50 protein-coding genes, 2 tRNA genes and 1 pseudogene (1 of these 53 only partly in view) are annotated in these 57,348 nt (G+C 69.4%); 13 read left to right on the top strand and 40 right to left on the bottom strand.

Features of this window, described 5'->3' with window-relative positions:
* From radA to ruvC, 8 genes are all read left to right on the top strand, one after another.
* On the top strand, positions 1-1,212 hold the 3' portion of the coding sequence (radA, locus tag EDC36_RS08135; RefSeq protein ID WP_132962760.1) for a DNA repair protein RadA. The gene continues 198 nt to the left of window position 1, outside the view; the window shows 1,212 of its 1,410 coding nt (coding positions 199-1,410); its start codon lies beyond the left edge, outside the window; its stop codon occupies positions 1,210-1,212.
* Positions 1,213-1,350: 138 nt separating this feature from the next.
* On the top strand, positions 1,351-1,929 hold the full coding sequence (locus tag EDC36_RS08130) for a histidine phosphatase family protein (protein WP_165902838.1): 579 nt from the start codon (positions 1,351-1,353) through the stop codon (positions 1,927-1,929).
* Between the two features lie 147 nt (positions 1,930-2,076).
* The gene (locus tag EDC36_RS08125) at positions 2,077-3,378 is read left to right on the top strand and encodes an FAD-dependent oxidoreductase (RefSeq protein WP_132962758.1); all 1,302 of its coding nucleotides are present in this window, start codon (positions 2,077-2,079) and stop codon (positions 3,376-3,378) included.
* A gap of 117 nt (positions 3,379-3,495) precedes the next feature.
* Positions 3,496-4,194: a 7-cyano-7-deazaguanine/7-aminomethyl-7-deazaguanine transporter gene (locus EDC36_RS08120; RefSeq protein WP_132962757.1), complete on the top strand. Its 699-nt coding sequence runs from the start codon at positions 3,496-3,498 to the stop codon at positions 4,192-4,194.
* 132 nt (positions 4,195-4,326) lie between these two features.
* Complete coding sequence (locus EDC36_RS08115) at positions 4,327-6,411, top strand: ribonuclease catalytic domain-containing protein (protein ID WP_132962825.1); 2,085 nt, start codon at positions 4,327-4,329, stop codon at positions 6,409-6,411.
* Between the two features lie 86 nt (positions 6,412-6,497).
* Entirely contained in the window at positions 6,498-7,307 is an 810-nt protein-coding gene (locus EDC36_RS08110) for an energy transducer TonB (RefSeq protein WP_132962824.1), read from the top strand.
* 20 nt (positions 7,308-7,327) lie between these two features.
* Positions 7,328-8,107, top strand: coding sequence for a monofunctional biosynthetic peptidoglycan transglycosylase (mtgA, locus tag EDC36_RS08105; RefSeq protein WP_132962756.1), 780 nt, complete (start codon positions 7,328-7,330; stop codon positions 8,105-8,107).
* 39 nt (positions 8,108-8,146) lie between these two features.
* Positions 8,147-8,695 (top strand): crossover junction endodeoxyribonuclease RuvC, encoded by a 549-nt coding sequence (gene ruvC, locus EDC36_RS08100; protein ID WP_132962755.1) that lies wholly within the window; start codon positions 8,147-8,149, stop codon positions 8,693-8,695.
* A gap of 19 nt (positions 8,696-8,714) precedes the next feature.
* On the opposite strand, the gene EDC36_RS13190 is transcribed toward ruvC, so the two are convergent.
* From EDC36_RS13190 to EDC36_RS07990, 23 genes are all read right to left on the bottom strand, one after another.
* The gene (locus EDC36_RS13190; RefSeq protein ID WP_165902837.1) at positions 8,715-8,891 is read right to left on the bottom strand and encodes a hypothetical protein; all 177 of its coding nucleotides are present in this window, start codon (positions 8,889-8,891) and stop codon (positions 8,715-8,717) included.
* An 11-nt stretch (positions 8,892-8,902) separates the two neighbouring features.
* Positions 8,903-9,826: a UDP-3-O-acyl-N-acetylglucosamine deacetylase gene (gene lpxC, locus EDC36_RS08095; protein ID WP_132962754.1), complete on the bottom strand. Its 924-nt coding sequence runs from the start codon at positions 9,824-9,826 to the stop codon at positions 8,903-8,905.
* Positions 9,827-10,012: 186 nt separating this feature from the next.
* Positions 10,013-11,251, bottom strand: a complete 1,239-nt coding sequence (ftsZ, locus tag EDC36_RS08090) for a cell division protein FtsZ (protein WP_132962753.1) — start codon at positions 11,249-11,251, stop codon at positions 10,013-10,015.
* Between the two features lie 26 nt (positions 11,252-11,277).
* A complete protein-coding gene (gene ftsA, locus EDC36_RS08085) occupies positions 11,278-12,507 on the bottom strand; it encodes a cell division protein FtsA (protein ID WP_132962752.1) in 1,230 nt (409 codons plus the stop codon).
* 6 nt (positions 12,508-12,513) lie between these two features.
* Entirely contained in the window at positions 12,514-13,347 is an 834-nt protein-coding gene (locus tag EDC36_RS08080; RefSeq protein ID WP_132962751.1) for a cell division protein FtsQ/DivIB, read from the bottom strand.
* Positions 13,344-14,321 (bottom strand): D-alanine--D-alanine ligase, encoded by a 978-nt coding sequence (locus EDC36_RS08075; RefSeq protein ID WP_132962750.1) that lies wholly within the window; start codon positions 14,319-14,321, stop codon positions 13,344-13,346. Before EDC36_RS08075 ends, EDC36_RS08080 begins: the two co-directional genes overlap by 4 nt.
* Positions 14,318-15,739 carry a UDP-N-acetylmuramate--L-alanine ligase gene (gene murC, locus EDC36_RS08070; RefSeq protein ID WP_132962749.1) on the bottom strand — a complete coding sequence of 474 codons (1,422 nt, stop codon included), beginning with the start codon at positions 15,737-15,739 and terminating at the stop codon, positions 14,318-14,320. Before murC ends, EDC36_RS08075 begins: the two co-directional genes overlap by 4 nt.
* Positions 15,736-16,815, bottom strand: coding sequence for an undecaprenyldiphospho-muramoylpentapeptide beta-N-acetylglucosaminyltransferase (murG, locus tag EDC36_RS08065; protein WP_132962748.1), 1,080 nt, complete (start codon positions 16,813-16,815; stop codon positions 15,736-15,738). The genes murC and murG overlap by 4 nt, the downstream gene beginning before the upstream one ends.
* Complete coding sequence (ftsW, locus tag EDC36_RS08060; protein ID WP_132962747.1) at positions 16,812-18,080, bottom strand: putative lipid II flippase FtsW; 1,269 nt, start codon at positions 18,078-18,080, stop codon at positions 16,812-16,814. Before ftsW ends, murG begins: the two co-directional genes overlap by 4 nt.
* Positions 18,077-19,615, bottom strand: coding sequence for a Mur ligase family protein (locus tag EDC36_RS08055; protein ID WP_132962746.1), 1,539 nt, complete (start codon positions 19,613-19,615; stop codon positions 18,077-18,079). The genes ftsW and EDC36_RS08055 overlap by 4 nt, the downstream gene beginning before the upstream one ends.
* Before the next feature lie 13 nt (positions 19,616-19,628).
* Complete coding sequence (mraY, locus tag EDC36_RS08050) at positions 19,629-20,807, bottom strand: phospho-N-acetylmuramoyl-pentapeptide-transferase (RefSeq protein ID WP_132962745.1); 1,179 nt, start codon at positions 20,805-20,807, stop codon at positions 19,629-19,631.
* The gene (locus tag EDC36_RS08045) at positions 20,797-22,230 is read right to left on the bottom strand and encodes a UDP-N-acetylmuramoyl-tripeptide--D-alanyl-D-alanine ligase (protein ID WP_132962744.1); all 1,434 of its coding nucleotides are present in this window, start codon (positions 22,228-22,230) and stop codon (positions 20,797-20,799) included. The genes mraY and EDC36_RS08045 overlap by 11 nt, the downstream gene beginning before the upstream one ends.
* The gene (locus EDC36_RS08040) at positions 22,227-23,780 is read right to left on the bottom strand and encodes a UDP-N-acetylmuramoyl-L-alanyl-D-glutamate--2,6-diaminopimelate ligase (protein ID WP_132962743.1); all 1,554 of its coding nucleotides are present in this window, start codon (positions 23,778-23,780) and stop codon (positions 22,227-22,229) included. Before EDC36_RS08040 ends, EDC36_RS08045 begins: the two co-directional genes overlap by 4 nt.
* Positions 23,777-25,525 (bottom strand): peptidoglycan D,D-transpeptidase FtsI family protein, encoded by a 1,749-nt coding sequence (locus tag EDC36_RS08035; RefSeq protein WP_132962742.1) that lies wholly within the window; start codon positions 25,523-25,525, stop codon positions 23,777-23,779. The genes EDC36_RS08040 and EDC36_RS08035 overlap by 4 nt, the downstream gene beginning before the upstream one ends.
* Positions 25,522-25,812 carry a cell division protein FtsL gene (ftsL, locus tag EDC36_RS08030; RefSeq protein WP_132962741.1) on the bottom strand — a complete coding sequence of 97 codons (291 nt, stop codon included), beginning with the start codon at positions 25,810-25,812 and terminating at the stop codon, positions 25,522-25,524. The genes EDC36_RS08035 and ftsL overlap by 4 nt, the downstream gene beginning before the upstream one ends.
* Positions 25,809-26,750 (bottom strand): 16S rRNA (cytosine(1402)-N(4))-methyltransferase RsmH, encoded by a 942-nt coding sequence (gene rsmH / locus EDC36_RS08025; RefSeq protein ID WP_132962740.1) that lies wholly within the window; start codon positions 26,748-26,750, stop codon positions 25,809-25,811. Before rsmH ends, ftsL begins: the two co-directional genes overlap by 4 nt.
* 17 nt (positions 26,751-26,767) lie before the next feature.
* Complete coding sequence (mraZ, locus tag EDC36_RS08020; RefSeq protein WP_132962739.1) at positions 26,768-27,196, bottom strand: division/cell wall cluster transcriptional repressor MraZ; 429 nt, start codon at positions 27,194-27,196, stop codon at positions 26,768-26,770.
* A gap of 221 nt (positions 27,197-27,417) precedes the next feature.
* Positions 27,418-28,737 (bottom strand): ATP-dependent protease ATPase subunit HslU, encoded by a 1,320-nt coding sequence (gene hslU, locus EDC36_RS08015; protein WP_185971211.1) that lies wholly within the window; start codon positions 28,735-28,737, stop codon positions 27,418-27,420.
* Positions 28,734-29,312: an ATP-dependent protease subunit HslV gene (gene hslV / locus EDC36_RS08010; RefSeq protein WP_132962738.1), complete on the bottom strand. Its 579-nt coding sequence runs from the start codon at positions 29,310-29,312 to the stop codon at positions 28,734-28,736. Before hslV ends, hslU begins: the two co-directional genes overlap by 4 nt.
* Positions 29,313-29,317: 5 nt before the next feature.
* The gene (locus EDC36_RS08005; RefSeq protein WP_132962737.1) at positions 29,318-30,880 is read right to left on the bottom strand and encodes an STAS domain-containing protein; all 1,563 of its coding nucleotides are present in this window, start codon (positions 30,878-30,880) and stop codon (positions 29,318-29,320) included.
* Positions 30,881-30,958: 78 nt separating this feature from the next.
* Complete coding sequence (dksA, locus tag EDC36_RS08000) at positions 30,959-31,663, bottom strand: RNA polymerase-binding protein DksA (RefSeq protein WP_243646527.1); 705 nt, start codon at positions 31,661-31,663, stop codon at positions 30,959-30,961.
* A 131-nt stretch (positions 31,664-31,794) separates the two neighbouring features.
* A complete protein-coding gene (locus EDC36_RS07995; protein ID WP_132962735.1) occupies positions 31,795-32,856 on the bottom strand; it encodes a CobW family GTP-binding protein in 1,062 nt (353 codons plus the stop codon).
* Between the two features lie 39 nt (positions 32,857-32,895).
* Entirely contained in the window at positions 32,896-33,687 is a 792-nt protein-coding gene (locus EDC36_RS07990; RefSeq protein WP_132962734.1) for an exodeoxyribonuclease III, read from the bottom strand.
* A 91-nt stretch (positions 33,688-33,778) separates the two neighbouring features.
* On the opposite strand from EDC36_RS07990, the gene EDC36_RS07985 reads away from it, so the two are divergent.
* From EDC36_RS07985 to EDC36_RS07970, 5 genes are all read left to right on the top strand, one after another.
* Positions 33,779-35,044, top strand: coding sequence for an MFS transporter (locus EDC36_RS07985; protein WP_333709310.1), 1,266 nt, complete (start codon positions 33,779-33,781; stop codon positions 35,042-35,044).
* 260 nt (positions 35,045-35,304) lie between these two features.
* Entirely contained in the window at positions 35,305-35,955 is a 651-nt protein-coding gene (locus EDC36_RS13260) for a helix-turn-helix domain-containing protein (RefSeq protein ID WP_207895065.1), read from the top strand.
* Positions 35,955-36,314, top strand: a complete 360-nt coding sequence (locus EDC36_RS13255) for an integrase core domain-containing protein (protein ID WP_207895066.1) — start codon at positions 35,955-35,957, stop codon at positions 36,312-36,314. Before EDC36_RS13260 ends, EDC36_RS13255 begins: the two co-directional genes overlap by 1 nt.
* Before the next feature lie 32 nt (positions 36,315-36,346).
* The gene (locus EDC36_RS07975) at positions 36,347-36,598 is read left to right on the top strand and encodes a FitA-like ribbon-helix-helix domain-containing protein (protein WP_132962732.1); all 252 of its coding nucleotides are present in this window, start codon (positions 36,347-36,349) and stop codon (positions 36,596-36,598) included.
* Entirely contained in the window at positions 36,595-37,023 is a 429-nt protein-coding gene (locus EDC36_RS07970; RefSeq protein WP_132962731.1) for a type II toxin-antitoxin system VapC family toxin, read from the top strand. Before EDC36_RS07975 ends, EDC36_RS07970 begins: the two co-directional genes overlap by 4 nt.
* Before the next feature lie 213 nt (positions 37,024-37,236).
* On the opposite strand, the pseudogene EDC36_RS07965 reads toward EDC36_RS07970, so the two are convergent.
* The 17 genes and pseudogenes from EDC36_RS07965 to EDC36_RS07885 form a co-directional block, all read right to left on the bottom strand.
* Positions 37,237-37,710 (bottom strand): annotated as a pseudogene (locus tag EDC36_RS07965) (DUF6441 family protein); the annotation flags it as partial.
* 162 nt (positions 37,711-37,872) lie between these two features.
* On the bottom strand, positions 37,873-38,844 hold the full coding sequence (locus EDC36_RS07960) for an IS5 family transposase (RefSeq protein WP_132962730.1): 972 nt from the start codon (positions 38,842-38,844) through the stop codon (positions 37,873-37,875).
* Positions 38,845-39,042: 198 nt separating this feature from the next.
* Positions 39,043-39,118: transfer RNA gene (locus EDC36_RS07955), tRNA-Phe, on the bottom strand.
* A 54-nt stretch (positions 39,119-39,172) separates the two neighbouring features.
* On the bottom strand, positions 39,173-39,865 hold the full coding sequence (locus tag EDC36_RS07950) for a response regulator (protein ID WP_132962729.1): 693 nt from the start codon (positions 39,863-39,865) through the stop codon (positions 39,173-39,175).
* A gap of 9 nt (positions 39,866-39,874) precedes the next feature.
* Positions 39,875-42,163 carry a sensor histidine kinase gene (locus EDC36_RS07945; protein WP_243646525.1) on the bottom strand — a complete coding sequence of 763 codons (2,289 nt, stop codon included), beginning with the start codon at positions 42,161-42,163 and terminating at the stop codon, positions 39,875-39,877.
* On the bottom strand, positions 42,160-42,804 hold the full coding sequence (locus EDC36_RS07940) for a DUF4390 domain-containing protein (RefSeq protein ID WP_165902836.1): 645 nt from the start codon (positions 42,802-42,804) through the stop codon (positions 42,160-42,162). The genes EDC36_RS07945 and EDC36_RS07940 overlap by 4 nt, the downstream gene beginning before the upstream one ends.
* Positions 42,761-44,104, bottom strand: a complete 1,344-nt coding sequence (rsmB, locus tag EDC36_RS07935) for a 16S rRNA (cytosine(967)-C(5))-methyltransferase RsmB (protein ID WP_132962727.1) — start codon at positions 44,102-44,104, stop codon at positions 42,761-42,763. Before rsmB ends, EDC36_RS07940 begins: the two co-directional genes overlap by 44 nt.
* 121 nt (positions 44,105-44,225) lie before the next feature.
* On the bottom strand, positions 44,226-48,419 hold the full coding sequence (gene rpoC, locus EDC36_RS07930; protein WP_132962726.1) for a DNA-directed RNA polymerase subunit beta': 4,194 nt from the start codon (positions 48,417-48,419) through the stop codon (positions 44,226-44,228).
* 27 nt (positions 48,420-48,446) lie between these two features.
* Positions 48,447-52,562: a DNA-directed RNA polymerase subunit beta gene (gene rpoB, locus EDC36_RS07925; protein ID WP_132962725.1), complete on the bottom strand. Its 4,116-nt coding sequence runs from the start codon at positions 52,560-52,562 to the stop codon at positions 48,447-48,449.
* Positions 52,563-52,836: 274 nt separating this feature from the next.
* Positions 52,837-53,211, bottom strand: coding sequence for a 50S ribosomal protein L7/L12 (gene rplL / locus EDC36_RS07920; RefSeq protein ID WP_132962724.1), 375 nt, complete (start codon positions 53,209-53,211; stop codon positions 52,837-52,839).
* Between the two features lie 45 nt (positions 53,212-53,256).
* Entirely contained in the window at positions 53,257-53,772 is a 516-nt protein-coding gene (gene rplJ / locus EDC36_RS07915) for a 50S ribosomal protein L10 (protein WP_132962723.1), read from the bottom strand.
* Positions 53,773-54,052: 280 nt separating this feature from the next.
* Positions 54,053-54,751, bottom strand: a complete 699-nt coding sequence (rplA, locus tag EDC36_RS07910; protein WP_132962722.1) for a 50S ribosomal protein L1 — start codon at positions 54,749-54,751, stop codon at positions 54,053-54,055.
* Position 54,752: 1 nt separating this feature from the next.
* Complete coding sequence (gene rplK, locus EDC36_RS07905) at positions 54,753-55,184, bottom strand: 50S ribosomal protein L11 (protein WP_132962721.1); 432 nt, start codon at positions 55,182-55,184, stop codon at positions 54,753-54,755.
* A 204-nt stretch (positions 55,185-55,388) separates the two neighbouring features.
* Entirely contained in the window at positions 55,389-55,976 is a 588-nt protein-coding gene (gene nusG, locus EDC36_RS07900; RefSeq protein ID WP_390616887.1) for a transcription termination/antitermination protein NusG, read from the bottom strand.
* Positions 55,973-56,353 carry a preprotein translocase subunit SecE gene (gene secE, locus EDC36_RS07895; protein ID WP_132962719.1) on the bottom strand — a complete coding sequence of 127 codons (381 nt, stop codon included), beginning with the start codon at positions 56,351-56,353 and terminating at the stop codon, positions 55,973-55,975. Before secE ends, nusG begins: the two co-directional genes overlap by 4 nt.
* A 104-nt stretch (positions 56,354-56,457) precedes the next feature.
* A tRNA-Trp gene (locus tag EDC36_RS07890) sits at positions 56,458-56,533 on the bottom strand.
* Between the two features lie 44 nt (positions 56,534-56,577).
* On the bottom strand, positions 56,578-57,348 hold a 771-nt coding region (locus EDC36_RS07885), incomplete at its 5' end, for an elongation factor Tu (RefSeq protein WP_132962718.1).

Raw genomic sequence — 57,348 nt, 5'->3', positions numbered from 1 at the left:
ATCGACGCCGCCGACGTGGCGCGCACCCCCACCGGCCTGGCTGAGCTCGACCGCGTGCTGGGCGGCGGCGTGGTCCCCGGCGCCGTGGTGCTGATCGGTGGCGACCCCGGCATCGGCAAATCGACGCTGCTGTTGCAAGCGCTGGACGCGCTGCAGCGCGCCGGCCTGCCCACGCTGTACGTCACCGGCGAAGAAAGCGGCACCCAGGTGGCGCTGCGCGCGCGCCGTCTGGGGCTGGCGGACAGCCAGGTTGCCGTGCTGCCCGAGGTGCGCCTGGAGACCATCCTGGCCACCCTGCAACAGCAGCGCCCCGCGGTGGCGGTGATCGACTCCATCCAGACCATCTACACCGAGCAGCTCAGCTCCGCGCCGGGCTCGGTGGCCCAGGTGCGCGAGTGCGCGGCGCTGCTGACGCGCGCGGCCAAAACCAGTGGCGCGCACGGCACCACCCTGGTGCTGGTGGGGCACGTCACCAAAGAGGGTGCGTTGGCCGGCCCACGCGTGCTGGAGCACATGGTCGACACGGTGCTGTACTTCGAAGGCGACGCGCACAGCAGTTTTCGGCTGGTGCGGGCGATCAAAAACCGCTTTGGCGCGGTCAGCGAGCTGGGCGTGTTTGCGATGACCGAGCGTGGCCTCAAGGGCGTGGGCAACCCCAGCGCGCTGTTTTTGAGCCAGCACCGCGAGCCCGTGCCCGGCAGTTGCGTGTTGGCCACGCTGGAAGGCACGCGCCCGCTGCTGGTGGAAGTGCAGGCGCTGGTGGACGCCGGCGGCCCCGCGCCGCGGCGCCTGAGCGTCGGCCTGGAGCGCGACCGCCTGGCCATGCTGCTGGCCGTGCTGCACCGCCACGCCGGCGTGGCCTGCGGCGACCAGGACGTGTTCGTCAACGCGGTGGGGGGCGTGCGCATCGCCGAGCCGGCGGCCGACCTGGCGGTGCTGCTGGCCATCGTCAGCAGCCTGCGCGGCAAGCCCCTGCCGCGCGGCTTCATCGCCTTTGGCGAGGTGGGCCTGGCCGGCGAGGTGCGACCCGCCCAACGGGGCCAGGAGCGGCTCAAGGAAGCCGCCAAACTGGGCTTTGGCGTGGCCGTGGTGCCCAAAGCCAACCTGCCACGCAAACCCGACGCCGCCTTCGCCCGTGCCACCGAGGGCATGACGCTGCACGGTGTGGAGCGTGTCGACGAGGCGCTGGAGGTGCTGCGCGGGCTGGCTTGACCCCGACCGCGGCGGGCCGGGGTTGACGCTGATCGGGCTCTTTCTCAAAATGCCCGCCAAGACACTGCGTTGCTGACGCGCAACCAACGAGGAGAGGGCCGGCGCATGTTCTGGAGACGCATTGCAACGCTTGGCAGCATGGCCGTATGGGGTGGGGTCGGGGCGTTCTTGTGGCTTGGCGCACCGCATCACGCCCGCGCCGCGGACGACGCCGCGCTGTGGCAAGCCCTGGCCACACGGCCCCACATGGTGGTGGTGATGCGCCACACCGAGGTGGGCCGCGAGGGACAATCGACCGCTTACGACCCCAGCGGCCAGTGCCGCGGCGAGCGCATGCTCACCGGCAAAGGGCGGCGCGACGCCGAGGCCATCGGCCGCGCCTTCGCGGCGCACGGCTTGCCGCCCGAGCGCGTGCAGGTGGTCGCTTCCGCCATGTGCCGCACGCGCGACACGGCGCGCCTGGCCTTCGGCAAAGCCGAACTCGAACCCCGGCTGCGCGAATTCCTCTCGGGCAGCGTCAGCCTCAACGAAGCGATGGACGCCGCCGAGGAATGGATCCGCCGCCTGCGTGGCCCCAACCCGGTGGTGCTGATCACGCACCTGCCCAACATCGACGCGCTCACTGGCGAGCAAATCGAGTACCACCAGGCCGTGGTGGCCGAAAGCGACGAGCGCGGGCAGCTCAAGGTGCTCGGCGTGCTGGACCTGCAGCCCTGAGCGGCCGACACCGGGTTTTCCCTGTTGGGATAGGGGTTTTGGCACCCTAGGATACCCCTACCCGCACGGGATCATGACAGAACCTGGCGCAAGCGACGCGCGGTGCGGGGGCGTCGTCGCGCCGCCCCAACCGCCCAGGAGCGCCCGATGTCCGACGCACTTCGCCTCCACACCACGACGTCCCAACCGAACGGCTCGGCTTGGCCGCGCCGGCGCGTACTGCAAACAGGCCTGGCCGTCGGCCCGGCCGCGTGGCTGGCCGGCTGCGCCAACGTCGTGGGGCAGGCCAAACCCCACGTGGTGGTGGTGGGTGGCGGTTGGGGCGGTTTGGGTGCGGTGCGGGCGCTGGCCAGGGAGCAGGTGGCGGCCATCACGCTGATCGAGCCCAACGAGCGCTTCATGTCGTGCCCGATGAGTGGCCACTACGTGGCCGGCGCCGGGAGTCTGGACGAACTGCTGCACAGCTACCAGCGGGTCGAGGCCCTGCCCGGCGTGCAGCGGCTGCGCGCACGCGCGCAGGCCATCGAGCGCGACCGCCGCGAGGTGGTGCTGGACGGGGGCCAGCGCGTGCGCTACGACGCGCTGGTGCTGTCGCCCGGCATCGAGTACATGGAAGACAGCCTGCCCGGCTTCGCTCAGGCGCGCGAAGCGCTGCCGGTGGGCTTTCGTGCTTTCGAGCACCAGGCCGTGCGCGCCCAGGTGGAACGCTTTTTGGCGCAGGGGGGCACTTTCGTCATGAGCGCGCCCAAGCCCCCGTACCGTTGCCCGCCGGCGCCGTACGAACGCGCGATGCTGATCGCCGAACAGGTCAAGAAGCGGGGCGTGCGGGGCAAGATCGTGTTCCTGGACGCCAACCCGGCCCCCACGCCGGCGCCGATCGCGCAACCGATCCTGGGTGCCCTCCGAGCGTACGCCGACGTGATCGACTACCGCCCCAATGTCGAGCTGCAGGCGGTCGATGCCGGGCGGCGCGCGTTGCAAACCAGTGCCGGTGAGCTGCGCTACGACCACGCCAACCTGGTGCTGCCGATGCGCGCGCACGCGCTGGTGCGTCAGGCCGGCCTTGGGCAGCGCTGGGCCGATGTGTTGCTGCCCAGCTTCCAAGCCAAGGCCGATGCGCACATCTTCGTGATCGGCGACGCGCAGGGCAGCCCGCAGCCCAAGAGCGGGCAGGTCGCCTTCGGCCAGGGCCGCGCGGTGGGCGAGGAAATCGCGCGCCGCCTGCGGGGCGAGGCCGCCCCGGCGCCGAAAGGCGAGGTGGAGCTGCCGCTGGGCATTTGCTGGGCCGCCACCTCACACGACGAAGCGATCAACGTCAACGTGGTGACAACGATGGTCGCGGGCGAAGCGCCAAAGCTGCGGTTCACCGTCGATCCCAAGCCGAGCGCCCGCTCCGGCACCGCCGCGTGGAGCTGGGCGCGCGGCATTTGGCGCGCGATGCTGGGCTGACGCCCGCCCTGGATGCACGGTGGCGCAAGGCGCGTTACACTTGCGCCCCCTGACCTCCAAGCCGGTCACCACGGCCGGCGTGGGTTCCCTCACCCCACTCATCAAAAAGGATTCAACATGGCGTTCGTGCCCTTGGCTGCCGTGGCGCAGCCCCAACCATCCCTGGCCCTCAACCCCGAAGCCCTGCGGCGCGCGATCGCGTGGCTGGCCGCGGCGCACATTGCACTCATCATCGCCAGCAACTACCTGGTGCAAATCCCGTTCACGCTGGGCGGGGTGCACACGACGTGGGGGGCGTTCACGTTCCCGCTGGTGTTCGTGCTGACGGACCTAACGGTGCGCGTGCTGGGCCCACAGGTGGCGCGGCATGTGGTGGCCTGGGTGATGCTGCCAGCGCTGCTGGCGTCGTACGTGGTGTCGGTGCTGTTTTTCGAGGGCGCGTTCGCCGGCTGGGCGGCGCTGGCGGCGTTCAACGCGTTTGTATTTCGTATTGCGCTGGCCAGCTTCATGGCCTACGCGGTCGGGCAGTTGACCGACATCGCGGTCTTTGCCCGCCTGCGTCGCCTGCCGCAGTGGTGGGTGGCGCCGGCGGCCTCCACCGTCGTCGGCAGCCTCATCGACACGTTCGTCTTTTTCTCGGTGGCATTTTGGCGCAGCAGCGACGCCTTCATGGCCGAACACTGGGTGGAGATTGCGCTGGTGGACTACGCCACCAAGCTGGCGTTCAGCCTGGTGGCGCTGCTGCCGCTGTACGGCGCGGCGTTGCGCGCGCTGCTGCGCCGGCTGCCGGCGGCGCCCGCGGTGCGCATGGCCTGACGCGCGGGGCCGCGCCTGCCCGCCCCCGCGGGTGGGCCAACTCGCTACACTTGCGCTTGCCGTTGCACCGACCGCCGTGGCGCCCATCGCGCGGCGGCGGGTGCTTTGTTGGTCGTACGAAAGCGCATCACGTTGTTTGCCCTGTTCGAAGAAGCCGGCAAGCTGGCCGGCGGTCGCATCCTGTCGTCCACCGACGCCACGCACCAGATCGAGCTGGACTCGGGCCGGCGCATCAAGGTCAAGGCGGCGCAGGTGTTGCTGACCTTTGCCCAACCCAGCGTCGCCGAGCTGCTGCGCGACGCCACCGAGCTGGCTGGCCACATCGACCTGGACCTGGCGTGGACGTTTGCGCCCGAGGGCGACTTTGGCTTTGCCGAGCTGGCGGCGGTGTATTTTGAAGACCCGCCCAGCACCGTGCAGCAAGCCGCCACGTTGCTGCGGCTGCACGAGGCGCCGCATTACTTCCGCCGTGCCGGCAAAGGCGGGCGTTTTCGCAAGGCGCCCGCCGACGTGCTGCAGCAGGCGCTGGCCGCCATCGAGCGCAAAAAGGCCGTGCAGGCGCAAATCGACGCCTGGGCCGAGGAGCTGGTGCAGGGCCGCTGCCCGGAGCCGGTGCGCGCGCAGCTGTACCGTATCCTGTTCAAACCCGACAAAAACGCGCCCGAATACAAAGCCGTCGTGCACGCGGCGCGCACCGCCCACCTGGCGCCGCTGGCGCTGCTGCAGCGCGCCGGGGCCATCACCAGCGCGTACCAGTTTCACTGGCAGCGGTTTTTGCACGAACACTTCCCGCGTGGCACGGGTTTTGCCGCGCTGGCCGTGCCGCCGTTGCCCGACGACTTGCCGCTGGCCGAAGGGGTGGCGGCGTTTTCCATCGACGACAGCAGCACCACCGAAATCGACGACGCGCTCAGCGTCCAGGGCCTGGGCAGCGGCACGGTGACGCTGGGCATCCACATCGCCGCGCCCGGGCTGGCCATCGCGCCGGGCAGCCCCGTGGACGCGGTGGCGCGCGAGCGCCTGTCCACCGTGTACATGCCGGGGCACAAAATCACCATGCTGCCCGAGGCGGTGGTGCAAACCTACACCCTGGCCGCGGGGGCGCCGCGGCCTGCGGTGTCGCTGTACCTGGCCGTGGACGAAGCCACCCTGGAGGTGCGTGGCCACACCACCCGGCTGGAGCGCGTGCCCATTGCGCACAACCTGCGCCACGACCAACTCGACGGCGTGGTGACGGCCGCCTGGCTGGACGACCCCGGCGGCCCCACGTGGCCAGGCGTGCCCGCCGAGGTGGCCCGGCTGCACCCCACGCTGGCGTGGCTGTGGCGGCTGGCGCAAGCATGCAAGGCGCGCCGCGAGGCCGTGCGGGGCCGGCCCGAGACGTTCACCCGCCCCGACTACACCTTCAAGCTGGAAGGCGTGCAAGGGGACGAGCCCACGGGCGAAGAAACGGTGGTCATCGGCACCCGCGCGCGCGGCGCGCCGTTGGACCTGATCGTGGCCGAAGCGATGATCCTGGCCAACCACCATTGGGGTCAGTGGCTGGCCGACAGTGGCGTGCCGGGCATCTACCGCAGCCAGGCCAGCCTCGCCCCCGGCATCAAGGTGCGCATGGGCACCAAGCCGCTGCCGCACGCGGGCATCGGCGTGCCCTGCTACGCCTGGAGCACGTCGCCGCTGCGGCGCTACACCGACCTGGTCAACCAGTGGCAAATCATCGCCTGCGCGCGCCACGGCGCCACCGCCGCGCTGGCCGCGCCCTTCAAGCCCAAGGACGCGGCGTTGCTGGCCATCATCAGCGCCTTCGACGCCGCCTACACCGCCTACGCGCAGTTCCAAAGCACGATGGAGCGCTACTGGACGCTGCGCTACCTGCGCCAGCAGGGCATGACCGAGCTGGTGGCCGCCTACCTGAAAGACAACCTGGTGCGCGCCGAGACGCTGCCGTTGGTGCTGACGGCGCTGGGCACCGACGGCCTGCAGCGTGGCGAGCGCGTACGGGTGCGGCTGGGCACCATCGACGAGGTGAGCCTGGAAGTCACCGGCACCGTGGTCGAGCGTCTGGGCGCCACCGAGCCGGTGGAAGGCGACACGCTGGAAGGCGAGCCCGAAGAGGCGCTGCAGGCGCCACTGACCGTGGCGGTGGAGGTGGCGGTGGACGACGCCGACGAGGCGGCCGCGGCTGGCCCGACCGCCCCACCGGCGGCCCGGGCCTGAGGAGACAGCCCGTGGCCACGGCTGCCACACCCACCGCCCGCTGGCTGCAACGCGTGCGCGAAGACCCGCTGCCGTGGGCGCTGGCGATGTCGGTGGCGCTGCACGTGCTGGTGCTGGCGGTGCGGCTGGTGCCGCCGTCGTCATCCCAGCGCGTGTTGCAAGACACACCGCTGGAGGTGATCCTGGTCAACGCGCGCGACGAGCGCGCCCCGGCGCGGGCGCAGGCCATCGCCCAGGCCAACCTGGCCGGTGGCGGCGACGCCGAGCGGGGGCGTGCGCGCTCACCGCTGCCGCCGGCGCCGGTGCTGCGCCCCGGCGACACGCTGGAAGAGCAAGAGCGCCGCCTGGAGGCGATGCAGGAGCGCCAGACCCGGCTGCTGGCGCAACTGCGGCGCGACATCGCGCGGCTGCGCACCGCCGACCCGCAGGAAACCCCCGAGCAGGCCCAGGCGCGCGAGCAGCGCCGCCAGGCGCTGGTGCAGGCGCTGGCCGAGATCGAGCGCCGCATCGAACAGGAAAACACCCGCCCGCGGCGCCGCTACGTCAGCCCCGCCACGCGCGAGGCCGTCTACGCGCTGTATTACGACGAGCTGCGCCGCCGCATCGAGGAGCGCGGCACCGCCCACTTCCCCGAGCAGGGCGGCCGCAAGGTGTACGGCGAGCTGACCATGGTCATCACCGTCAACCACGATGGCCGCGTGCTGGGCACCGAGGTGGTGCAAGGCTCGGGCAACCCGTTTTTGGACCAGCACGCGCGCGCCATCGTGCACGGGCTCACCTTCGCACGCTTCAGCCAGGCCATGCGTGCGCGGGCTGACCAAATCGTCGTCGTGTCACGCTTCCGCTTCACCCGCGAGGGTGGCCTGCACACCCAGGTGGGCACGGCCAACCCATGACCGCATCGCCCTCAAGCCCCATGCCACGCGCAACCCCACCGGCCACGCCCAAGCCCACGCCCGCCCGCCGGCGCGGGGCGTGGTGGCTGCGCTGGCTGGGCTGGACGTTGCTGGCCGGCCTCAGCTTGCAGGCGTGGTTCGCGCTGCGCGTCGGTGTGCTGGCGTGGGTGGACGCGCCCAGCACGACGTTTCAACGCACCGAAGCCTGGCGGCTGGCACGCACGGGCGAGCTGGGGCGCTGGCGCCACCAGGGGGTGCCCACCGAGCGGCTGTCGCCGCAACTGATGCGCGCCGTCATCGCGTCCGAAGACAGCGGCTTCACCGAACACTTCGGGGTGGACTGGCAGGCCATGCAGTCCGCCTGGCAGCGCAACCAGCGTCAGTGGCAGCAAGCCGCGCGGCGCGCCGGTGACGGCCCGGTGCGGCCAGCGCGGCTGGCCGGCGGCTCGACGATCACGCAGCAACTGGCCAAAAACCTGCTGCTGTCGGGCGAGCGCACGCTGCTGCGCAAGGGGCAAGAGCTGCTCATCACCTGGATGCTGGAAGCCATGCTGGACAAGCGCCGCATCCTCACGGTGTACCTCAACAGCGTGGAGTGGGGCGACGGCCTGTTTGGCGCCGAAGCCGCGGCGCGCCATTACGCGCGCAAAAGCGCCGCGCAACTCAACGCCGCGGAGGCCGCGCGCCTGGCCGTGTTGCTGCCCGCGCCCAAGCGCTACGGGCGCCGGCCCGACTCGGCCTACCTGAGCGGCCGCGCACAAACGGTGCTGGCGCGCATGCCCGCGGTGCGGCTGCCCTGACGCAGCGCGCGGGGCGCGCAGCCGTTACCATCGGCACCCATGCGCATCCTAGGCATTGACCCCGGGCTGACGGCCACCGGCTTTGGCGTCGTCGACGTCGACGGCGCCCGGCTGCACTACGTGGCCAGTGGCGCCATCCGCACCAGCCCCGACGACGGGGCGCTGCTGCCCCAGCGGCTGCGCACGCTGTTCGACGGCATCGGCGAGGTGGTGCGGCGCTACCAACCGACGGTGGCGGCGCTGGAAATCGTGTTCGTCAACGTCAACCCGCAGGCCACCCTGATGCTGGGCCAGGCGCGCGGCTGCTGCCTGACGGCGCTGGTGGCGCACGACCTGCCGGTGGCCGAATACACCGCGCTGCAGCTCAAAAAAGCCGTCGTTGGCTACGGCAAGGCGCACAAATCCCAGGTGCAGGAGATGGTGCGCCGCCTGTTGAACCTGCCCGGCCTGCCCGGCAAAGACGCCGCCGACGCGCTGGGTCTGTGCATCACCCACGCGCAGGTGGCGCGCACCACCGCCGCCATCGCCCGCGTGGCGCCGCTGCGCGCGCGCGCCCACGCCGCCTACAAGGACGGGCGCAGTTACTGAACACCTTGCCGCACGGCCACTACCCCACGCGGCTGAGCACCAGCACGGCAAAAAAACCCAGCGCGGGGATGACCGTCCATTTCAGGATCACGATGCCCCAGCGCAGGAAGTGCTTGCGGCCCGTGCCCAGGTAAAAGGCAAAGCACAGCGCCGCCGCGCCCAGCAGCGCGAACATCACAAAACGGAACAAAAACATGGCCCTGCCCCCTACCAGGCTGGGGCCAGGCGCGCCAGCCCCTGAGGCGCGCGGCGCTCGTCGTCGAAGGTGACGACTTCGTACGCGTCGGGCTGCGCCAGCAGCGCGCGCAGCAGCCGGTTGTTGAGCGCGTGGCCCGAGCGGTAGGCGCGGTAGTGCGCCAGCAGCGGCCGCCCCAGCAGGTACAGGTCGCCGATGGCGTCCAGCATCTTGTGCTTGGCGAACTCGTCGTCGTAGCGCAGTCCGTCGGCGTTGAGCACTTTGACGTCGTCCAGCACGATGGCGTTGTCCAGCCCACCCCCCAGCGCCAAGCCTTGCGAGCGCATGGCCTCGACGTCGCGCGTGAAGCCGAAGGTGCGCGCCCGGGCGATGTCGCGCGCGTAGTGGCCGCTGCCGAGGTCGAACTCGACGTGCTGGCCGGTGGCGCTCACCGCCGGGTGGTCGAACGCAATCTCGAAGCTGAGCTTGAAGCCGTCGTAGGGCTCCAGGCGCGCCCACTTCAGCGTGGGGCCGTCGCCTTCGCGCACGTCCACCGCGCGCTTGACGCGCACAAAACGCCGCGGCGCCGGCTGCCGCTGCAGGCCGGCGCTTTGCAGCAGGTACACAAAGGCCGCCGCCGACCCGTCCAGGATCGGCACTTCCTCGGCGGTGATGTCGATGATCAGGTTGTCGATGCCCAGCCCGGCGCAGGCGCTCATCAGGTGTTCGACGGTGTGCACACGCACGCCGTCGCGGCCCAGCGTCGAGGCCAGCCGGGTGTCGACCACGGCGTCGGCGCTGACGGGGATGTCGACCGGCTCGGCCAAATCCACACGTCGAAAGACGATGCCGCTGTCGGGCGCGGCCGGGCGCAGCGTGAGCTCGACGCGCTCGCCGCTGTGCAGCCCCACGCCGACGGCGCGCGTGAGGGTCTTGAGCGTGGTTTGGGCAATCATGGCTGGCATTGTAGGCGCGCGGTCGGCAGCGCGCCTACGCAGGGTGGCAGCGCCCCCATGCGGAGGCAGGGCATGGTACCGCGGCACCGCGTCGGCCTGCGACGCTGCGGCCCCCCCAAAGCAGGCAGCGTACCCGAATGCGCGGCCACCGGGCCAGGTTCCCGGTGCCGCCGGGGCGCGCGGCCGTCAGTCGGCTTGCTTGCGCAGGAAGGCCGGGATCTCGTAGTCGTCCATGCCGCTGGAGGCCAGCGCCTCGACGCGCGACGCGGCCCCGCTGCGCGGGTTGAGCCACACGCGCGGCACGTTGGGGTGCGCCCCGCTGGCGGCGCCCGCAGCCGCGCCCGCCGCGGCGCCCGCGCCGCCCACGGCCTGGTTCAGCGTCGGGATGAAAGGCATGTTGTCGGTGCCGGTGCGCAGCCCCTGTTGCGGCTGCGACTGCACCACCGTGAAGGGCTGGCGCTGGCCCGCGCGGCTCAGGCCGGTGGCCACGACGGTGACACGCAGCGCGTCGCCCAGCGACTCGTCGTAGGCGGTGCCGTAGATGACGTGCGCGTCGGGCGCGGCAAAGGCGCGGATGGTGTTCATCGCCAGCTTGGACTCGGACAGCTTCAGCGACCCCTTGGCGGCGCTGATCAGCACCAGCACGCCCTTGGCGCCGCGCATGTCCACCCCTTCCAGCAGCGGGCAGGCCACCGCCTGCTCGGCGGCGATGCGGGCGCGGTCCGGCCCGCTGGCCACCGCGGTGCCCATCATGGCCTTGCCGGGCTCGCCCATCACGGTGCGCACGTCTTCGAAGTCGACGTTGACCAGCGCCTCGACGTTGATGATTTCGGCGATGCCGCCCACCGCGTTTTTGAGCACGTCGTTGGCGGCGGCGAAGGCTTCGTCCTGGGTGACGTCCTCACCCAGCTCTTCGTGCAGCTTGTCGTTGAGCACGACGATGAGCGAGTCAACGTTTTGCTCCAGCTCGGCCAGGCCCTCTTCGGCGTTGGCCATGCGGCGCGCGCCTTCCCAGTCGAACGGCTTGGTCACCACGCCGACGGTGAGGATGCCCATCTCCTTGGCCATGCGCGCGATGACCGGCGCGGCGCCGGTGCCGGTGCCGCCGCCCATGCCGGCGGTGATGAACAGCATGTGCGCGCCCTCGATGGCTTCGCGGATTTGCGCTTCGGCCATCAGCGCGGCTTCGCGCCCCTTGTCGGGCTTGCTGCCTGCGCCCAGGCCGGTGCGGCCCAGTTGGATGACGCGGTGCGCCGACGAGCGTGCCAGCGCCTGCGCGTCGGTGTTGGCGCAGATGAACTCCACGCCCTGCACGCGGCTGGCGATCATGTGCTCGACCGCGTTGCTGCCACCACCGCCGACACCGATCACCTTGATCTGCGTGCCGCGGTTGAATTCTTCGACCTCGATCAGTTCGATGCTCATGGAACGCTCCTGCTGTTGACCTGGATTTAGAAATTGCCGACGAACCACTCTTTGACGCGCGTCAGCAGGCCGCCGACCGAACCTGCCTTTTGCGCCACCTTCTGCCCGCGCAGGCGCGCCAGCCGCGCCTCCTCGAGCAAACCCATCACCGTGGCCGCGCGCGGCTGCGCGACCATGTCCCCCAGCGCGCCGGCGTAGCGCGGCACGCCGCGGCGCACGGGTTTGAGAAAAATGTCCTCGCCCAGCTCGACCATGCCGGGCATCACCGCGCTGCCGCCGGTCAGGACGATGCCGCTGGACAGCAGCTCCTCGTGGCCGGAGTTGCGGATGACCTCTTGCACCAGCGCAAAAATCTCTTCCACCCGCGGCTCGATGACGCCGGCCAGGGCCTGGCGGCTGAGCATGCGCGGGCCGCGGTCGCCGATGCCGGGCACTTCGACCTGCTGGTCCGGGTCGGCCAGCAGTTGCTTGGCGCAGCCCGCTTCGACCTTGATGTCTTCGGCGTCCTTGGTGGGGGTGCGCAGCGCCATCGCGATGTCGTTGGTGATCAGGTCGCCCGCGATCGGGATGACGGCCGTGTGGCGGATGGCGCCGCCGGTGAAGATGGCCACGTCGGTGGTGCCAGCGCCGATGTCCACCAGCGCCACGCCCAGCTCCTTTTCATCGTCGGTCAGCACCGCCTGCGCCGCCGCCAGCGGGTTGAGCATCAGCTGGTCGACCTCCAGCCCGCAGCGGCGCACGCACTTGAGGATGTTTTCGGCGGCGCTTTGGGCCCCGGTGACGATGTGCACCTTGGCCTCCAGGCGCACGCCGCTCATGCCGATGGGCTCCTTGACCTCCTGCCCGTCGATGATGAATTCCTGCGGCTCGACCAGCAGCAGCCGCTGGTCGGTGGGGATGTTGATGGCGCGCGCGGTGTCGATGACGCGCGCGACGTCGGCGGGCGAGACCTCGCGGTCCTTGATCGCCACCATGCCCTGCGAGTTGAGGCCGCGGATGTGGCTGCCGGTGATGCCGGTGTACACGCGCGCGATGCGGCAGCCGGCCATTTGCTCGGCTTCTTTGAGCGCTTGCTGGATGCTGGCGACGGTGGCGTCGATGTTGACCACCGCGCCGCGCTTGAGGCCGGTGCTTGGGCCGACGCCCAAGCCGACCAGTTTGAGGTCGCCGCCGGGCAGCACCTCGGCCACCACCACCATGATCTTGGCGGTGCCGATGTCAAGTCCGACGACGAGATCGCTGTATTCCTTGGCCATGGTGTCTCAGCGGTGCACAGGGTTGGAAGGGGCTGCCGGAGCGCTGCGCCGCGCGGGCGGCGGCAGCTCGGGCTGGGTGCTGACGCCACGCAGTTGCACGGCGTAGCCGTCGGGGTAGCGCAGGTCCGCCGCCACGATGTCGCGGGCGCCGTAGCGCGCGCGCAGCGCGGTCTGGGTGGTGACGAAGGTGGCCAGCCGCGCGGGCACCTGGTCGTCGCCACGGCCCAGCGCGATCGGCGCGTCGCCGTCGAGCACCAGACGCCAACTGCCGCGGTGGCTAAGCTCGAGCCGCTCCAGATCGCGCCCCAAGCGAACCAGCAGCGGCTGCACGCGGCGCAGCATCGCCACCACCTGCTCGGCCTGCTCGGGCGGGCCGGCCAGCACCGGCCAGGCGTCGGCCACCGCCTCGTCGGCGTTGGCTTCGAACACCACGCCATCGACGCTGACCAACTGGCTGCCGCCACGCTCGCCCCACCACGCCAGCGCCTCGTGCTCGCGCAGCGTCACGCGCAAGGTGTGCGGAAACTGGCGCTGCACGCGCGCCTCGCGCACCCACGGCAGGGCCTCGAAGCGCTCGCGCGCGTGCTGCAGGTCCAGCGTCAAAAACGTGCCGCGCAGGTGCGGCAGCACCAGGGCGCGGACGGTGACGGCGTTTTGGTGCGTCACGTCCCCCTCGATGACGATGGTGCGCAGCGCCCACATCGGCTGGCGTGCCCACCACAGCAGCACCGCCCCCACCGTGCCCAGCAGGGCCAGCGCCAGCAACGCCGTGGCGGCGGCGTTCATCAGCCGCACGTCCAGCGGCAGCGGCGCGGGTGGCGGGGCGGCGCGGCGGTTCACGCGGCACCCTCCGTGCCCACCGTCGTGGGGTTGTCCAGCGTGGCCTGTGCCAGCAATTGCAGGCACAACGCGGGGTAGTCCAGGCCGACGGCGCGTGCCGCCATCGGCACCAGCGAATGGCCGGTCATGCCCGGCGCGGTGTTGATCTCCAGCAGGTACGGCTGACGCGTGGCGGCGTCGACCATGATGTCGGCGCGCGCCCAGCCACGGCAGCCCAGCGTGCGGTAGGCACGCAGCACCAGCGCCTGGATGGCGGCCTCCTCCTCGGCGGGCAGGCCGCTGGGGATGAGGTAGCGCGTGTCGTCGCTGAAATATTTGGCGTGGTAGTCGTAGTCGCCCCCGGGTGCGACGATGCGGATCAGCGGCAGCGCGCGCGCCTGCGCCCCGCTGCCCAGCACGGCGCAGGTGACCTCGTCGCCGGCGATGAACTGCTCGCACAGCACCTCGGGGTCGTGCTGCGCCGCAAGCCGGTAGGCGGCCTCGCACTGGTCGGGGGCGGTCACCTTGGTCAAGCCGATGGTCGAGCCCTCGCGCGCGGGCTTGACGATCATCGGCGCACCCAGCGCCTGCAACGCGGCGCGCGTGGCTTCGGCGCTGTCGACACGGCGCCACGCGGGCGTGGGCAGCCCTTCGGCTTGCCACAGGCGCTTGGTCAGCGTTTTGTCGATGGCCACCGCGCACGCCTGCACGCCGCTGCCGGTGTAGGGGATGCCCAGCAGCTCCAGCGCCCCCTGCACGGTGCCGTCTTCGCCCCAGCGGCCGTGCAGGGCGATGAAGGCGCGCGCAAAGCCCTGGCGCGCCAACTCGCACAGCGGCTGCTCGGCCGGGTCGAACGGGTGCGCGTCCACCCCGGCGCCGCGCAGCGCCTGCAGCACGCCCTGCCCCGACATCAGCGACACCTCGCGCTCGGCCGAGCGGCCGCCCATCAGCACCGCCACCTTGCCCAGCGCACGCACGTCGATCGGGGCGCTCATGCCACCACCTCCTGCACGCCGGCGCCGGCCAGCGCCACCACCTGCGCGGGCACGGCCCCGATCGAGCCCGCCCCCAGGCACAGCACCACGTCACCGTCGCGCGCGTTGGCCAGGATCGCCGCCGGCAGTTCGGCCACGTCGGGCACGAACACCGGCTCCACGCGGCCCGCCACGCGCAGCGCGCGCGCCAGGGCGCGCCCGTCGGCCGCAACGATGGGGGCTTCGCCCGCCGGATAAACCTCGGTCAGCAGCACGGCGTCGGCCTGCCCCAGCACGCGCACAAAGTCCTCGAAGCAGTCGCGCGTGCGGCTGTAGCGGTGCGGCTGAAACGCCACCAGCAGCCGCCGTCCGGGGTAGGCGCCGCGCGCCGCGGCCATGGTCGCGGCCAGCTCGGCCGGGTGGTGGCCGTAGTCGTCGATGATGAGCGCCTGCCCACCGCCGGGCAGCGGCACCTCGCCGTAGCGCTGAAAGCGCCGGCCCACCCCCTTGAACTCGGCCAGCGCCTGCAGCACGGCGGCGTCGGGCACGCCCAGCTCGGCCGCCACGGCGATGGCGGCCAGCGCGTTGCGCACGTTGTGCTCGCCGGGCAGGTTGAGCACCACGTCCAGGTCCGGCAGGGCCACGCCGTTGCGCCGCTGCACGCGAAAGTGCATCTGCGTGCCCACCGCCCGCACATCCAGCGCGCGCACCTGCGCGTCGTCGCTCAGGCCGTACGGCGTCACCGGGCGCTGCACCAGCGGCAGCAGCGCGCGCACGTGCGCGTCGTCCACGCACAGGATGGCCGCGCCGTAAAACGGCATGCGGTGCACAAAGTCGACGAACGCCTGCTGCAAACGGGCGAAGTCGTGCCCGTAGGTGTCCATGTGGTCGGCGTCGATGTTGGTGACCACCGCCATGATGGGCAGCAGGTTCAGAAACGACGCGTCGGACTCGTCGGCCTCGACCACGATGTACTCGCCCTGGCCCAGCCGCGCGTTGGCGCCGGCGCTGTTGAGCCGGCCGCCGATGACGAAGGTCGGATCCAGCCCCGCCGCCGCCAGCACGCTGGCCACCAGGCTGGTGGTGGTGGTCTTGCCGTGCGTGCCGGCAATCGCGATGCCTTTTTTGAGGCGCATGAGCTCGGCCAGCATGACGGCGCGCGGCACCACCGGCAGCCGCAGCGCGTGCGCCGCCTGCACCTCGGGGTTGTCCGGCTGCACGGCGGTGGACACCACCACGCAGTCGGCGCCCTGCACGTGCGCCGCGTCGTGCCCCAGCAGCACGCGCGCGCCCAGCTGGCGCAGCCGGCGCGTGGCGGCGTTGTCGGCCAGGTCGCTGCCCGAGATGGTGTAGCCCTGGTTGAGCAGCACCTCGGCGATGCCGCTCATGCCCGCACCGCCAATGCCCACGAAATGGATGTGTCGGATGGCATGTTTCATGGTTGGGATCCCTGCGCCAACGCCGCGCACGCGCGCACCATGACGTCGACCGCGTCGGTCTTGCGCTGCGCCCAGGCCGCTTGGGCGCGGCGGCGCAGTTCGTCACGCGTGAGGCCCTGCAGCCACTGCGCCAGCCACGTGGGGGTGAGTTCGTGTTGCGGGCACAACCACGCGCCGCCGGCGTCAACGAGGAAGCGGGCGTTGGTGGTCTGGTGGTCGTCCACCGCGTGCGGAAACGGCACGAACAGCGCCGCCGCCCCCACCGCGGCGATTTCCGTGACCGTGCTGGCCCCGGCGCGCGCGATGATGACGTCGGCCTCGGCGAAGGCGCGCGCCGTGTCGTCGATGAAGGCCACGCACTCGGCCTGCACACCGGCGCGCTCGTAGGCGTCGCGCAGCGCTTGCAGGTGGCGCTCGCCGCTTTGGTGGCGCACCTGCGGGCGCCGCTCGGGCGGCAGCAGCGCCAGCGCCTGCGGCACGATGGTGTTGAGCGCCGCCGCCCCGAGGCTGCCCCCCACCACCAGCAGCTTCAGCGGCCCGGCGCGCATGGCCAGCCGCTGCTCGGGCGGGGGTTGGCGCAAAAACGCCTCGCGCAGCGGGTTGCCGATCCACTCGCCACCGCGCAGCGCGCCGGGGAAGGCGCAGTAAACGCGGTCGGCCACGTGCGCCAACACGCGGTTGGCCAGCCCGGCCACCGAATTTTGCTCGTGCAGCAGCAACGGACGGCCGGCCAGCACGGCCATCATGCCGCCGGGGAAGGTGATGTAGCCGCCCAGGCCCACCACCACGTCGGGGCGCACACGGCGCACCACGCCCCAGGCCTGCGCAAAGGCGCGCAGCAGGCGCAGCGGCAGCAGCGCCAGGGTCAACGGCCCTTTGCCACGCACGCCACCGAACTGCACCGGCTCCAGCGCAAACCCCTGCGCCGGCACGAGGCGCGCCTCCATGCCGTCGGGCGCGCCCAGCCAGTGCACGCGCCAGCCCTGCGCGCGCAGCGCCTGCGCCAGCGCCAAGCCGGGGAAGATGTGCCCACCGGTGCCGCCGGCCATGATCAACGCGCAGCGCGATGCCGTCATGCCCGCCCCCCGTGCATCATGCGTTTGTTTTCCCAATCGACGCGCAGCACGAACGCGATGGCCACCAGGTTCATCAGCACCGCCGAGCCGCCGTAGCTCATCAGCGGCAGCGTCAGCCCCTTGGTGGGCAGCGCGCCCAGGTTGACGCCGATGTTGATGAAGGCCTGAAAGCCGATCCACAGCCCCACGCCTTGCACCGCCAAGCCGGCAAACACCTGGTCCAGCGCGATGGCCTGGCGGCCAATCTGCATGATGCGCCGCGTCAGCCACATGAACAGGGCGATCAGCGTCAGCACCCCCACGAAGCCGAACTCCTCGCCGATGACGGCGAGCAAAAAGTCGGTGTGCGCCTCGGGCAGCCAGTGCAGCTTTTCGACGCTGGCCCCCAGGCCCACCCCCCACACGCCGCCGCGGCCCAGCGCGATGAGCGCGTGCGTGAGCTGGTAGCCCTTGCCCAGCGCGTGCTGCTCGCTCCACGGGTCGAGGTAGGCGAAGATGCGCTCGCGGCGCCACTCGTTGGTCAGCACCACCATCGCAAAGGCGGCCACCACCACCAGCGCGATCAGGAAAAACATGCGCGCGTTGACCCCTCCGAGGAACAGGATGCCCATCGCGATGACCGCAATCACCATGAACGCGCCCATGTCGGGCTCGGCCAGCAGCAGCACCCCCACGATGCCCACCGCCACCGCCATCGGCCACACGGCGCGGAAAAAGCGCTCCTTGACCTCCATGCGCCGCACCATGTAGTCGGCCGCGTACAGCGCCACGGCCAGCTTGGCCAGCTCGGACGGCTGGAAGTTGAGGATGCCCAGCGGGATCCAGCGCCGTGCGCCGTTGACGCCCTTGCCGATGAAGGGCACCAACACCAACACCAGCAACACGAGCGACAGCACGAACAGCGGCACCGCCGCTTTTTTCCAGGCCTCGACCGGAAACTGAAACGCCACCCACCCGGCCAGCGCGCCCAACGCCGCCGCCAGCGCGTGGCGCCACACGAAGTGGTAGGTGCTGTAGCTGGCAAAGCGCGGGTTGTCCGGCAACGCCACCGAGGCCGAGTACACCATCACCAGCCCCCAGCACAGCAGCGCCACCACCACCCACAGCAGCGGTTGGTCAATCCCCACCGCGCCCAGCGCGGGCCGCGCCGTGCCGCCCGGCGCGCGCGCACGCACGGGCAACGGCGGCTCGCCACGGTCCGATCGCCCACGTGGCCACACGTCGACCAGGCGGCCCCACCAGGTGGCGCTGCGCGTGCTGCTCATACGGGCGTGCCCTCCTCGGCCTGCAGCGCGCGCACGGCGTCCACAAACACCTGCGCGCGGTGGGCGTAGTCGCGGAACATGTCCAGGCTGGCGCAGGCGGGCGACAACAGCACCGCGTCACCTGGCTGCGCCTGTTGCGCGCACCAGCGCACCGCCGCCACCAAATCCTCGAAGCGCTGGCGCGGCACGCCCGTGGCGGCCAGCGCGGCGTCGATGGCAGGGGCGTCGCGACCGATCAGCGCCACCGCCCGGGCGTGGCGTGCCACCGCCGGGGCCAGCGGCGCAAAGTCCTGCCCCTTGCCATCGCCGCCCAGGATCACCACCAGCCGGCGCTGCGCGCCCAGGCCCTGCAGCGCCGCCAGCGTGGCGCCGACGTTGGTGCCTTTGCTGTCGTCGATGTACTCCACCTCGCGCACGACGGCCACCGGCTGCACGCGGTGCGGCTCGCCGCGGTAGTCGCGCAGCGCATGCAGCAGCGGCGCCAGCGGCGCGCCGGCGGCCGTGGCCAGCGCCAGCGCGGCCAGGGCGTTGGCGGCGTTGTGCCGCCCCTGGATGCGCAGCGCCTCGGCCGGCATCAGCCGCTGCAGCGGCAGCGGCTCGCCGTCGGTCACCTCGGCCTCGGGCAGCGCGCGCACCAACCACGTCACCCCCCTGGTTTCCTGCAAGCCCCAGTCGCCGGGCCGCTCGGGCAGGCCCAGGCCAAAACTCACCCACGGGCGCGCAGGCTGCGGCTTGCGCCGCGCCGCGCCGCGGCCACCCGGCGTCACCTCGGGCGGCCGCCAGGCGGCGACGATGGGGTCGTCGCGGTTGAGCACCATCAGGCCGTGCGCCCCAAAGATGCGCCGCTTGGCCTCGGCGTAGGCCTGCATCGAGCCGTGCCAGTCCAGGTGGTCCTGCGTGACGTTGAGCACGGTGGCCGCGGTCGGCTCGAACCCCTGCACACCGTCGAGCTGGAAGCTGGACAGCTCCAGCACCCACGCGCGCGGCAGCCGGCCCTGCTGCAGCCGCTCGGCCAGGGTGTCCAGCAACGTCGGGCCGATGTTGCCGGCCACGGCCACGTCCCACCCCAGGGCCCGCAGCAGGTGGCCCGTCAGCGCGGTGGTGGTGGTTTTGCCGTTGGTGCCGGTGACGGCCAACACCACCGGCGCGGCGCCGCCGCGTTCGGCCAGCGTGCGCATGGCGGCGGCCCACAGCTCCAGCTCGCCCACGCACGGCACCCCAGCGGCTTGCGCCGCGGCGCGCAGGCCGGCCCACTGCGCCGGCGCGAGCCCGGGTGAGCGCGCCACCAGCGCCCACGGCGCATGGCTCCACAGGGCCTGGTCCAGCGCCACGCCCGCCAGCAGCTCCGCCCCTGGGGCCACCTGCTGCAAGGCCTGCGCCTGCGGCGGCTGCGCGCGCGTGTCGGCCACCGTCACACGCGCGCCGGCCGCGTGCAGCCAGCGCGCCAACGCCAGCCCGCTGGCGCCCAGGCCCAGCACCAGCGCAGGGCGCCCCTGCAACAGCGGCAACAGGTCGTGCGTCCAGGCGGTCGTCATCGTGGCAACCCCATCAGCGCAGCTTCAGCGTTGACAACCCCACCAGGCACAGCAGCATGGTGATGATCCAAAAACGCACCACCACCTGCGTTTCGCGCCAGCCCGATTTTTCGAAGTGGTGGTGCAGCGGCGCCATCTTGAACAGACGGCGGCCCTCGCCGTAGCGGCGGCGGGTGTACTTGAAATAGGCCACCTGCGCCATCACCGACAGCGCCTCGGCCACGAAGATGCCGCCCATGATGGCCAGCACGATCTCCTGGCGCACGATGACGGCGATGGTGCCCAGCGCCCCACCCAGCGCCAGCGCCCCCACGTCACCCATGAACACCTGGGCTGGGTACGCGTTGAACCACAAAAACGCCAGCCCCGCCCCGCCCATCGCGGCGCAGAAGATCAGCACCTCCCCGGTGCCGGGGATGTAGGGCAGCAGCAGGTAGCGCGCAAACACCGCGTTGCCGGTGACGTAGGCGAACACCCCCAACACCGCGCCCACCATCACCACCGGCATGATGGCCAGGCCGTCGAGCCCGTCGGTGAGGTTGACGGCGTTGCTGCTGCCCACGATGACCAGGTAGGTCAGGATGACAAACCCCGCCACCCCCAGCGGGTAGCTCACCTCTTTGAAAAACGGCACCATCAGGCCGGCTTGCTGGGGCAGCTCCACCGTAAAGCCGGATTGCACCCAGGCCACGAAGAGCTGCCACACGCGCGCGTTGGAACCCTCCGAAATCGCAAACACCAGGTACAGCGCCGCCAGCAGCCCGATGGCCGACTGCCAGGCGTACTTTTCGCGCGAGCGCATGCCTTCGGGGTCTTTGCGCACGACCTTGCGCCAGTCGTCCACCCAACCGATGGCGCCCATGCCCAGCGTCACCGCCAGCACCACCCACACGAAGCGGTTGCTCCAGTCGAACCACAGCAACGTCGAGGCGGTGATGGCAAACAGGATCAACACCCCGCCCATCGTGGGGGTGCCGCTTTTGCTCAGGTGCGCCTGCACGCCGTAGCTGCGGATGGGCTGGCCGATTTTGAGCTCGGTCAGGCGCCGGATGAACCACGGGCCGGCCGCCAACCCGAGCAGCAGCGCCGTCATCGCCGCCATCACGGCCCGAAACGTCAGGTACTGAAAGACGCGCAAAAAGCCCCACTCGGGCATCAGGCGCCACAGCCACTCGGCCAACTCAGGCAGCATCGCGCCCCCCTTGTACGGTGTCGGTGGCCAGGGCCTGCAAGGCCTGCACCACCCGTTCCATGCGCATGAAGCGCGATCCCTTGACCAGCACGCTGCCGCCGTGCTGCAGCGCGTCGGGCAGCGCGGCCAGCAGCGCCTCGACGCTGTCGAAGTGGCGCAGCCCGCCCGAGGCGTCGGTCAGCGCCGCCGCGGCCTGCCCCATCCAGGTGCCGCAGGTCCACACGCGCTCAATGCCCAGCGCGCGGGCATGGCGCAGCACCTCGTCGTGGAACGCCAACGCCTGCGCACCCACCTCGCCCATGTCGCCCAGCACCAACCAGCGCGGCGCGGGCAGCTCGGCCAGCATGTCGATGGCGGCGCGCACCGAGTCGGGGTTGGCGTTGTAGCTGTCGTCCACCACGGTCCAGCGCTGGCCGGCCAGCGTCCACGCGTGGGTGCGGCAGCGGCCCGCCACCGGCTGAAACGCCGCCAGCCCTGCGCCGACCTGGTCCAACCCCACCCCGGCGGCCAGCGCGCAGGCGGCCGCGGCCTGCGCGTTGCGCACGTGGTGGCGGCCGGCGATGGCCAGCCGCGTGGACACCGTGCCCAGCGGTGTGTGCAGGCGCAGCGCCCACGCGTCGCCGTCCCAGCGCGCCTCGGCGTGCACATCCGCCCCCGGCGCCCCAAAGGTCAGCACCCGCCGCGCCCCCGCCAGCGTGCGCCACAGCGGGGTGTAGGCGTCGTCGTGCGGCAGCACGGCCACGCCGTCCGGCCCCAGCGCGGCCAGCACGCTGCCGTTTTCGCGCGCCACGGCCTCGACGCTGGCCATGAACTCCTGGTGCTCGCGCTGGGCGTTGTTGACCAGCGCGACGGTCGGGCGCGCCCACGCCGCCAGTTGCGCGATTTCGCCCGGGTGGTTCATGCCCAGCTCGACCACGGCCAAGCGGTGCGCGGGCCGCAGCCGCAGCAGCGTCAGCGGCACCCCGATGTCGTTGTTGAGGTTGCCGGCGGTGGCCAGGGCGGCCTCCCCGGCGGCGGCGCGCAGGATGGCGGCGGTCATCTGCGTCACCGTGGTTTTGCCGTTGCTGCCGGTCACCGCGATCAGCGGCCCGGCGTACACCTGGGCGCGCCAGGCCGCGGCCAGGGCGCCCAGCGCGGCGCGGCTGTCGGGCACCTCCACCCCGCACAACCCGGCCGCGGCCAGCCCGCGCTCGGCCAGCGCCCCCACGGCGCCGGCGGCCGCCGCGTGCGGCAAGAAGTCGTGCGCATCGAAGCGCTGGCCACGCAGCGCCACAAACAGGTCGCCCGCGCGCAGCGTGCGGGTGTCGCTGTGCACACGCTGCGGCGCCAGCGCCGCCACGTCGCCCACGGCGCGCGCGCCGGGCAGCGCGGCCAGCAACGCACCCAGCCCCACCATGGGGGTGTCGGCGATGGTGCTGCTCATGCCTGCTCCTCCCAGCGCCGCTGCAGGGCCGAGCGCGCCTGCTGCACGTCGCAAAACGGGTGGCGCACGCCGGCGATGTCCTGGTACTGCTCATGCCCCTTGCCGGCCAGCAGCACGACGTCGTGCGCGTCGGCCTGCTGCACGGTCCAGGCGATGGCGGCGGCGCGGTCCGGCTCCAGCACCGCGCGCGCGGGGTTGATGAGGCCTTGCACCATCTGCGCGATGATCTGGTGCGGATCCTCGCTGCGCGGGTTGTCGCTGGTGAAGACGACGCGGTCGGCCCAGGCCTCGGCCGCGGCGGCCATGCGCGGCCGCTTGCTCGGGTCGCGGTCGCCCCCGCAGCCCAGCACACACCACAGGCGCCCCCCGCGCGCCTGCGCCAGCGGCCGCAGCGCTTGCAGGGCTTTTTCGACGGCGTCGGGTGTGTGCGCGTAGTCGATGACCACCTGCGGCAGCGCGGAGTCGGTCGGGGCGTCGGGCCAGGCTGGCTGCATGCGGCCAGGCACGGCGGTCAGCCGTGGCGCCGCGGCGGCCAGCGCCTGCCACGTCACCCCCTGCGCCCGCAGCGCCGCCCCCACCGCCAACAGGTTGGCCACGTTGTGCGCGCCCACCACCGGCAGCGCCAACGTCGCGGCAGGCTGGCCGTGCTCCACCACCGTGAAGCGCATGCCTTGCGGCGTCCACTGCACCTCGTGCGCCGCCAACCGGGGGGCGTGCGTGAGATCCAACCCGTAGGTCCACAGGTCCAGCGCCCCAGCTTGCACCCGCGGCGCCAGCTCCGCGGCCAGGCGTTGCCCGTAGGAGTCGTCCACGCACACCACCGCCACGCGCACGCCCGGCCAGTCGAACAGGCGGCGCTTGGCCTGCCAGTACGCCTCCATCGTGCCGTGGTAGTCGAGGTGGTCCTGCGTCAGGTTGGTGAAGATGGCGGTGTGCACGTGGCTACCGTCCAGCCGCCCTTCTTCGACGCCGATCGACGAGGCTTCCAGCGCCACCAGCGACACGCCCTCGGCCGCGAAGCGCTGCAGCGCGCCTTGCAGGGTCACGGGGTCGGGGGTGGTCAAGCCGGTGGGCTGCAAACCCTGCCCGGGTCGGCCCACCCCCAACGTGCCGATCAGACCCGCCTCCACCCCGGCAGCGGCGGCCCACTGCGCGCACCACCAGGCGGTGGAGGTCTTGCCGTTGGTGCCGGTGATGGCCAGCAGCGCCAGGCGTTGGCTCGGGTGCTGCCACCAGGCGCTGGCCAGCGGGCCCGCCAGGGCGCGCAGCCCCGCCAGCGCCGCCACCGGGGCCTGCGCGGGCCAGGGGGCGGTTGGCTGCGCCTGCCACCAGGCGTCCAACCCCTCGGTGTCCACAAGCGCCGCGCGCGCCCCGCCGGCCAGCGCCGCGGCCACGTAGGCGCGCGCGTCGGTGGCCGCCCCCGGCCAGGCCAGGAAGGCGTCGCCCGGCTGCAGCCGGCGGCTGTCGGCGCACAGGCCCTGCGCGCCGTGGCCTCGCAGCCACGCCAGTGCCGCGTCCAGATCATCGAGCCGCTGCACGGGCGCGCTCATACCGGCTCCTCCGCGATGGCGTTGGCGATGATTTGCGGCTGCACGCGCACGTCCGGCGCCACACCCAGCAGCCGCAGGGTCTGCTGCGCCACGTCGGCGAACACCGGCGCGGCCACGGCGCCACCGTAAATGACCCCGTTGGAAGGCTCATCCACCATCACGGCGATGACCACGCGGGGCGACTCCACCGGCGCCAGCCCCACAAAAAACGCCCGGTACTTGCGCGCCGCGTAGCCGCGGCCCTCCTGCTTGCGCGCGGTGCCCGTTTTGCCGCCCACCGAGTAGCCCACGGTTTGCGCCTGCTGCGCGGTGCCGCCGGGGCTGGTCACCATGTGCAGCATCTGGCGCACGGCCAACGCGTTGCGCTCGCTGTACACGCGCACGCCTTGGGCCGGCTCGTCGCGCCGCAGCAACGTCAGCGGCAGCAGCTCGCCGTCGCGCGCAAACACGGTGTACGCCTGCGCCAGTTGCACCAGCGACACCGACAGGCCGTAGCCGTAGGCCATCGTGGCTTGCTCGATGGGGCGCCAGCCCTGGTAGGCGCGCAGCCGGCCGCTGGTGGCGCCGGGGAACGGCAGTTGCGGCTTGTGTCCCAGCCCCAGGCGCACGTAGGTCTCCCACATGTCGCGCGGGGTGAGCTGCATGGCGAGTTTGACCGTGCCGACGTTGCTGGACTTTTGGATGATCTCGGCCACCGTCAGCACGCCGTAGGGGTGCACGTCCGAGATCGTGAAGCCCCCCATTTGCAGCCGCCCCGGCGCGGTCTGCACCGGCGTGTCGGGGCGCACCAGGCCCTTGTCCAACGCCAGCGCGGCGATGAAGGGCTTCATCGTCGAGCCGGGCTCGAAGCTGTCGGTCAGCGCGCGGTTGCGCAGCTGCTCGCCGCTGAGGTTGCGCCGGTTGTTGGGGTCGTAGCTGGGGTAGTTGGCCAGCGCCAGCACCTCGCCGGTGCGCGCGTCCAGCACCACCGCGCTGCCGCCGCGGGCGTTGTGCTGCTGCACGGCTTCTTTGAGGCGCTGGAAGGCAAAGTACTGCACCCGCGCGTCGATCGACAGTTGCAGGTCGCGCCCGTCCTGCGGCGGCACGATGTCGCGCACGTCCTCGACGATGCGCCCAAGGCGATCCTTGATGACGCGGCGCGAGCCGGGCTTGCCCAGCAGTTCACGCTCGAACGCCAGCTCCACCCCCTCCTGGCCACGGTCTTCGACGTTGGTGAAGCCCACCACGTGCGCCAGCGCCTCGCCCTGTGGGTATTGGCGCTTGTACTCCTTGCGCAGGTACACCCCGGGGATGCCCAGCGCCTTGACGCGCTGCGCCAGCGGCTCGTCGAGCTGGCGACGCAACCACACGAAGTTGCGCTGATCCACCTGCAAACGGCGGCGCAGCTCGGGCAGCGGCAGGCCCAGCAGGCGCGCCAGTTCGCCCAGCTTGGGGTGGTCGAGGTCCACGTCCTCAGGGTCGGCCCAGACGCTTTGCGCTTCGACGCTTTGCGCCAGGATCATGCCGTTGCGGTCCAGGATGCGCCCGCGGCTGGCGGGCAGCTCCAGCGTGCGCGCGTAGCGCACCTCACCCTGGCGCTGGAAAAAGTCGCTGCCGATGACCTGCACGTACGCCGCGCGGGCGGCCAGCCCGACGAAGGCCAGCGCCAGCACCGCCACCACGAAACGGCTGCGCCACACCGGCGTGGCGCTGGTCAGCAGCGGGCTGCTGCCGTAGGGGATGCTGCGCGGCGCGCGTGCGTTCATGGCGCCCCCCCGACGCCGGCGTCGGCCGGCAGCGCCACGTACTCGGTGATGCCGGGGTGGGCCGGATGCATTTGCAGGCGCTGGCGCGCCAACTGTTGCACGCGCGCGGGCGCTGCCAGGGCGCGCTGCTCGACCACCAGCCGCTCGTGGTCGGCCTGCAACCGCGCCCCTTCGGCACGGGCGCGCTCCAGCGCCACGTACAGCCGGCGCGACTGGTGCTGCAACTCCACCAGGTGAAAGCTGCTGACCAGCAGCGCCACCAACAGCAACAGGTTCAGGCGCGTCATGCCCGCCGCCCTCCTGCCGCCGGCCGCGGCGCCGCCGTGCGGGTGGCGCTGCGCATCACGGCGCTGCGCGCGCGCGGGTTGTCCTGCACCTCGGCGGCCGACGGCATCACGCGCCGCACCTCGGCCAGCAGCGGCGCGGCGGGCTCGACCATCGGCGCGCGCCGGTCAACCTCGGGGCGGCTGTGGCGCTGCATGAAGCGCTTGACCATGCGGTCTTCCAGCGAGTGAAAGCTGATCACCACCAGCCGACCGCCGGCACGCAGCACGCTCAGGCTGGCGTCGAGCGCTTGTTGCAGCTCCTCAAGCTCGGCGTTGATGTGAATCCGAATAGCCTGAAATGTGCGCGTTGCAGGGTCCTTGCCCGGCTCGCGGGTTTTGACCGCACCAGCCACGATTTCGGCCAGCTCGGCGGTGGTTCGAACAGGCCCCCGTTCCTGTCGGCGACGATCAATCGCCTTTGCAATCGGTGCAGCAAACCGCTCTTCGCCGTATTCACGAATCACCTCCGTCATCTCGGCCACCGAGGCCGTGGCCAGCCACTGGGCGGCGCTGAGGCCGCGCGTGGGGTCCATGCGCATGTCCAGCGGCCCGTCGTGGCGGAAGGAAAACCCCCGCGCCGCATCGTCCAGCTGCGGCGAGCTCACACCCAAATCCAGCAACACCCCGTCCACGCTGGCCGCGGGCAGTGTGGCCAGCCCCGCGAACCCCTCGTGGCGCACCGTCACGCGCGCATCCGCCGCGGCCAGCGCCTGCGCCACCGCGATCGCCTCGGGGTCTTTGTCGAACACCGTCAGCCGCCCGCGCGGCGACAGCCGCTGCAGGATGGCGCGGCTGTGCCCACCGCGGCCAAAGGTGCCGTCGATGTAGTGACCGTCCGGTTGGATCTGAAGGGCCTGGACCGCTTCGTTCAACAGGACGGTGCGATGGAGGGGCTGCATCGTCACCGTCGCCTCCGTCAGAACGAAAAGTCCTTGAAGGCGTCGGGCATCTCGCCGCGCATGGCCTCGGCCTCCTGCGCGGCGTAGGTCGCGGCATCCCACAGCTCGAAGTGGTTGCCCATGCCCAGCAGCATCGCCTCTTTGGTGATGCCGGCGGCGTTGCGCAGCTCGGGCGCGATCAGCACCCGCCCCTGCGCGTCCATCTCGACATCCTGGGCGTTGCCCAGAAAGATGCGCTTCCACCACTGCGCCGACATCGGCAGCTGCGCGATGCGCTGGCGAAACGCCTCCCACTCCGGGCGAGGAAAGATCATCAGGCAGCCGTGCGGGTGCTTGGTGATCGTCAGCTGCCCGGCGGCGGTGGCCAGCAGCACGTCGCGATGCCGGGTCGGCACCGACAGCCGACCCTTGGCATCGACAACGAGGGATGACGCACCTTGAAACACGGCTCAGACCCGCACTGGGCTCCACTTTGCACCACTTTTTTGCACTTCCTCCCACTGTAGCACCAAATGGGCCGCCGCGACAAGCCCAAACAACGATTTTTCACCCTGAAATCAACGACTTAGGGCCGATTTGCAGCGCAAACCGGCCCTCCAAAACCGTCCAATCATCAAGCACTTACAAGCGGCATGCAACACACCGCTTGAAGTTCTGGCGCGCTCGCTTACAGGATGAAGCGCGACAGATCCTCGTTGCGCGCCAGCTCGCCCAGGCGGGCGTCCACGTAGGCGGCGTCGATGGTCACGGTCTGGCCGCTCAGACGCGCGGCGTCGAAGCTGACCTCATCGAGCAGGTGCTCCATCACGGTGGCCAGGCGACGCGCGCCGATGTTTTCGGTGCGCTCGTTGACCTCCCACGCCACCGCGGCGATGCGGCGGATGCCGTCGTCGGTGAAGGTGAGCGTCACCCCCTCGGTGGCCAGCAACGCCTGGTACTGGCGCACCAAGCTGGCGTGGGTCTGGGTCAGGATGGCCTCGAAGTCCTGCACCGACAGCGGCTGCAGCTCCACCCGAATCGGAAAACGCCCTTGCAGCTCCGGGATCAGGTCGCTGGGCTTGCTCAGGTGGAACGCCCCGCTGGCGATGAACAGGATGTGGTCGGTCTTGACCGGCCCGTATTTGGTCGACACCGTTGTGCCCTCCACCAGCGGCAGCAGGTCGCGCTGCACGCCCTGGCGCGACACGTCGGCGCCGCCGACCTCGTGGCGCGTCGCCACTTTGTCGATTTCGTCGATGAAGACGATGCCGTTTTGCTCCAGGTTGTGGATGGCCTCGGCGCGCACCTCGTCTTCGTTGAGCAGCTTGGCGGCTTCCTCCTCGACGAGCAGGCGGCGCGCTTCGGCGATGCGCAGCTTGCGCAGCTTGCGCCGCCCCAGGTTCAACTGCCCAAACAGGCCCTTGAGCTGCTCGGCCATCTCCTCCATGCCCGCGGGGGTCATCACCTCCAGCTGCGGCTGCGGCGCGGCCAGCTCCAGCTCGACCTCCTTGTCGTCGAGCTGGCCCTCGCGCAGCTTTTTGCGAAACACCTGCCGCGCGTGCGAATCGCGGTCAACATCGCCGTCGCGTGGCGGCGGCAGCAGCGCGTCGAGGATGCGGTCCTCGGCCGCGTCCTCGGCGCGCGTGCGCACCCGCGCCATCGCCGCCTCGCGCGTTTGCTTCACGGCCACATCCGCCAAGTCACGGATGATGCTGTCGACGTCCTTGCCGACGTAGCCGACTTCGGTGAATTTGGTCGCCTCGACCTTGATGAAGGGCGCGTTGGCCAGCTTGGCCAGACGACGCGCGATCTCGGTCTTGCCCACACCGGTGGGCCCGATCATCAGGATGTTTTTGGGCGTGATCTCGGGGCGCAGCTTGGCGTCGACCTGCTGGCGGCGCCAGCGGTTGCGCAGCGCGATGGCCACCGCCCGCTTGGCCGCGTGCTGGCCGATGATGTGCGCGTCGAGCTCGGAGACGATTTCCTGCGGGGTCATGGCCGCGCTCATGCGAGCACCTCCACGGTGTGGTTGTGGTTGGTGTAAATGCACAGGTCACCGGCGATGCGCAGCGCCTCGCGCACCACGGCTTCGGCACTCAGCGCCGTGTGGTCCAGCAGCGCCTTGGCCGCCGCCTGCGCGTACGCCCCGCCGGATCCGATGGCGACAATCCCGTGCTCAGGCTCCAGCACGTCGCCGTTGCCGGTGATCACCAAGCTCGTGCTGCGGTCGGCCACCGCCAGCATCGCCTCCAGCCGGCGCAGCACACGGTCGGTGCGCCAGTCCTTGGTCAGCTCCACCGCCGCGCGCACCAGGTGGCCCTGGTGCTTGTCCAGCTTGGCCTCGAAGCGCTCGAACAACGTGAAGGCATCCGCGGTGGCGCCGGCAAAGCCCGCCAGCACCTGGTCGCGGTACAGGCGGCGCACCTTGCGCGCGCTGGCCTTGACAACGATGTGGCCCAGCGTCACCTGGCCGTCGCCGCCCATGGCCACCTGCTGGCGGCTGGGGTCGCTCGGGTCGGGGCGGCGCACGCAAACGATCGTGGTGCCGTGAAACACGGCGCGGGTGGTGTCGTGGTCTTGCATGGCCGCTATTGTCGCAGCCGCACCTCGGCCACCTGGTCGATGCCCACCGTGTGCAGCAGCAAGCCGACCAGCGGCGCCACACCATGCCACTCGGTGCGCACGCCCCGCGCGCGCGCCGCCAGCAGCCATTGCAGCAACGCGCCCGCGGCGGCAAAGTCCAGCCGCCGCAGCCCTTGCGCGTCGATGTGCAGCAGCGGCACGGTGTCGCCGGCGGCCGCCTCGTGCCGCAACAGGGCGTCGTCCAGCCGCGCCAGCACCGGCCCCACGTCGCCGCACAGCACGCCGTCCAGCGTCACGCTCGCAGGCGCAGCGGGCGCGGCCGCCGCAGGCTGGGAGGGCGCCCAATCCGCCAGCGCCGTGGCCACGGCCGGAAAATCGTGCTCATCGGCAGCCTCCACCGGCACCGGCTCGACCGCAGCCGGTGCCGCCGCCAGCGCCGGCTCGGGCAGCGCCTGCACCTCCACCACCAGGGCGCGCGGCGGCTGCCACGATGGCAGCACCAACCCTGCGGTGGCGTACGCATCCAGCGCCACTAGGTCGTACGAGGCACGCCGATCCAGCAGCCGCAGCGCCGCCAGCCGCAGCCGCCACCACAGCGGCTCCACGTCCGCGCGGCCCGAGGGCGTGGCCTCCTTGAGCCGGCGCAGCAGCACGCCGGTGCCGGCCATCGTCAGCACGCGCGCCTCATCGGCCCAGCGCTGCCAGCGCTCCAGCAGCGCGGCCGCCGCTTCGGCGTCGATGGTTTCAAGCGCGCACCAGTCCAGCCCGTCGGGCTCGCCCTGCGTCGTCCACATCTGCAGCTCGGCGACACCCAGGTGCGCCGGGCAGCGCCACACCCGCCGCGGCCCCGGCGTGGCCGCCGTCGCGGCGACCTGCACCGGCCACGGCAGCACGGGCTGGCCGCAGCGCTGGGCCCATTGCGCGGCCCAGGCCTCGTAGCCCTCCCGGTCGCTCAGCGCCCACAGCAGGTCCAGCTTCAGCCGCCCCGCCACGCAGGCCAACAGCGCGTCATCGCTGCGCTGCTGCATGGCGTGCAGCCCGCGCTGCACCACCTCGAAGCGCCCGTTGGCAAACGCCACCGCCAGCTCGGTCAGCGCCGGGTGCCCCAGCCAGGCCTGCATCGCCATGGCGCCGCGCGGGTCGGGGTGCACGATGTCGATGGCCAGCCGCGGTGCCGCGGCCGCACCTGGCCCGCCCTGGCGGGCCTCGGGCACGGCGGGCGCGGGGGTGGGTACGGCGTCGTTCGGCGCCACGGCCGGCCCAGCCCAGTGCTGCGCCATGTGCGCTTCGATGCGGGCGATTTGCTCCATCGTGCCGCTGCGCGGCGTGGCGGGCAGCGGCCAGGCGCTGGGCTGCGCGGTGTCGCCGCGTGGCGGTGCGGGGACCGCGGGCGCCGCCTCACCGCGCTGCCGGCGCAGCAACGCCCGCAGCTCCTGCAGTTCGGCGCGGCGCACCTCGTCGTGACGGCGGCGGCGCTGCAGGGCCGCTTGCAGCGCGGCACGCTCCTGCTGCAAACCACGCACCTGGCGCGCGCTGTCGCGCCAGCGCCGCCACCAGCGCGTCAACACCGCCCAACCGCGTGGTGGGGCGTCAGCACCGGCAACCTTCGGTTCCATGCCCACCCGGGGGCCGCGCGGCGTGGACCGTCAGTCCCCAAACAGTTTTTGCTTGAGCTCGCGGCGCTGCTGCGCCTCGATCGACAGGCTGGCCGTGGGGCGCGCCAACAGACGGCCCACCCCGATGGGCTCGCCGGTTTCTTCGCAGTAGCCGTACTCGCCGCTGTCGATGCGGGCCAACGCCTGCTCGATCTTTTTGAGCAGCTTGCGCTCGCGGTCACGCGTGCGCAGCTCCAGCGCATGCTCCTCTTCGATCGTGGCCCGGTCGGCCGGGTCGGGCACCACCACGGTGTCCTCGCGCAGGTGCTCGGTGGTCTCGCCGGCGTTGAGCAGGATGTCGTGCTTGAGCTGCTGCAGCTTGCGGCGGAAGTACGCCAGCTGCACGTCGTTCATGTACTCCTCGTCCGGCATGGCCAGGATGTCGGCGTCGGTGAGCTGCTCGACGGGAAGCTTTTTCCAGTTGTCGGCGCGCTTGGGGTCCTTGACCAAAACAGAGGCAGACGGGGCGATGGTGGCGGTCATGGCAGGTTGAGCGGTGTAACTGGCCTTGGCGGCACGCGGATCGTGCGTGGGGGCCACGGCCTCGGTGGTTTGGGCATGCATCGCGGCTTGCTGCGCGCGCCGGGTGGCGGCCGCCGAGGGCTTGCGCGCGGCGCGGGGCGGCGCGGCCGGTTCGGTCGCCGCGGCTGCGGCGGCCGGCTGGGCGGCCTTGGAGGACGACTTGCGTTGGCTCACCACGATGCATCTCCTCTGCTGGGGCCGGGCTGGTCATTGAAAGGCCGCCGGCGGCCTCCCTGCCGCCAAACGCCCGCCCGGCTCGAATGGGCGCCGATTGTAAGCGCAGCGGCGCGCCGTGCGCGCAAGCGTCACACCAGCGACTGCTGCAGCCCCTGCTCCAGGATGTCGCGCGGCAGGTCGATGCCGATGAACACCATCTTGCTCTCGCGCTTTTCGCCCGGCTTCCACACCGGCCCCAGGTCGCTGCCCATCAACTGGTGCACCCCCTGGAAAATGACCTTGCGGTCGGTGCCGGCCATGTGCAGCACGCCCTTGTAGCGCAACAGCTTGGGCCCCCAGACCTGCACCACCGCGCCCAAAAAATCCTCCAGCTTGCGCGGGTCGAACGCGCGTTCGCTCTTCCACACGAAGCTTTTGACGTCGTCGTCGTGGTGGTGGTGCTTGGCGTGGCCGTGGTGGTGATGGTGGCCGTGACCATGGTCGTGCTCGCAGTGGCCATGGTCATGGTCGCAGTGGCTGTGGTCGTGCTCGTCGGCGCGCAAAAAATCCGGGTCGATGTCCAGCTTGGCGTTGAGGTTGAAGCCGCGCAGGTCCAGCACCTTGCTCAGCGGCACGTGGCCGAAGTGCACCGTCTCGATAGGGGCGCGCGGGTTCATGGGCTTGAGGCGGTGCACCAGCGCGTCCAGCTCCTCGGACGACACCAAATCGGCTTTGCTGATGAAGATCTGGTCGGCAAAACCCACCTGGCGGCGCGCTTCCTGCCGCTGGTCCAGCTGCTGCTGGGCGTGCTTGGCGTCCACCAGCGTGATGATCGAGTCCAGCAGGTAGGTCTCGGCCACCTCGTCGTCCATGAAGAACGTTTGCGCCACCGGCCCGGGGTCGGCCAGGCCGGTGGTCTCGATGATCACGCGGTCGAACGCCAGCAGCCCCTTGCGCCGCTTGGCCGCCAGCAGCGCCAGCGTGCTGCGCAGGTCCTCGCGGATCGTGCAGCACACACAGCCGTTGCTCATCTGCACGATCTGCTCCTCGGTGTCCGCCACCAGGATGTCGTTGTCGATGTTCTCCGCACCGAACTCGTTTTCGATGACGGCGATGCGCTGCCCATGGGCTTCGGTGAGCACGCGCTTGAGCAGCGTGGTTTTGCCCGAGCCCAAAAAGCCGGTCAGGATGGTCGCAGGAATAAGTGCCATGCCACCAGTGTAGGGCATGCGTCAAGCGCGCGCACGCCGCTACAGCGCGGTGTCGTATTCGATGGTCAACGGCGCGTGGTCTGAAAACCGCTGCGCCTTGTACACCTCGGCACGGCGCGCCAGCGCCGCCAGCGCGGGCGTGGCTAGGTGGTAGTCGATGCGCCAGCCCACGTTCTTGGCCCACGCTTGGCCACGGTTGCTCCACCAGGTGTAACCCTCGCCCTCGGCGTCGGGGTGCAGGCGGCGGTACACATCCACCCAGCGGCCATCGCCCAGCAGGCGCGTCATCCAGGCGCGCTCCTCAGGCAAAAAGCCGCTGTTGTTCTGGTTGCCGCGCCAGTTTTTCAAGTCCTTCTCGGTGTGGGCGATGTTGACGTCACCACACACCAACGCTTCGCCGCGCGCCGCCAGCTGCGCCAACACGGGTTCGATCTGGTCCAAAAAACGGTACTTGGCAGCCTGACGCTCGTCGCCCGACGAGCCGCTGGGGAAGTACACGCTGACCACGCTCAGCTTGCGCTGCGGCGTGTCGAAGCGCAGCTCCAGGTAGCGCCCCTCGTCGTCGAACTCCGGCACCCCGATGCCCACCACCACGTCGCTGGGCTCGTGCCGGGTGTAGATGCCCACGCCCGAGTAGCCTTTTTTGGCAGCGCAGTGAAAATACCCCCGCAGATCCCCCAAAACCTCGAAGCGGCCGGCCAAGTCGGGCGGCTGAGCCTTGAGCTCCTGCACACACAACACGTCCGGCGCTGCCGCCACGGCCCATGCCGGCAGTCCCTTGCTCACCGCGGAGCGGATGCCGTTGAGGTTGAGAGAGGTCACACGCAACATGGGGCGCGATGGTAGCGCACAGGCCGGACGTTAAACTGCCCCCTGCGCGCCACCCCAAGCCGGCGACCCCGCGCCCCCACCCACCCGAGCGATGCCCATGAGACAACCCCTGCGCCCACCCCCCTCGGGCCCGGTGGCAACATCGCCCCTGCACCGCAGCGTATGGGTTTTGGGGCTGGTGTCACTGCTGATGGACTTGTCCTCCGAGATGATCCACAGCCTGCTGCCTGTCTTCATGGTCACCACCTTGGGTGCCACAGCGCTGACGTTGGGGTTGATCGAAGGCATCGCACAAAGCACAGCCGCGCTGGCCAAAGTGTTTTCGGGGGCGATTTCGGACTGGGTCGGCCGCCGCAAGCCGCTGGTGTTGCTGGGCTACGGCCTGGCTGCGCTGAGCAAACCGCTGTTTGCGCTGGCCGGCGGGCCTGGGGCGGTGCTGGCGGCGCGCTTTTTGGACCGTGTCGGCAAGGGCATTCGAGGCACACCACGCGACGCGTTGATCGCGGACCTCACCCCCGCCACCCAGCGCGGCGCGGCGTACGGTTTGCGCCAGGCGCTGGACACGTTGGGGGCGGTGGCAGGGCCACTGGCCGCCTTGGCCCTGATGACGCTGACGCAGGGCAACGTGCGCCTGGTCTTTTGGGTGGCGGCGGTACCCGCCGCGCTGTGCGTGCTGTTGATCGTGCTCGGTGTGCGGGAGCCGCGCACGCCGCGCCCTGCCGTGCGACCGCGCTGGCCGCTGCGCGCCGAGCGACTGCGGGCGCTGCCGCCCGGGCTGACGTGGGTGGTCGTGTTCGGCGCTGCGCTGACCCTGGCGCGCTTTTCCGAAGCCTTTGTGCTGTTGCGCGCCGAAAGTGTGGGCATCAGCGCCACGTGGGTGCCGGCGGTGCTGATCGTGATGAACATCGTGTACGCAGCCAGCGCCTACCCTTTGGGCCGATGGTCCGATCGGGGCGGGGAGCGCACGCTGTTGGCCTTGGGCTGCGGGTTGCTGGTGGCCGCCGACCTCGTGTTGGCATGGGCGACGGGTCCCGCAGCGGTGGGCGTGGGCGCGGCCCTGTGGGGCCTGCACCTCGGCGCCACCCAGGGTTTGTTGTCGAAGTGGGTGGCTGCCGCCGCGCCCGAGGGGTTGCGCGGCACGGCGTTTGGGGTGTTCAACCTGGCCAGTGGCGTGGCCCTGCTGATCGCCAGCGCCCTGGCGGGCGCGCTGTGGTCGTGGGTCGGGCCAGCCATGACCTTCTACGCGGGCGCCGCCCTCGCCGCGCTGGCGATGGGGGGTTTGCTGGCGCAGCGCCACGGTTCGCCCACGGCGGGATCCACCACCGACTGCCAACGTCGGGGCAATGGGGGCGGTTAGGGAAGGCCGGCAATCCTCCCCGTTCCTTGGGGCCAGAGACCAAGGCATCGACGCGAAGGCCGACCCGGCAGGCCGGTACCGTACGTTGCTGCAGGCTCTGGCAACGCTGCCGGCCTGACCCGCAGACCATGCATCTGCATGCGTAAGTTCAGAAACCTTTGGCACGCCTTCGAACAGGAGGACGTGCCATGCGAGTCCAGCACATCGGCTACCGGATCAGGGGGTTCTACCGGGTAGCGGCTTTGGGGCATCTTTGGGACATGACACCGAAAGATGCCCAACAACGACTCAACATCCTGCACTTTTGGGACAAACACGAGCTGGCTGCGACCATGGACGCCTTCGGCGTGTCGCGCCGCACGCTGTTTCGTTGGAGGGCGCTGCTTCGCGCTGCAGGGGGCAACCCCGCAGTCCTGGCCGCCAAGTCCTGCACCCCCAAGCGAGCGCGCACCTCCAAGATCGACCCCAGGCTTGTGGCCGAAATACGCCGCCTGCGAGGGCTGCACCCCAACCTGGGCAAGGACAAGCTGCGCGTGCTGCTGGCACCGTGGTGCGCACAACACGCCATCGCCTTGCCTTCAAGCTCCACCATCGGTCGCATCATGGCCCGCGCGCCCGACAAGATGCGCCATGCGCCAGCCCGCATCGACCGGCTGGGCCGCCCCAAACCACTGCGCCGCCCCACCAAGACCCGCAAGCCCAAGGGCCTGCAGGCCGCCCCCATGACCCTGTGGGCCGCAGACACCATCGAGCGCGTCCGCGATCGCCTCGCCGCTCCATCCTCCCCCTCATTGACCCCGTCTCGGCCATCGCCTTTGCCGTGGCCCTGCCCAGCAAAGGCGCCCGCCACACGGCCGCTGCTGCCCAAGCCCTCATCGAGGGCCTGGGCACCAACCCTGGCCACACGCTGATGTTCCTCTGCGACAACGGCTCCGAGTTCAAGGGCGCCTTCGACCAAACCCTGCAGCGCCTGGGACTGACCCACTTCTGGACCTACCCCAAATCCCCCAAGATGAACGCCCACGCCGAGCGCTTCAACCGTACCCTGCAAGAGTCCTTCGTGGACTACCACGAAGACTTGCTCTACACCGACTTGACCCTGTTCAACCAGAAACTCGCCGATTGGCTCGTCTTCTACAACACCCAGCGCCCCCACCATCGACTCGGCCAGCGACCACCCCAAACACCCCTCCTCCAACACCACCCCGAGCGCCAAAGGTACTGGACGCATACAACCTCTTGCCGAGATGACTGCACTTGTATAGACTGACTTCACTGATGAAACACGCTAAGGGTGACGTCATGGCTGTTCTGACCGTTCGCAATCTGCCCGACGAGGTGCACCGCGCCTTGCGCCTGCGTGCCGCCCAGCACGGGCGCAGCACCGAGGCGGAGGTACGCGCCTTGCTGGAAGAAGCCGTCAAGCCACAGGGGCGGCTGAAACTGGGGTCTCTGCTGGCCGACGTCGGCCGCAAGGCAAAGCTCACTGACGAGGAAGTCGCACTGATCAATCAGCGCGATCCATCGCTTCCCCGCCCGGTGAACTTCGAATGATCCTGCTCGACACCAATGTGATCTCCGAGCCGCTGCGCGCCGCGCCAGAGCCTCGCGTGGTCGCCTGGCTCGACGCGCAGCCGGTGGAAACACTGTTTTTGTCGGTCGTGACGGTCGCTGAGCTACGCCTGGGCGTCGCGCGACTACCCCATGGTCGTCGCCGCAACGGCTTGATCGACCAACTGGAGCGGCAGGTGCTGCCGGTGTTTGCCGGACGAGTCCTGAATTTCGATCTGCCGGCCAGCCAGCGCTATGCCGAGGCGATGGCCAAGGCACAAGCGGCCGGTCTGGGCGTCGGCGTGGCCGATGGTTTCATCGCGGCCATCGCGCTCGCCCATGGCATGGCCGTGGCAACCCGCGACACCGCCCCGTTCAAGGCGATGGGCGTGACGGTCATCGACCCCTGGGCACAGACGCAAGCATGACCCGCAACCAGAACCAGCATCCCGACCGATCGCAAGAAGCGCCGGGTGGCATCGCAGGCGAATCAGCCTCCCGATCGGCCCGATGCCATGCGGTTCTCGGTACACGATCAGCTGCGTATCGCGCAGGCGCTGTCACCGTCGCCCGAGCCCAACGCGGCGCTGCAACGCGCCTTCGAGCGCCGTCGCGCGCTGACGCCATCGGCTTCCTGACCCTTACAGTCTTCTCAACTCCCGCTCGATCACCCGCGCCAGCCCCGGCAAGGCCCGTTGCACCCCGGCGGCAAGGTTCAAGCGGCGCTTCAGATCCACCCGCCGCACCAGCACGGCGATCGGAACCTCCTGGCCGCGCTTGATCTGCTTGGCCCCGGTACGACCACGCTCGGCGCGCTTGAAGCGGGCCAGTGGCGCGGCGTTTTCCCGGATGTTCTCGGCCATCAGCAGCACGCGGCCGTTCTTCTCGACGAAGAAGGCATTGCCCGAGCGCATCAGGCCGTCGATGACCGCCTTGAAGCGTTTGGGGCCGATGCGACCGGGCAGCAGAGGGATCAGCAGGTTGCCGCGCACCGTGCCGCCTTGGGCGTGGATGCCCAGCCAGGGAATCCGGCTGCCCACCCACAGCGCGGGCAGTTCGTCGGCCTTTTTGTCGAACACCTTGATGCCCATCGAGGCGATGAAGCTCGCGCGCTTATGGAAACGCTGATCAAATGACCCTTCGACGCAGGCGCACCCACAAAGCAGCGTTTTTGACATCACTCCAAAGGGGGTGGTGGCTCCTCAACAGCCCCCTGCGGAGGCTTCAAGCAGCTTCATGCCCCCCTGGGGCGGTCTTTGGGCCCGCCAACAGGCCCATCAGGACGCACCAAGGGTGTGTGTGCCCAACAACCATCGCTTGGCCAGCAACAAGTTGGCCAGGGCCAACAGCGTGTACAGCTGCGCCGTGTTGGCCGCCAGCCCACGGTAGCGCACCTTCTTCAAGCCAAAGATGTTTTTGATGATGTAAAAGACATGCTCGCCCTTGGCGCGGATGTGCGCTTTGGTGCGCTCCAAGGCATCAAGTACCGAGCCCAGCAACGTGCCCTTGTCCAGCGCCTTGCGCTTGGAGGGCATCATGGCCACGTGCCAGTTGACAGCGGGGTGCTGGGCTTGCACTTCGGCACGCTTGTCCACCCCTCGGTAGCCAGCGTCGGCAAAGACGTCCGACTCCTGCCCATGCAGCAGCGCGTGCGCCTGGGTCACATCACTGACGTTGGCCGGCGTGGTCACCACGCTGTGCACCAGACCCGTCTCAGCATCCACCCCGACGTGCACCTTCATGCCAAAGTGCCACGGGTTGCCCTTGCGTGTTGGGTGCATCTCAGGATCACGCTGACCCGTGCGGTTTTTGGTGGAGCTGGGCGCCGCCATGAGCGTGGCGTCCACCACCGTGCCCGCTCGCAGCAACACCCCACGCTGGCTCAGCTGCTCGTTGATGAGCGCCAAGATGCGCTGCGTGAGCCCGTGCTGCTGCAGCAAGTGTCGAAACTTCAGCAACGTCGTGGCATCGGGCACCGCCTGTTGCCCCAAATCAACACCCACAAAGTTGCGCACCGCCACGCTGTCGTAGACCGCATCCTCCATGCCCTCATCCGACAGCCCCAGACACTGCTGCGCGATGTACATGCGCAGCATGCGCTCACACCCCACCGGGCGACGGCCTCGCTTGCCGTCCTTGGGGTACACCGGCTCTATCAACTGCAGCAGCGCTTGCCAGGGCACCAGCTGCTCGATCTGCGCCCAAACGCACTCGCGCCGAGTCACTCTCTTCTTGGCCGCGTATTCCAGGGCGCAACGCTGAGCTGCTTCATAAGGCCCCTCGTTGCCACGATGTTATCACTTGCATCACATCGAGGGCTTTGGTGTCCCGCTTGGGGAATGAATCAGTGTCCCCTTAGCGCTACACACGCGATGCCCCCAATCCGCGAGAGGTCGCGAGATACGGAAATAAAAACGCCCAACCGATCGTGGTTGGGCGTGGAACGCTGGTGGCCAAGGGCGGAATCGAACCACCGACACACGGATTTTCAGTCCGTTGCTCTACCAACTGAGCTACTTGGCCGAAAGAAGCTGTATTGTAACACGGCCGGCCGCCGCTCCCGGGGGCGGGCGACGGTCAGGCCATGCGTTTGGCGCGCGACAGGTCCACCCCGAGCTGCTTGAGCTTGCGGTACAGGTGGGTGCGCTCCAGGCCGCTTTTTTCGGCCACGCGCGTCATCGAGCCCTGTTCCTTGGCCAGGTGGAACTCGAAGTAGGCTTTTTCGAACGCGTCGCGCGCTTCGCGCAGCGGGGCGTCCAGCTCCAGCGTCACGGTGCCTTTGCCCGGCAGCGCCAGCTCGATGGTGCCATGGGCCACCGTGGCCGCGTTGTCGCTGGCGGCGGCGCCGTTGACCGCGCCGTTGGGTTTGGACTCGGGCTTCGGGGCCAGCGGCACCACACGCAACGGGGTGCGCGTCAGCGCCTTGTCGACCGCCTGCAGCAGCTTTTGCAGTGTGATGGGTTTTTCCAGAAACGCCGTGGCCCCGATACGGGTCGCTTCCACCGCGGTGTCGATGGTGGCGTGTCCGCTCATCATGATGACGGGCATGGTCAGCAGCCCCGTGGCGGCCCATTCCTTGAGCAGCGTAACGCCGTCGGTGTCGGGCATCCAAATGTCCAGCAGCACCAGGTCCGGTCGGTAGCGTTGACGCTGCTGGCGCGCCTGCGCGGCGTTTTCGGCCAATTCGACGCTGTGGCCTTCGTCGTTGAGGATTTCGAACAACAGCTCGCGGATGCCGAGCTCGTCGTCCACGACCAGTATGTTTGCCATCGTCTCCTGTCACCCTTGGGCCGGGGCCCCCTGTTGCAAATTTACAACCCTGAATGATAGCGACACTTGCGCACCCGCGATACGGCCCTCGTCCACGAGGTTGGTCAGCTCGACGCGGCCACCGTGTTCGTCCATGATTTTTTTGACCACCGCCAGCCCAAGCCCCGTCCCCTTGGCCTTGGTGGTGACGTAGGGCTCGAAGGCGCGCTGCAAAATGGCCTCGGCAAAGCCGGGGCCCTCATCCAGCACCTGCAGCCGCACCCACTGGCCGCTTTGCGACAGCCGGGTGCGCAGCGTCACTGCGCCGTGCACGCCTGCGCCCACCATCGCATCCTGGGCGTTGAGCACGAGGTTGTGCACCACCTGGCGCACCTGCTGGGCATCGGCCAGCACCGGGGGGCAGCGCGCGTCCAGGTCCAGCCGCACCGGCACCGGGCTGGCCTCGTACAGGGTGACGATCTCGCGCAGCAGGGCGTTGAGGTCCAGCGGCGCCAGTTGCGCGGCGGGCAGGCGTGCGTAGTCGCGAAACTCGTTGACCAAGCGCTTCATCGCTTCGACCTGATCGACGATGGTGCGCACGGCCTTGTCAAGCATGGCGGCGTCCGTCCCCTCGAGTTTGGGGCCGAGCTTGTGCGCCAGCCGCTCCGCCGACAACTGAATCGGGGTGAGCGGGTTTTTGATTTCGTGCGCCAGGCGCCGCGCCACCTCGCCCCAGGCCTGGGCGCGTTGGGCCGAGATCAGGTCGCTGACGTCGTCCAGCACCAGCAGCCACTCGCCCCCTGGCAGCAACGCGCCGCGCGCCACCAGGGTGCGCGGGGGCGAGCCAGGGGCCGCCCCCGGTGGCGTGAACTCGTACGGCTGCTGCCAGTGCGCGCCGTGCGGCTCGGCCTCGTGCTCGTGGCCAAAGCGGGTGAACTGCTCCTGCACCCACGCCCCCAGCGCCTGCAAGCCCGGCACGTCGGTCAGCGTCTGCCCGAGATGCTCGCCCAGCGGCGCGCCCAAAATCCGCTGCGCCCCGGGGTTGATGCGGCGCAGCCGGCCATCGGGTGCCAGCACGATGACGCCGGCGGTCAGGTTGTCCAGCAGCGTTTGCAGGCTGGCCCGTGCGGCATCCACCTGCTGCATCGAGGCCTGCACCGCCTGACGCGCGTCGGCCAGCTCGTGGGTCATGTGCGCGAAGGTGCGCGTCAGCTCGGCCAGCTCGTCGCGCGCGGGCAACGCCACCTTGGGGCTGAGGTCACCGCGCGCCACATCGCGTATCCCCTCGGCCAGCAGGATCAGGGGTCGGGCCAGTTGGTGGCCCAGCAGCACCGCCAGCAGCACCGCCCCGAACACCGACAAAAACAGCGCCAACGTCAGCGTGCCGATGTACATCGCGCGCAAGCCCTCGCGGGCCAGGCGGCGCTCCTGGTACTCGCGGTTGGCCACCTGCACCGCCAGCGCGTTGGCCACCAGCGCCGAGGGTATCGGCGCGGTGAGTTGCACATAGCGCGCTTCCGCCCCGAACGCCAGCACGTCCGAGGGCACCAGCGCCAGCGCGCGCACGCGCGGGCGCTGCTCGGGCGGCATGCGCTCCAGCGAGGCGGGGTCGCTCAGCGTTTCGAGTTCATCCAACCCCTCGATCCACACCACCACGCGTTCCTGGCGCGCGCGGCGCAGCAGCGTTGGCGCCGGCCGCTCGGGCGCCAGACGAAAGCGCGACTCGCCCACGCTGGCCAGCGCCCGCCCTTGCGCGCTCCACAGCACCAAGTCGCTGGCGCCGAGTTGCTCTCTCCAGGTTTCGAGCTGCACCGCCGCCGCGGCGTCCCCGCTGCCCGCCAGCGACTGCGCGATCGTGCGCGCCTTGGCCGCCCAATCGGCGCTGACCGTATCCACCGCGGTGCGCCCCAGCGCCAACCCGGCCTGCAACGCGGTTTCCACGCGGGTGTCGAACCACGCTTCGATGGCGCGGTTGACGAACTGGTACGACACCACGTAGATGAGCCCACCAGGGGCCACCCCCACCAAAGCAAAAATGGCCGCGAGTTTGAGCAACAAGCGGCTGCCGAAGCGCCCGCGCCGCAGACGCACCAACAGGCGCGCCGCCAGCCACAGCAGCACCGCCAGCAACACCGCAGCCACCGCCAGGTTGAGCGCCAGCAAGCGCCCATAGCCTGGCGTGGCGTAGCTGCGGTGGTCGGTGGCCAGCGCCAGCAGGTAAAACAGCACCAAGCCCACGCCGAGCATGAACAGCACGCCCAGCGCCACGAACCAACGCAGCCGCTGCGCCCGTTGCGCGTCGCGGGTCGCGGCGGTCACGGACGTTCCTCCGTGCCCAAGGCCGCCGTGGCCGGCAGCGTGGTGCGCCAGGCCAACGCCTCGCGTTCGTCGGTGCCCGACCACCACTGCAGCGGCCGCGGCAGCCGCCCGCTGTCAAGCTCAAAGGCCAGCGCGAGTTGGTCGTCCGCGTGCAGACGCTGGGGCAAGGGCACGCGCCAGCGCTGGCTGCTGCGCACCAGGGCCAGCGCCTCGTCCAGCGTGTCCAGGCTGCGCTGCAGCGCGGCGTCGGCGTCATTGCCCTCCAGCACGCTGACACGCCAGCGCTGCGTCAGCGGCTGGTAGGCCAAGCGCACCCAGCGCCGGGCGCGCAGCAGCAGCCGGTCGGTCCAGTACCAGCGCGGGCGGCGCACCTCGAGCTGCCACGTGAAGGTCAGCGCCACGCCGCGCAGCAGCGCGTCGTGCAGCGCCGCCGGCAACAGCAGCGGCACGCGGGCATCGACCACCAGCGCGTCGTCAACCAGCGCCACGCGCCACTGCGGCTGGGCCAGCTGCGCGTGGGCCAGCCGCTGCACCGGTGCCAGCAGCACCGCGGCTGCCGCCGCGCGCAGCAGGCGGCGGCGCGCCCGACCCTCGCGGTCAAGCGCGCTGCAGCAGCGCGTAGAAAAATCCGTCCATGCCACGGCGCGCATTGTCGCCCATGGCGTGGGCCGCCAGCAGCGCCTCGGCCGCCGGCGTGGCGTCGGCAACACGCCCGCCGGGCAGCAAATGGCCGGGCGCAGGCAACCGGCGCGCCTGCGGCTGCTCGGCCACAAAGGCCTCGACGACCTGCTGGCCCTCGCCGCGGAACACCGAGCACGTGGCGTACAGCAAACGCCCCCCGGGTGCCAGCAGCGGCCACAGCGCGCGCAGCAGCCGCGCCTGCTGTTGCGCCAGCCGCGCCACGTCGCCCGGGCGGCGCAGCCAACGCACGTCCGGGTGGCGCCGCACAATGCCCGACGCCGTGCACGGCGCGTCGAGCACGATGGCGTCGAACGCGCGCCCATCCCACCACGCGCGCACGTCGGCCGCGTCCGCATGCAGCACGCGCACGGTGCTGCCCGCGGCCGGCAGCCCCAGGCGCTGCAACGTTTCATCGATGCGGCGCACCCGCTGGCCATCGGCGTCCAGCGCCCACAGCTCGAGGTCGGCCAGCTCCAGCAGGTGCGCCGTTTTGCCACCGGGCGCCGCGCACGCGTCCAGCACGCGCGCGCCCGGGCGCAGCCCGGCGCCCAGCAGCAACGGCGCGGCCAGTTGGGCAGCACCATCCTGCACCGACACCCACCCGGCCGCCCACCCCGGCAACTGCTGCACCGGCACGGCGTCCTCCAGCACCAGGCCATCGTCGCCGATGGGCTGCGCCGACCAACCCTGCAGCACCAGCTGCGCCAGGTACTGCGTGCGCGTGATGCGGCGGCGGTTGACGCGCAGCACCATCGGGGCGGGCTCGTTGTCGGCCTGCAGCACGTCGGCCCACAGCAAGGGGTGGTCGGCCTGCAAGCGCTGCACCCACCACGTCGGGTGGTTCCAACGGCCCTGCGGGGTGGCACGGGCGCGCTCCAGCAGCGCCGCTTGCTCACGCAAAAAGCGGCGCAGGCACGCGTTGACGAACCCCCGCAACGCCGGCGCGCGCAGCGCGGGCAGCGCCTGCACGGCTTGGTCCACCACCGTGTAGGGCGCATAGGCCTCACCCCGCACCAGCAGCGCCAGCGCCACCTCCAGCAACGCGGCCACGCGCGGCGGTGGGGCATGCTCGGCCAGCAGCCGCACCAGGGCCTGCGTCGTGCCCCCCTGGCGCAAGGTGTCGAACACGAGGGCCTGCACCCCGGGGCGCAGCGCGTCGGGCACGGTCGGCAACGCCTCGGCCAGCGAACGCCCGGCGCGCACCGCGGCCACGCAACGCGCGGCCTGGGTCAATTGGTCACGGAGGGCGGGGGCTTGCATCGGGTGGATTGTGCCGCGGCACGCGCACAAAACAACACCCCCAGCGCAGCGCCGGGGGTGTGGTCGCTCGGCTGCAGCACGGGGGCCGGCGGCGGGCCAAGCCCCCACCGGCCACCGCGCATCAGACCGCGTCGTCGTCGCCGTGCGCCAGCGACATCGAGTCGGCCTCGGCGATGGCGCGGCGCTCCTCCTCGTCCATGCGCTCCTTGGCGCGACGCGCGTCGTGGAAGGCCATGCCGGTGCCCGCCGGGATGAGGCGGCCGACGATGACGTTTTCCTTCAGGCCGCGCAGCTCGTCGCGCTTGCCCATGATGGCCGCCTCGGTCAGCACGCGCGTCGTTTCCTGGAACGACGCCGCCGAGATGAACGAGTCGGTCGACAGCGACGCCTTGGTGATGCCCAGCAGCAGGTTTTTGAACGTGGCCGGCGTCTTGCCCTCGGCGCGCAACGCATCGTTGGTGTTGAGGATTTCCGAGCGCTCGACCTGCTCGCCCGCGATGTAGTGGCTGTCGCCCGGGTTGTCGACCTCGACGCGGCGCAGCATCTGGCGCACGATCACCTCGATGTGCTTGTCGTTGATCTTCACACCCTGCAGGCGGTACACGTCCTGCACCTCGTCAACGATGTAGCGTGCCAGCTCCTCGATGCCCAGCAGCCGCAGGATGTCCTGCGGGTCGGCCGGGCCGTCGACGATCAGTTCGCCCTTGTTGACCACCTGGCCTTCGTGCACCAGGATGCTCTTTTCCTTCGGCACGAGTTCTTCCCAGACCTTGCCGTCGGGGTCGGTGATTTGCAGGCGCACCTTGCCCTTGGTTTCCTTGCCAAACGACACGGTGCCGGTGATTTCGGCCAGGATGCCCTTGTCCTTGGGCGAGCGGGCCTCGAACAGCTCGGCCACGCGCGGCAGACCGCCGGTGATGTCGCGCGTCTTTTGCCCTTCGACCGGGATGCGCGCCAGCACCTCGCCCGGGTGGATCGACTGGCCGTCGCGCACCTGGATCAGCGAACCCACCGGGAACGTCACCGTCACCGCGTGGTCGGTGCCCGGGATCTTGACCTCCTTGCCCTCGGCGTCGATCAGCTTGACCTGCGGACGCACGACCTTGGTCGAGCCGCGCCGTTTGGGGTCGATGACCACCAGCGTGGACAGGCCCGTGACCTCGTCCACCTGCTTGGCCACCGTCAGGCCCTCTTCGACGTTTTCGAACTTCACCACCCCGGCGAACTCGGTGATGATGGGGCGCGTCAGCGGGTCCCAGTTGGCCAGGATGGTGCCGGCGGTGACACGCTGGTCCGCCTTGACCGCCAGGATCGCACCGTACGGCACCTTGTGGCGCTCGCGCTCGCGGCCGTTGTCGTCGTGGATGATGATTTCGCCCGAACGCGCGATGACCACCAGCTCGCCCTTGGCGTTGGTGACGTAGCGCATCGTGCTGTTGAAGCCCACCACGCCGTTGGACTTGGCCTCGACGCTGGAAGCCACCGCCGCACGCGACGCCGCGCCCCCGATGTGGAAGGTGCGCATCGTCAGCTGCGTGCCCGGCTCACCGATCGACTGCGCGGCGATCACGCCGATGGCCTCGCCGACGTTGACCAGCCCACCGCGGCCCAGGTCGCGCCCGTAGCAGCGCGCGCACACGCCATAGCGCGTCTCGCAGGTCAGCACGGTGCGCACGCGCACCTCGTCGACACCGGCTTGCTCGATCAGGTCCACCGCGTCCTCGTCCAGCATCTGGCCGGCCCGCACCAGCACGCGCTGCGTCTCGGGGTCGACGATGTCCTCGGCCGCGGTGCGGCCCAGGATGCGCTCACGCAAGCTTTCGATGACCTCACCACCCTCGACGATGGCGCGCATCAGCGTGCCGTTGGCGGTGCCGCAGTCCTCCTCGGTGACGACCAGGTCTTGCGTCACGTCGACCAGGCGGCGCGTGAGGTAGCCGGAGTTGGCGGTCTTGAGCGCCGTGTCCGCCAAGCCCTTGCGCGCGCCGTGCGTCGAGATGAAGTACTGCAGCACGTTGAGGCCTTCGCGGAAGTTCGCGGTGATGGGCGTCTCGATGATCGAGCCGTCGGGCTTGGCCATCAGGCCACGCATGCCCGCAAGCTGACGGATCTGCGCCGCCGAGCCACGCGCGCCCGAGTCGGCCATCATGTAGATCGAGTTGAACGACTCTTGCTCGACCTCGCGGCCGTGGCGGTCGACGACCTTCTCCTTCTTGAGGTGCTCCATCATCACCTTGGAGATTTCGTCACCGGCCTTGCCCCAGATGTCCACCACCTTGTTGTAGCGCTCACCGGCCGTCACCAGACCGGAGGCGTACTGCTGGGCGATCTCCTTGACCTCGGCCTCGGCGCGCTCGATGATGGCTTGCTTTTCCGCCGGCACCAGCATGTCGTCGATGCAAATCGAAATGCCCGCCTGCGTGGCCAGCCGGAAGCCGTTTTGCATCAACTGGTCGGCAAACACCACGGTGGCCTTCAGACCGCACTTGCGGAACGAGGCGTTGATCAGCTTGGAGATCTCTTTTTTCTTCAGCGGCTTGTCGATCAGCTCGAACGGCAGCCCCTTGGGCAGGATGCGCGACAGCAACGCGCGGCCCACGGTGGTGTCGCGCAGCTTGGTCACCGGCTCCAGCTCGCCCGTTTCCTTGTTCTTGAGCCACTCGGTCAGGCGCACGCTGACGCGGCTGGTCAGCTCGACGACGCCGGCGGCCAGCGCCCGCTCAACTTCGTCGACGTCGGCAAACACCATGCCTTCGCCCTTGCCGTTGATGCGCTCGCGCGTGGCGTAGTACAGGCCCAGCACCACGTCCTGCGACGGCACGATGGACGGCTCGCCGTTGGCCGGGAACAGCACGTTGTTGGACGACAGCATCAACACGCGCGCTTCCATCTGCGCCTCGAGCGACAGCGGCACGTGCACGGCCATCTGGTCGCCGTCGAAGTCGGCGTTGAACGCCGCGCACACCAGCGGGTGCAGCTGGATCGCCTTGCCTTCGATCAGCACCGGCTCGAACGCCTGGATGCCCAGACGGTGCAGCGTGGGCGCGCGGTTGAGCAGCACCGGGTGCTCTTTGATGACGTCTTCCAGGATGTCCCACACGATGGGGGTGCCGGCCTCGACCTCCTTCTTGGCGGCCTTGATCGTCGTGGCGATGCCCATTTGCTCCAGCCGCGCGAAAATGAACGGCTTGAACAACTCGAGCGCCATCAGCTTGGGCAGGCCGCACTGGTGCAGCTTGAGCGTGGGGCCCACCACGATGACCGAGCGGCCCGAGTAGTCGACGCGCTTGCCCAGCAGGTTCTGGCGGAAGCGGCCGCTCTTGCCCTTGATCATGTCGGCCAGCGACTTCAGCGCGCGCTTGTTGGCGCCGGTCATGGCCTTGCCGCGGCGGCCGTTGTCCAGCAGGCTGTCCACGGCTTCTTGCAGCATGCGCTTCTCGTTGCGCGCGATGATCTCGGGCGCCTTGAGCTCCAGCAGCCGCTTCAAGCGGTTGTTGCGGTTGATGACGCGGCGGTACAGGTCGTTGAGGTCGGAGGTCGCAAAGCGGCCACCGTCCAGCGGCACCAGCGGGCGCAGGTCCGGCGGCAGCACCGGCAGCACCTCCAGGATCATCCACTCGGGCTTGATGCCAGACTTCTTGAACGCCTCCAGCACCTTGAGGCGCTTGGCGTTTTTCTTGACCTTCATCTCCGAGCCGGTCAGGTCGTTGCGCAGCTTTTCGATCTCCAGGTCCAGATCAATGTTTTGCAGCAACTCCTTGATGCCCTCGGCGCCCATCTTGGCGACGAACTCGTCACCGTACTCGCGGCGCTTGGCGTCGTAGTCGTCCTCGGACATGATCGAGCCTTTTTTCAGCGGCGTCATGCCCGGGTCGATGACCACGTAGGCCTCGAAGTACAGCACGCGCTCAATGTCGCGCAGCGTCATGTCCAGCACCAGCCCCAAGCGGCTGGGCAGGCTCTTGAGGAACCAGATGTGCGCGCACGGCGCGGCCAGCTCGATGTGGCCCATGCGCTCGCGGCGCACCTTGGTCTGGGTCACTTCGACGCCGCACTTTTCGCAGATCACCCCGCGGTGCTTCAAGCGCTTGTACTTGCCGCACAAGCACTCGTAGTCCTTGATGGGCCCAAAGATCTTGGCGCAAAACAGGCCGTCACGCTCGGGCTTGAAGGTGCGGTAGTTGATCGTCTCGGGCTTTTTGACCTCACCGAACGACCACGACCGAATCTTTTCCGGCGAGGCCAGACCGATCTTGATGGCGTCAAAGTGCTCGTCGGGCGTGAACTGCTTGAACAGGTCGAGCAAGGATTTCATGGCTGCGTCCTCGATTTAACGGCACTCTTAGTTGCGTTCCAGCTCGATGTCGATACCGAGCGAGCGGATTTCCTTGACCAGCACGTTGAACGACTCCGGCATGCCGGCGTCGATCGAGTGCTCGCCCTTGACGATGCTTTCGTACACCTTGGTGCGGCCCTGCACGTCGTCGGACTTGACGGTGAGCATCTCCTGCAGCACGTACGACGCGCCGTAGGCTTCCAGCGCCCACACTTCCATCTCACCGAAGCGCTGGCCACCGAACTGCGCCTTGCCACCCAGCGGCTGCTGCGTGACCAGCGAGTACGGCCCGGTGGAGCGCGCGTGCATCTTGTCGTCCACCAGGTGGTGCAGCTTGAGGTAGTGCATGTAGCCCACCGTGGTCTTGCGCTCCAGCGGATCGCCGGTGCGGCCGTCGTACAGTTGCGCCTGCGTGCGCGACTCGGTCAGGCCCTTGGCCTTGGCCACGTCGTCCGGGTAGGCCAGGCGCAGCATCGCGCGGATCTGCTCTTCGCTGGCGCCATCGAACACCGGCGACGCAAACGGCACGCCTTTGGTCAGCTCGCGCGCCATCGCGATGATCTCGTCATCGGACAGGTCGTCCAGGTTTTCCTTGCGGCCGGTGCCGTTGTAGATGGTGTCGAGGAACTTGCGCACCTCGGCCACGTCGGCCTGGCGCTGCAGCATCTCGGCGATGCGCTCGCCCAGCCCCTTGGCGGCCCAGCCCAGGTGCACCTCCAGCACCTGCCCGATGTTCATGCGCGAGGGCACGCCCAGCGGGTTGAGCACGATGTCGATCGGCGTGCCGTCGGCCATGTAGGGCATGTCCTCCACCGGCACGATCTTGGACACCACGCCCTTGTTGCCGTGGCGGCCGGCCATCTTGTCACCGGGCTGCAGGCGGCGCTTGACAGCCAGGTACACCTTGACCATCTTGAGCACGCCCGGCGGCAGCTCGTCGCCCTGGGTGAGCTTTTTGCGCTTTTCCTCGAACGCCTGGTCGAACTTGTGGCGCGTGGCCTCCAGCGCGTTTTTGATCGACTCCATCTGCGCCGCCACGTCGTCGTCGGCCACGCGGATGTCGAACCAGTGGTGCTTGTCGACCTCGGCCAGGTACTCCTTGGTCAGCACCGTGCCCTTGGCCAGCTTTTTCGGACCGCCGTTGGCGGTTTTGCCGATCAGCAGCTTTTCCAGACGATCGTAGGCGTCGGCCTCGACGATGCGCAACTGGTCGTTGAGGTCGAGCCGGTAGCGCTTGAGCTCGTCGTCGATGATCTGCTGCGCGCGCTTGTCACGCTGGATGCCTTCGCGGGTGAAGACCTGCACGTCGATCACCGTACCCTGGCTGCCCTGCTCCACGCGCAGCGAGGTGTCTTTGACGTCCGAGGCCTTCTCGCCAAAGATGGCGCGCAGCAGCTTTTCTTCCGGCGTCAGCGTGGTCTCGCCCTTGGGCGTGACCTTGCCCACCAGCACGTCGCCCGGCTGCACCTCAGCGCCCACGTAGATGATGCCCGACTCGTCCAGCCGGTTGAGCTGCTGCTCCGACAGGTTAGGGATGTCGCGCGTGATTTCTTCCGGCCCCAGCTTGGTGTCGCGCGCCATCACCACCAGCTCCTCGATGTGGATGCTGGTGTAGCGCTCCTCGGCCACCACCTTCTCCGAGATCAGGATCGAGTCCTCGAAGTTGTAGCCGTTCCACGGCATGAAGGCGATCAGCATGTTTTGGCCGATCGCGATCTCACCCAGGTCGGTGGAGGCGCCGTCGGCGATCACCGCGCCCTTGTGGATGCGGTCGCCCTTCTTGACGATGGGGCGCTGGTGGATGTTGGTGTTTTGGTTGGAGCGCTGGTACTTGATCAGGTTGTAGATGTCCACGCCCACTTCGCCAGCCACCGCCTCGTCGTCGTTGACCCGGATGACGATGCGGTTGGCGTCGACGTAGTCCACCACGCCGCCGCGCTTGGCCACCACCACGGTGCCCGAGTCGATCGCGGCCACGCGCTCGATGCCGGTACCCACCAACGGCTTTTCCGGACGCAGCACCGGCACCGCCTGGCGCGACATGTTGGCGCCCATCAGCGCGCGGTTGGCGTCGTTGTGCTCCAGGAACGGCACCAGCGAAGCCGCCACCGACACGATCTGCGCCGGCGACACGTCCATGTACTGCACGCGGTCGGGCGTGGTCAGCACCGATTCGCCTTTTTCGCGCGCCGACACCAGCTCACCCACCAGGCGGCCCTCGGCGTCCAGCTCGGCGTTGGCCTGGGCGATGACGTACTTGCCTTCTTCGATGGCCGACAGGTAGTCGATCTGGTTGGTCACCTTGCCATCGACCACGCGGCGGTACGGCGTCTCGATGAAGCCGTATTCGTTGAGCCGCGCGTACAGCGCCAGCGAGTTGATCAGGCCGATGTTGGGGCCTTCCGGCGTTTCGATCGGGCACACGCGGCCGTAGTGCGTCGGGTGCACGTCGCGCACCTCGAAGCCGGCGCGCTCGCGCGTCAACCCGCCCGGGCCCAGCGCCGACACACGGCGCTTGTGCGTGATTTCGGCCAGCGGGTTGGTCTGGTCCATGAACTGGCTGAGCTGGCTGGCCCCGAAAAACTCCTTCAGCGCCGCCGAAATCGGCTTGGAGTTGATCAGGTCGTGCGGCATCAGCGGCTCTTGCTCGGCCTGCCCCAGGCGCTCCTTGACCGCCTTTTCGATGCGCGCCAGCCCGGTGCGGAACTGGTTTTCCGCCAGCTCGCCGACGCAGCGCACGCGGCGGTTGCCCAGGTGGTCGATGTCGTCCACCTCGCCCTTGCCGTTGCGCAGGTCCACCAGGATCTTGACCACCGCCAGGATGTCGTCGTTGGTCAGCACCATCGGGCCTTCGGGCGTGTCGCGGCCGACGCGGGCGTTGAACTTCATGCGCCCGACGCGCGACAGGTCGTAGGTCTCGGGGTTGTAAAACAGCCGGTGGAACAGCGCCTGCACCGCGTCTTCGGTGGGCGGCTCCCCAGGACGCATCATGCGGTAGATGGCCACGCGCGCGGCGAACTCGTCGGCGGTCTCGTCGATGCGCAGCGTCTGGCTGATGTAGGGACCCTGGTCCAGCTCGTTGGTGTAGATGCAGGGCAGCTCCTGGATACCGGCGGCGCGCAACTTTTTGAGCAGCGTCTCGGTCAGCTCGTCGTTGGCGCGCGCGATGATTTCGCCCGTGTCCGGATCGACGATGTTTTTCGCCACCACGCGGCCGATCAGGTAGTCCTCCGGCACGCTGATGTGGGTGGTGCCGGCCTGCTCCAGCTCGCGCACATGGCGTGCGGTGATGCGCTTGTCCTTGGCCACCACCACCTTGCCGTTGGGGTCGGTGATGTCAAAGCGCGCCACCTCACCCTTGAGACGCTCGGGCACAAACGCCATCAGCGCGCCGCTGTCCATCAGGCGGAAGTGGTCGTTGACGTAGAAGTGCGCCAGGATCGCTTCCGGCGTCAGCCCAATGGCCTTGAGCAGGATCGTCACCGGCATCTTGCGGCGGCGGTCGACGCGGAAGTACAGCAGGTCCTTGGGGTCGAACTCAAAGTCCAGCCACGAGCCGCGGTACGGAATGATGCGCGCCGAAAACAGCAGCTTGCCGCTGGAGTGCGTCTTGCCCTTGTCGTGCTCGAAAAACACACCCGGCGAGCGGTGCAACTGGCTGACGATGACGCGCTCGGTGCCGTTGACGATGAAGGAGCCCTTGTCGGTCATCAGCGGCACTTCGCCCATGTAGACCTCTTGCTCCTTGACCTCCTTGACCACCTTGGACTGCGGGGTGGAGGCCTCGCGGTCGTAGATGATGAGCTGCACACGCGCGCGCACCGGCGCCGCGTAGGTCAGGCCGCGGATTTGGCACTCGCGCACGTCGAACACCGGCTTGCCCAGCGTGTATTCGACGAACTTCATCTCCACGAAGCCGTTGTGCGACACGATCGGGAAGGCCGACTCGAACGCGGCCTGCAGCCCCACGGGCTTGCGCTCGCGCGGGGGCACGTCGGCCTGCAAAAACGCCGTGTAGGCGTCCTTTTGCATCTGCAGCAGGTAGGGGATTTCCAACACGCTGTCGCGGCTGCCAAAGCTCTTGCGGATGCGCTTGCGTTCGGTGTAGGAATACTGGGCCATGAGAACTCCGGACAAGACGTCTGGGCGACTGGGCGGCGGCGCGCGCACGGCGCGGCCGCTGGGATTCTTGGCGACCGGCCCCCACCGGTCTGTCGGCTGACGGCCCGCGCGTTGCACGCGGGCCCGAACCAAGCGGTCTTGCTGCAGTCGGAATCAGAAGACACGGCCAAGCGGTTGCAGGGGGGCGGGCCAACCGCTTGGCCGTGCGCTCTGACAAGCGCCAAAGGGCTGGGGACCCCAGCGGGGACGCCCCAGCCCTGCGGGCACGGCCGGCTTACTTGAGCTCGACCTTGGCGCCGGCTTCTTCCAGCTTCTTCTTGGCCGCTTCGGCGTCGGCCTTGGGCATGCCTTCCTTGACGGTCTTGGGCGCGCCGTCGACCAGGTCCTTGGCTTCCTTGAGGCCCAGACCGGTGATTTCGCGCACGGCCTTGATCACCGCCACCTTGTTGGAGCCGGCGTCCTTCAGGATCACGTCGAACTCGGTCTTTTCCTCAGCGGCCGGGGCAGCAGCGCCGGCGGCGGCCGCGGGCGCCGCCATCGCGGCGGCGGACACGCCAAACTTCTCTTCGATGGCCTTGACCAGGTCGTTGAGCTCCATCACCGTCATGGTGTCCAGAGCGGCCAGAAATTCGTCTTTGTTGAAAGCCATGGTACTGATTCCTGAAAATCGGGTGGATAGGAAGGAAACGATGCGTTACGCGGGCTGGGCTTCGGCGGCAGCGCCTTCGCCCTTCTTTTCGGCCAGCGCGGCCACCACGCGCGCCAGGCGCGACACGGGCGACTGCAGCAAACCGAGCAACTGCGACAGCAGCACTTCCTTGGAGGGAATGCTGGCCAACGCCTTGACGCCGTTGACGTCCAGCGCCTTGCCGGCGTAGACACCGCCGCGCAGGACCATCTTGTCGTTGGTCTTGGCGAATTCGGCCACCACCTTGGCGGCGGCCACGGCATCTTCCGAGAAGGCGTAGATCAGCGGACCGGTCATCTGGTCGGCCGCGACGGCAAACGGCGTGTCGGCCGTGGCCCGGCGCGCCAGCGTGTTTTTCAACACGCTGACCGTCACGCCGGCCTTGCGGGCCTCGACACGCAGCTTGGTCAGATCGGCCACCGTGATGCCACGGTACTCCGCCATCACCAGCGTCTGCGCCTTGGCGGCCAGCGCCGCCACCTCGTCGATGACGGCTTGCTTCTCACTGCGGTTCAGACTCAAGGTTGACTCCTTCAAAACACGCCCACCACCGTCGGCGGGCATGCACCCCATTGCAGCGATCAACCGTTTTCAGGAAACCGCACACCGGCTTGGTACGGACCGGCACCCGATTCCATCCGCGGCGGGATCGCCATCTGCGCTGGCCGCCCCTTGACGGGGGCATTTAGGCGGGCAGGCCCGCACCAGCGGTCTTGGATGGCTCCACAACCCCACCCGGGGGCTGCGGACCCACCACCGGCGCCGCCGCGGCAAGCCGCCGCGGCGCCGAATCCTTGCACCGTCAACCCGCGACGATGGTCTGCGGATCGACACGCACCCCCACGCCCATCGTCGACGATACCGCCACCTTGCGCAGGTACTGCCCCTTGGACGAAGCGGGCTTGGCCTTGTTGAGCGCCTCGATCAGCGCCGCCAGGTTGCCCTGCAGCTTGTCCACGTCGAACGAACGGCGGCCGATCGTCGTGTGCACGATGCCGGCCTTGTCAACACGGAACTGCACCTGGCCCGCCTTGGCGTTTTTGACCGCGGTGGCCACATCGGGCGTCACCGTGCCGACCTTGGGGTTGGGCATCAGGCCACGCGGACCCAGAATCTGGCCCAACTGACCGACCACGCGCATCGCATCCGGCGCCGCGATGACGACGTCGAAGTCGATGTTGCCGGCCTTGACCTGCGCGGCCAAGTCGTCAAAGCCCACGATGTCGGCGCCGGCGGCCTTGGCCTCTTCGGCCTTGGCGCCTTGGGCGAACACCGCCACGCGCTTGGTTTTGCCGGTGCCATTGGGCAGCACCACGGCGCCACGCACGACCTGGTCGGATTTGCGCGGATCGACGCCGAGCTGCACGGCCACGTCGATCGACTCATCGAACTTGGCGGTGGCGCACTCCTTGACGATGCCCAGCGCTTCGGGCAGCGGGTACAGCTTGGTCGGATCGACCTTGCCCTGCAGGGCTTTTTGCTTCTTGGTCAGCTTGGCCATCTCACAGCCCCTCCACGATCACGCCCATCGAACGCGCCGAACCGGCGATCGTGCGCACAGCGGCGTCCAGATCGGCGGCGGTCATGTCCTTCATCTTGGTTTTGGCGATTTCCTCGAGCTGCGCACGCGTGATCTTACCGACCTTTTGCGCGTGCGGCTTGGACGAACCCTTGTCGAGCTTGATCGCCTTCTTGATCAGCGTGGTCGCCGGCGGCGTCTTGATGATGAAGGTGAAGCTCTTGTCGGCGTAGGCGGTGATGACCACCGGCAACGGCAGACCCGGCTCCATGCCCTGGGTCTGGGCGTTGAACGCCTTGCAGAACTCCATGATGTTGAGCCCGCGCTGACCCAGCGCCGGACCGATCGGGGGAGAGGGGTTGGCTTTACCCGCTGGCACTTGCAGCTTGATGAAGCCGACGATTTTCTTGGCCATGTGTGTAGACTCCCGCGAGTTCCATCGGCGGCACCCCCGCTCGCACCGGGGCGCGCACCTCCTCGCACCAGGGCTCGCCTTCGCGCGCGGATCGTGCCGACCCACGCCGCCGCCGCCCGAACCGTTGACGACAGCGAAACGCCACCCGACCCAAGCCGGATGGCGAAGAACCTTTGATTATAGCGATTTTTGCGCCGCGTGCACTCAGGTCTTTTCGACCTGGTTGAACTCCAGCTCGACCGGCGTGGCCCGCCCGAAGATGGTCACCGACACACGCAGCTTGTTCTTGTCGTAGTTGACCTCTTCGACGGTGCCGTTGAAGTCGGCAAACGGCCCTTCCTTGACGCGCACGAGCTCGCCCACCTCGAACTCGATCTTGTGCTTCGGGCGGTCGGCGCCTTCTTGCATCTGACCGATGATCTTTTGCACCTCCTCCTCGGAGATGGGGCTGGGGCGGTTGCGCGCGCCGCCGACGAACCCGGTGACCTTGCTGGTGTTTTTGACCAGGTGCCAGGTGTCGTCGTCCATCACCATTTCCACCAGCACGTAGCCAGGGAAAAACTTGCGCTCGGTGGTGCGCTTGACGCCGTTTTTGATCTCCACCACCTCTTCGGTGGGCACCAGGATGCGGCCGAACTTGTGCTGCATGCCGGCGCGCTGCACGCGTTCGCGGATGTTGCGCTCGGCGGCTTTTTCCATGCCGCTGTAGGCGTGCACGACGTACCAGCGCATGCCCTCGGCGGGCGCGGCGCTCATGCCCTGCTGCGGCGCATTGGTTTCGCTCATGTTCATCTCCAACCCAGGATGAGGCCGTACAGCACCCACTCCAGCAGTTTGTCGGTCAGCCACAGGAACAGCGCCATGACGATGACGAACGCAAACACGTAGCCGGTGACCTGGGTCGCCTCCTTGCGCGTGGGCCACACGACCTTGCGCGCCTCTTTGACCGCGTCACGGCCAAAGGCGATCAGGCGCTGCCCCGGGGTGGCCGTCAGGCCCACCCCCACACCGGCGGCCAGCGCCACGAGCAGCGCCACCCACTGCACCCACGCCCCTTGCGCGCGCAGCAGGTAGTACGCCACAAAGCCCAGCACCGCCAGCAGCGCGGCCGCAGCGAGCTTGGCCTTGTCAGCCGCCGGACTGACCGTTTCGATTTCCGTCGAGGCCATGGTCCTCTTATCCCGATTCGATCGCACCAGAAAATCAAGCCCGCAACGGTCCGGTCGGGACGCGGCGGGCTTGGCTAGACGGACCGGCTGGTGCGCTTACCGGCTGGCAGGGGCAGAGGGAATCGAACCCCCAACCTTCGGTTTTGGAGACCGACGCTCTGCCAATTGAGCTATGCCCCTGTAGCAGCCTGCCGATTGTAGCGGCAGGCTACGTCAAACGTCGATCACTCGATGATCTTGGACACCACGCCGGCGCCCACCGTGCGGCCGCCTTCGCGGATGGCAAAGCGCAGACCTTCTTCCATCGCGATGGGGGCAATGAGCTTGACGGTGATGGTGACGTTGTCGCCCGGCATCACCATCTCCTTGTCCTTGGGCAGCTCAATGGCCCCAGTAACGTCGGTGGTGCGGAAGTAAAACTGCGGCCGGTAGTTGTTGAAAAACGGCGTGTGGCGGCCACCTTCTTCCTTGCTCAGCACGTACACCTCGCCCATGAAGTGCGTGTGCGGCGTGATCGAGCCCGGCTTGGCCAGCACTTGGCCACGCTCGACTTCTTCGCGCTTGGTGCCGCGCAGCAAGATGCCGACGTTGTCGCCCGCTTGGCCTTGATCCAGCAGCTTGCGGAACATTTCCACGCCGGTGCAGGTGGTCTTTTGCGTCGGGCGCAGGCCCACGATTTCCACTTCGTCGCCGACCTTGATGATGCCGCGCTCGATACGACCGGTCACCACGGTGCCACGGCCCGAGATCGAGAAGACGTCTTCCACCGGCATCAGGAACGCGCCGTCAATGGCACGCTCAGGCGTGGGGATGTAGCTGTCGAGCGCCTCGGCCAGCTTCATGATGGCTTGCTCGCCCAGCTCGCCTTTGTCGCCTTCGAGCGCTTTGAGCGCCGAGCCTTTGATGATGGGGATGTCGTCGCCAGGGAAGTCGTACTTGGACAGCAGCTCGCGCACTTCCATCTCGACGAGCTCCAGCAGCTCGGCGTCGTCGAC

The sequence above is a fragment of the Tepidimonas ignava genome (assembly GCF_004342625.1).
Classification (GTDB): Bacteria; Pseudomonadota; Gammaproteobacteria; order Burkholderiales; family Burkholderiaceae_C; genus Tepidimonas; species Tepidimonas ignava.
This window is presented reverse-complemented; position numbering and strand designations above follow the sequence as displayed.

Coding starts and splice junctions, on each gene's coding strand:
- EDC36_RS08130 (WP_165902838.1), top strand. CDS start 1,351: ATGGCCGTATGGGGTGGGGTCGGGGCGTTCTTGTGGCTTGGCGCACCG.
- EDC36_RS08125 (WP_132962758.1), top strand. CDS start 2,077: ATGTCCGACGCACTTCGCCTCCACACCACGACGTCCCAACCGAACGGC.
- EDC36_RS08120 (WP_132962757.1), top strand. CDS start 3,496: ATGGCGTTCGTGCCCTTGGCTGCCGTGGCGCAGCCCCAACCATCCCTG.
- EDC36_RS08110 (WP_132962824.1), top strand. CDS start 6,498: ATGTCGGTGGCGCTGCACGTGCTGGTGCTGGCGGTGCGGCTGGTGCCG.
- mtgA (WP_132962756.1), top strand. CDS start 7,328: ATGCCACGCGCAACCCCACCGGCCACGCCCAAGCCCACGCCCGCCCGC.
- ruvC (WP_132962755.1), top strand. CDS start 8,147: ATGCGCATCCTAGGCATTGACCCCGGGCTGACGGCCACCGGCTTTGGC.
- EDC36_RS13190 (WP_165902837.1), bottom strand. CDS start 8,891: ATGTTTTTGTTCCGTTTTGTGATGTTCGCGCTGCTGGGCGCGGCGGCG.
- lpxC (WP_132962754.1), bottom strand. CDS start 9,826: ATGATTGCCCAAACCACGCTCAAGACCCTCACGCGCGCCGTCGGCGTG.
- ftsZ (WP_132962753.1), bottom strand. CDS start 11,251: ATGAGCATCGAACTGATCGAGGTCGAAGAATTCAACCGCGGCACGCAG.
- ftsA (WP_132962752.1), bottom strand. CDS start 12,507: ATGGCCAAGGAATACAGCGATCTCGTCGTCGGACTTGACATCGGCACC.
- EDC36_RS08075 (WP_132962750.1), bottom strand. CDS start 14,321: ATGAGCGCCCCGATCGACGTGCGTGCGCTGGGCAAGGTGGCGGTGCTG.
- murC (WP_132962749.1), bottom strand. CDS start 15,739: ATGAAACATGCCATCCGACACATCCATTTCGTGGGCATTGGCGGTGCG.
- murG (WP_132962748.1), bottom strand. CDS start 16,815: ATGACGGCATCGCGCTGCGCGTTGATCATGGCCGGCGGCACCGGTGGG.
- ftsW (WP_132962747.1), bottom strand. CDS start 18,080: ATGAGCAGCACGCGCAGCGCCACCTGGTGGGGCCGCCTGGTCGACGTG.
- EDC36_RS08055 (WP_132962746.1), bottom strand. CDS start 19,615: ATGACGACCGCCTGGACGCACGACCTGTTGCCGCTGTTGCAGGGGCGC.
- mraY (WP_132962745.1), bottom strand. CDS start 20,807: ATGCTGCCTGAGTTGGCCGAGTGGCTGTGGCGCCTGATGCCCGAGTGG.
- EDC36_RS08045 (WP_132962744.1), bottom strand. CDS start 22,230: ATGAGCAGCACCATCGCCGACACCCCCATGGTGGGGCTGGGTGCGTTG.
- EDC36_RS08040 (WP_132962743.1), bottom strand. CDS start 23,780: ATGAGCGCGCCCGTGCAGCGGCTCGATGATCTGGACGCGGCACTGGCG.
- EDC36_RS08035 (WP_132962742.1), bottom strand. CDS start 25,525: ATGAACGCACGCGCGCCGCGCAGCATCCCCTACGGCAGCAGCCCGCTG.
- ftsL (WP_132962741.1), bottom strand. CDS start 25,812: ATGACGCGCCTGAACCTGTTGCTGTTGGTGGCGCTGCTGGTCAGCAGC.
- rsmH (WP_132962740.1), bottom strand. CDS start 26,750: ATGCAGCCCCTCCATCGCACCGTCCTGTTGAACGAAGCGGTCCAGGCC.
- hslU (WP_185971211.1), bottom strand. CDS start 28,737: ATGAGCGCGGCCATGACCCCGCAGGAAATCGTCTCCGAGCTCGACGCG.
- hslV (WP_132962738.1), bottom strand. CDS start 29,312: ATGCAAGACCACGACACCACCCGCGCCGTGTTTCACGGCACCACGATC.
- EDC36_RS07995 (WP_132962735.1), bottom strand. CDS start 32,856: ATGGCACTTATTCCTGCGACCATCCTGACCGGCTTTTTGGGCTCGGGC.
- EDC36_RS07990 (WP_132962734.1), bottom strand. CDS start 33,687: ATGTTGCGTGTGACCTCTCTCAACCTCAACGGCATCCGCTCCGCGGTG.
- EDC36_RS07985 (WP_333709310.1), top strand. CDS start 33,779: ATGCCCATGAGACAACCCCTGCGCCCACCCCCCTCGGGCCCGGTGGCA.
- EDC36_RS13260 (WP_207895065.1), top strand. CDS start 35,305: ATGACACCGAAAGATGCCCAACAACGACTCAACATCCTGCACTTTTGG.
- EDC36_RS13255 (WP_207895066.1), top strand. CDS start 35,955: ATGTTCCTCTGCGACAACGGCTCCGAGTTCAAGGGCGCCTTCGACCAA.
- EDC36_RS07975 (WP_132962732.1), top strand. CDS start 36,347: ATGGCTGTTCTGACCGTTCGCAATCTGCCCGACGAGGTGCACCGCGCC.
- EDC36_RS07970 (WP_132962731.1), top strand. CDS start 36,595: ATGATCCTGCTCGACACCAATGTGATCTCCGAGCCGCTGCGCGCCGCG.
- EDC36_RS07950 (WP_132962729.1), bottom strand. CDS start 39,865: ATGGCAAACATACTGGTCGTGGACGACGAGCTCGGCATCCGCGAGCTG.
- rsmB (WP_132962727.1), bottom strand. CDS start 44,104: ATGCAAGCCCCCGCCCTCCGTGACCAATTGACCCAGGCCGCGCGTTGC.
- rpoC (WP_132962726.1), bottom strand. CDS start 48,419: ATGAAATCCTTGCTCGACCTGTTCAAGCAGTTCACGCCCGACGAGCAC.
- rpoB (WP_132962725.1), bottom strand. CDS start 52,562: ATGGCCCAGTATTCCTACACCGAACGCAAGCGCATCCGCAAGAGCTTT.
- rplL (WP_132962724.1), bottom strand. CDS start 53,211: ATGGCTTTCAACAAAGACGAATTTCTGGCCGCTCTGGACACCATGACG.
- rplA (WP_132962722.1), bottom strand. CDS start 54,751: ATGGCCAAGCTGACCAAGAAGCAAAAAGCCCTGCAGGGCAAGGTCGAT.
- rplK (WP_132962721.1), bottom strand. CDS start 55,184: ATGGCCAAGAAAATCGTCGGCTTCATCAAGCTGCAAGTGCCAGCGGGT.
- nusG (WP_390616887.1), bottom strand. CDS start 55,976: ATGAACATGAGCGAAACCAATGCGCCGCAGCAGGGCATGAGCGCCGCG.
- secE (WP_132962719.1), bottom strand. CDS start 56,353: ATGGCCTCGACGGAAATCGAAACGGTCAGTCCGGCGGCTGACAAGGCC.